Origin of the sequence: Bacillus changyiensis, assembly GCF_027706145.1 — a bacterium.
Lineage (GTDB): Bacteria > Bacillota > Bacilli > Bacillales > Bacillaceae > Bacillus > Bacillus changyiensis.
Window position 1 is genome coordinate 1 of sequence record NZ_JAQFWW010000007.1, and the last position, 57,671, is coordinate 57,671.

Sequence of the window (57,671 nt, forward strand, 5' to 3'; positions counted from 1 at the left end):
ATCTTTTGGACTTTGACTTGTTATGGAGCCTTATCCCTTTGTGGAGCCTTGGTATCAGATTTCTGTTCGTCGAGCCAAGATTTTATTCCACGCTTCTTTCAGCCCTTATCTCACGATAAGTACCTTGCGCTTCCTTAGTGGTTGGTCGATGTGTACCCCCACAGTGGACTTTCACCACCTAGATAGTTGCCATGCCTGGCACACATACAGAAAGGGGCATCTTTTAACAATGCCCCTACTACCTATTTACTTTTCATTCCGCTCGGCAAAGACTGTCATCGCCTCAGACATAAATTTTGCTAAGCCCTCACCATATTGATCGATGTTCTTCGTAAAACGGTTATCACAAATATACAACTCTCCTAAGCCTTTGAATGCTTCAAGCGTGTAGTGGTGTCCAGTTTCATGATTTAAAAACTGATACCATTCCTTAATGGCCGACTGTGCCTGTTCTGAATCAGGTGCACACTGGCGAACTTCGGCCAGCTTTTTGTAAATCGCAGAAAATTGCTGTGCGAATGCTTTTTGTTCTTGTTTAGATTTTGCAACCATTTTAGCATTCGTTTTGTCAATGACTTCATCACCCCATCGTTCACGGGCTTCCGCTTCGTACGGATCTTGACTGAAATCAAAACCGGCAAATTTTTCTGTATTTGTCATAGCAATTTCTCCTTTCATATATTGAATCGTTTTGTCAATTGTTATCATCATTTGATTGATTCGGTTCCGTTTTTCAAGCAGCATTTTTCGATGTAGCTGTAATGCCTCATACCGGTTATAAGAAGGACTCTCGAGAATCATTTTAATTTTTTTCAAAGGGAAGTCTAACTCTCTAAAAAATAAGATTTGCTGCAACTTTTCCAAATCGTCATTTGAATAAAGTCGATAGCCAGACTCTGTCGTCTCAGCTGGTGTTAATAAGCCGATTTCATCATAATGATGCAGTGTGCGCACACTAATGCCGACTAAATCAGCAACTTCTTTAACTTTCATGATGTGTCCTCCCTTCTTTATTGACTATAAAGTATCACGTAACGGAAGAGTCAATACTTTAACAAAAAAAATAAGCAAGCTACAGCCCGCATTACTTTTTCTCCACAAATATGTTTAAGATGATTTCAGAATTTTAACAACGAATCATCCAGTTACTCCTTCAGTTGAATAAGAAGTTACTTCTTATTTCATTTCCAAACATATTTTTTTACAACAAGTCTACCTTCTTCTCATTCTACTTTGCATGTTGAATATACGACTCTACTATCTTTGAATTCCTCTGGATTAACTTTATCCTCCAAAAGAATTAGCCGTGACTTTAGAGGATTTACTCGATAATCCTCATTTCTTCCGATGATTTTCCCAGCCCACTCAAGCTGACGCAGGTTTTTGAGGAACTGATTGACAAGCTATTTTTCATAAGCTGCTCTATCCAGTTGATTCGGCATGGCTTAACAACGCCAAAGTTTTGATCACTCTCATTTAATACCGCTTCAATCTGCGCACGTTGTTATTGATTGTCTATTCCTAAACTGAAATGTGATGTTTGCCATCTAGATGAAGTGTAAGGTTTTGATGATCGGGAAGCTTGATACCCTTCTGAGTCAACTCCAAACTGGTTATTTAAACGCTGTCGATCAAGATTAAATTTCAATCATTGCGCTTGTTTCGGTTGTTTACTGATGGAAAGAGAGTCTGTTTTAACGTCCGACTGCTGATTTCGTTTTGATAGCTGGTTTTTTTGAGTTCATCAACTGTTCAGTATAAAGTGAAAGTTTTACCGTGTCTCTAATCTTCATGGGAGCTCCTTGCATGGCTAAAAGTGGATTTTTTTATATCGGTCAATTTTTAACCAATTTTACCAACCGTATGTTTGATCATATTGATAATTGATCTTCAGTTGTGGTGATCTCCAGGTAGAACGGCTGTGAGCAAGTGAATAGTATCTGACATTCCAAATGGTTTTGACAGGTAAGCCTAGTTCCGGTTTCATATCACGAAATATTGTTCCCCCAGAAACCGTTGTGTGCCAGACCCCTTCTTCTTGATTGAGTACTTCTCGATAGGTGTGACCAAGGCTTGGAGAAATCGTTCCCTCGGCCGAGACGCTTTTTACAATCGCTCCATCAGGAATGGTTGAAACATTTTTCAAGTTCGCTACAGCTAGCGGAGAAGCGATTCCTTTTCCTGGACTGGATATCGATGATGGTGACAGGTTTGCGGTATAGTAACCGCTTTTAAACCTATCTATGAATTCCAATCTGTAAAATCCCCATCCATCATATGTTCCATTTTTAGATATTACAGCCGCAATGTACCTACCTGATTCAGGTACATCAAACCGAATAATGTCGTTTTGATTGCCTGTTCTTTCGGAAGAGGCTACAGCAGGGTAGTTATAGGAATCTTTGAATAAATAAAGATCATAATCTGTATTGGCCGGGACTTCTCTGAGATGAATAGCAAGTTGATCTCCTTTTGAGGCATAAAACTTATAATAATCTTTATCACTTTCACTATGGATCGTTGCCGAAATCAATTTATATTTCCACAATCCTACATCATGAGCTGAAGCAAGGGAATCATTAGGTTCATACTCGTCTTCATGAACATTGGCCGCTGCGGCTGAGTACTCAGGAACAGCTATCAATAAAACACTTAATATGAATAGACATAAACCTTTTTTCATTTGCACTTGCCTCCCATTTAAGTGATGACCATAAAAGGAACTCCCTCTCCTTTATATCGCATCAAAAATTCATTTTAAAGACAAAATTGAAAAAAACTAGAAAAATTCACTCATTTTTAACATTTTCTAAACATTTCACAACCTCAACCATCGAGAGACTCTTTTTGGCGAGGACTTCTACTAAAGAAATGAAAAGTTCCATAAAAAGCAGCTATTAATAGTAAAACGCCACAAGATACGTATACGAAACGAACCCCAACCACATCTGTTAGCACACCGATCCCAATAATCGATAACATATAAACCAACTGAATGAAGGTAGACCTTGCCGCCATGATATCAGCCAAAATGCTCTCGTCTAGACGATTTTGAATAAAAGTTTCTTGACATAAGTCACGCAAAACAAAAGCAGGCCCCATCAACAGCACAAGGATGAGTGCTAAGTAAGGGTTAGAAAGTAAACCATATATAACAGTAAAGACTCCATATACAATCGCTCCTAAAAACATAGAAAAGAGTAAATTCTTTTGTAGTCTATCGGAAACTTTAAAGATGACAATTCCGCCAATAATTGTTCCTAAATAATAACCACCATTTATATATCCCCACCAAGCTTCATCCTTATGTAAAACTTGACTGACATATGCTAACGAAACAGACGCCGTCCAAATCATTCCCGCCCAAGATTCTATTAAATCCATGACCAGCAACACTTTAAGGTCTTGGTGTTGAAATAAAGTTGACCAACCCTTTTTTAAACGATTAATAGGGGATCCTTTTGCACCTTGCTTCTGTTTGATGTTTAGGAAAAACAAACAGGAAAGTGAAACGAGTACTAAAGAAATCGTGATCCATAATGTGAAGTCTTTTCCTAAAAAAGATAAGGTGATTCCCCCAAAAGCCCAGCCAATGAATTGAAAAGTTTGATCGGTTACAGATATTAAGCCATTCGCTTTGACTCTTTGGTTTTCTGCAACAACTGAGCGAATGATTGTGCTTTTTATAGGGACAAACCACCCATTAAAAAAAGAAATCATCGCAATGATGGCGAACATGAAAGCAAGCGTTAATATATCTGAATAGCTTTGACGAAATAACCACACGAAACATAATAAGAAAGCAAGCTGTACACTTTGGGAAGTGATGAATAAAAATCGAAATGATCGGCGGCTTGATAACAATGGAAGGGTTGCGCTGCCTATCATTCGGAAAAGAAGACTGATCAAGGTGATGAAAGAAGCTATTGTTGTAGAGCTTGTCACACTATAAACATAGAGTGTGACAAGCATTGTGTAAAGCGCAAATCCTAAATTTGTAGTCGATTGACTCATTAAGATAATATAATATGACCGACTCAGATGCACTCCCCCCGTAATGCATGCTTAACGACTTTTCCTAGTCTGTTTTTCGGAAGACTTTTAACAAATATGATTTCGGGTACTTTGTAGTTTGCTAGCCGTTCTTTGCAATAAGATATGATATTCTCCTTTCCCAGACAATATGTTTCATTCACCACAACATATGCCCTTGGAATCTCGCCATACACCTCATCTGGAACACCGATGACAGCAGACTCAATGACACCAGGCACTTGTTCAATAATGTCTTCGACTTGATGAGGATAAATATTGTCTCCACCATAAACAATCACATCTTTATAGCGGCCTGTTATATACAAGAACCCTTCTTCATCAAGACAACCCGAGTCCCCCATATAAAACCAACCATCTTTCAGCACTTGTTCTGTAGCATGTCGATTTTGATAATATCCTGCAAAAACATACGGACTTTTAATGACGACTTCCCCCACTTCACCTGGTGGAAGCTCCTCATGTGTGCTTGGATCTTTGATCTTGACACTGACACGTGGAATCGGTTTTCCGGCTGAATGGACTTTGTCCCAGCCCATGTCAGGTCTCCATGAACTAACCGTCCATGCTTCAGTACTGCCGTAACCTTGAACCATCATCACTCCATAATCTTTAAATTCCTTGAACAAGCGCGTCGGAACCTTTGTCCCGCCGGAAATAAAAGCGCTAACTGATGACAGGTTAAACGACCGTTTTTTCATTTCTTCCAACATGTATGTGTAAACAGATGGAAACGCCATCATCATATGAATCTGTTTTCTCTCAATTTCTTGTAAAATCTCAACTGGTTTAGGTTCCCATAAAAAATGCAGTGTCACTCCCCCAAATGCACCTTGAAGAAGATGATTGAGTGAACTCATATGATATAAAGGATGACACGCTAAAAACCGGGTACCCCTATGTTGCCTTCCATTGATATGTAGATCTGTTAAATAGGTAGTCAAACTACCATGATTCACCATACAGCCTTTTGGATTCCCGGTCGTCCCTGACGTGAATAACAATAATGCTAAATCATCTTCTGCCACCTGCTCTATATTTAGCTGAGATGGCCGCTCAATAAAAATATCTTCAAACTCCTCTGTTGTATTCATTCCAATTCCAGCTTCGATCATAAGTGATGACTGAAGGTATTGACCGAGCGGTGAAAAAACAGGAGCAAATTCTCTGTCATAAAAGATAATACTTGGCTGACTATTTTTTAAAATTCCCTCTACTTCATAAGTTGTCAGCTGCCAGCTTAATGGAACAACCACCGCACCGATTTTCAATGCCCCAAGTAAAATAACAGGGAAATGATGATTGTTTTTACACAATATCGCAATACAGTCTCCCTTTTGAACACCTTTCTCTAGCAAAAACTGGGCCAATTTGTTGACCCGATCATGATACTCCTTAAACGACAATGTTCTGTCCCCGCCAGACAAGGCTTCCAATTCAGCTGATTTTTCCATATGATAATAGATAAAGTGCTGAAGTGTACTCAATATTTCTCATCTCCAAATTTCATCATTTTTCACAAAAACAGTTAATACATCTTTGATTTTACTGCAAGATTTATCAACTGTAAAACTTTTCATCTTCTATTCGAATACATATAAAGGAAGTGTATTTGTATGAAACCTGACAAAAAGACGAAGTTAAGAGCCCCCAAACTCCCTGAAGACTTAATTCCGATTCAGTTTGATGAGATAATCAGTGCTGAAAAACACTACTTCAATGGTGTCATTCAAGAGACTTCAGTTGTTGAACAAACATTTGAAAATCTTGAATTCGAAAAAATGCTCTTTAAAAAATCCGTCTTTCAAAATGTCTCCTTTCGTGACCTACAATTGACAGATGTTGTTTTTGACTCATGTGATTTATCAAATGTTGACTTCAGTGGCGCCATTATCCATCGAACAGAACTGCACAATTGTAAGCTGTTAGGGGCAAATCTTTCAGAGGCAACTTTTCGAAATGTTTTATTTGATCAATGTTTAGCCAAATATGGCTCATTCGGCTTTGCAAACTTTAAACAAGTTTGCTTTCAAGATTGCTCACTCCAAAATACCGATTTTTATGAAATGAAACACAAACAATTGGATTTTAGCAAGTGCAATCTTAATGAAGCAAATTTCTCAGGAACTGAATTAAATAAGCTTGATTTAAGGAGCTGTACATTTGATCATATCACTGTTTCTCTAGATAAATTGAACGGTTGTATCGTCTCATCTGAACAAGCTGTCGGATTTGCTAAAACGCTTGGGCTTGTTGTGAAAGAAGCGGATTAAAAAAACTTGTCGATCAAGCCTTTAAACGGCTTTGTCGACAAGCTCATATTAAAACTACGCTTCAGAGTTTCGCTTTGTCATCCTCTCAATCACCTGATGAAGCCCTTCTGGCTTATAAAACTCTACAGGTGAACTTCCTTTTTCAAATGAAATTGTCTCAGCCTCAATTAGTGCCACATAGCGACCATTCACCTTGGCGAGATGAATCGTATCTCCAAATCCAGCTAAAGGTCCTTTAATCTCAGTTTCACCTAGTTTCATTTTCAGCTCAGCCTCTGGGACATGTTCAATCATTTGTGCAGCAGCTTCAATCACCTGATGTGTGTCAAGGCGTTCTTGAATGTCCCGCTTTTCACTAGCTTCCCAGATTTCAAGATCATGTTCAAACTGCTGGCGCTCCTCACTTGTGTCTGAAAATGTTTCATATACATGCTCCTGTACCATATTCATCACTTGTGTTTTCATGATTTGCGGCATTGATTCACCATATTCAACAAACTTTAAGAAATCTTCAAAATAACGCGCGTGTGAAGACTGATGAATTTTGACTTCGCTTTCTTCTGTCATGCCTTCTTCAGGCATGTATGGATATTGAATTGATTTCATGTTTTTCGTAGTAATCGCCATTTCAACCTTCTGGATTAATGAAGCTTCATCTGCAATCGAAGCGACTTTCGGTTCGAAATCGCATTTCATCACAAAGACAAATGCATCATCAAAGTACTTGCGCGGCACTGCGGAGGCCACTAAAAATACACCACCTCTGACAGCACTCGTATCAAGGTATGTATGGACAAACTGTTCACTCAGTTCAATGAAATCTTCTTTTGTTGTCGCTTCTTTTGTCCGATGAAACAAATTATAATTTGGATTGGAGTCTAGGGCATGCCCAGGTTCAGTAATAAAGCGACCGATTTTCGTTGGCACCTGTTCTGACTTAGGATGTCGTTCTGCTTTCCGTTTAACAATTTTTTTGAGTTCGCCATCTAAAAAATCTTTCAGTTCACTATGTTCAAACTCTGTTGTATCAAGCGTCTGAAAATGTTTAAACTGTTTGTTCGCCTGTTCATCTTTGCCATCTACTTGGATGACGTAAAAAGAAATAAACCGAATCTCAAAATCCATCTTCTGTTCACCCTGTTTCCTCATTGTTCAGTTCTTCAAGTATAGGGAAATGCTAATCTTTCGTCAATTTCAGAAAGGGAGGAACATTACAGCAATAGTGGAAGACTTTATCTATGCAGCTATATATGTGACCATTTGAAATGAGTTAACTAGTAAAATAATCGTTGGCTAATCTAGAGATTTAGCTCAGGAAGACCGTACTCTATGTGCGGTCTTTGTTAAGAATCTCTTGTCCAATTTCAGTTATGAAAGTACATCTTTTTTTTCTATCTGTCTGACAGTCAAATATGATAATACGATCCCGACAGCTGCCAAAGATAGGGGAATATAAATGATCGAAGACAAAGAAAATACTGGGTTTGTAGAACTAATCAGCATAACAATAATGACCGAGGAAATAATAGTTGCCGAAATGGATTGTTTACGCATACCAAAATAGATTGGCACTAAACTGGTGCCGGCAGCACCGAATGCAAAAATCACAATTTTTAGAACCTGATCATAAACGATATTGGCTGTGATTTCTCCTTGAACAACAGGAAAGAATGAATTTAGCATAAAGAAAATAGTCGCAATGAAGACATTTGATATTAAAATGGTGACAAATGTCAATACTCCAACGATGCCTAGCTTAGCAGTCATTATTTTTTTCCGACTCACCGGGTATGTAAACAACACAAGTATTGTTTTATTTTTAAACTCAGAAATGACTAATCTTGAAAGCAATACTGCACCGTAAATGATAAAAACCGCTCTAACGAAGGTGCCGATGACAAGAAATGCTTCAGCAATATCGTGGAACGCACCTGTGCTTTCTGCTTTTTCTGAATAGCTGATCATCCATAGTAGCCCAAGAATGATGAGGTTTGCAATGATAACTCCACGTACATACCCGGCCAGCTTTAATTTTTTAATTTCTATTCTCATCAAATTTAACATCAAGTTTCAGCCTCCTTTACAAACTGATGGTATCGCCATTAATTAATCTGAAAAAATAGTCCTCAAGTGACGTAAACTTTTTATTTATCAATTCTATTTCTACATCATTCAATACCAAAGCTTTTGAAATAGCTGTTTGAGAGACTTCAGCATCATAAATTCGGATTGTTTTATCATTTAATATTTTAAAATTAGTCATGTGAAGCTCGTTTTCAAGCACAAAGCAAGCCTTTAGTTGATTTGTGGTTACAAGCTCAATATATTCTGTGTTCTGTTCCCTGACGTTTTCCATTGATACTTCCTTAATAAGCCTGCCACCCTTTATGACTCCGATTGTATCCGCAACTTGTTCGATTTCGCTTAGGATGTGGGTAGAAATCAGCAATGTCATCCCATACTCTTTGCTAAGCACTTGAAATAAGTTCCTGATCTCTTTGATTCCAACAGGATCAAGACCGTTAGTCGGTTCATCTAATACCAGCAAATCAGGCTTAGTGAGAATCGCTCGTGCAATTCCAAGGCGTTGCTTCATACCAAGCGAAAACGTTTTGACTGGCTTACTATCAATATTTTTTAAATTGACCATGTCCAGCACTTCATAAATCTTCGTTTTATTGTGATATCCCATATACTCGCAGTGAAGATTTAAATTTTCTAAAGCTGTCAGATTTTCATAAAAAATCGGGTACTCAATCATACTGCCAATATGGCCGAGAATCTTATATGATGTATTTGTCAGCTTATGTCCAAGGATATTGATTTCACCGCTTGTCGGTTTTATGAGACCCATTAGCATCTTCATGATGGTCGTTTTTCCAGCTCCGTTCGGGCCAAGAAAACCGTAGATTTCCCCTTTTCGTATATGCATGCATACATTGGAGACAACTTCTTTTCCTTGGAATGTTTTGGTTAGCCCGTTTATTTGTACGATGTAAGTCAAAACCATCTCTCCTTTCCTGTCTCTTGTTTACGATTCTATTTTAGCGGTTGATACTGTCTTTTTTATGTCTCGTTTCTTAAGAAATTCTTACGTTTGCTAGTAAGTTGTCCGTTTTAATTTGATAGAAAAAGCTGTCCGTTCATATGCCTTGCTTTTGAGAGAGATTTCCCCTCCCATTTTCTCAACAAGTCTTTTTGTAATCGTTAAGCCAAGTCCGCTTCCTTGGAACGCTTTATTTCTTGATTCCTCAAGGGTGTAAAGTCTTTCAAATACCCTTTGTTGATCATACTCACTGATCCCTTTTCCACGATCCCATACGGTGATCACGATATGCCTTTCTCCATATGACAGCGACAATCCAATGAGCTGACCATCTGCACCATACCGAACCGCATTTGCTAAAAGATTTTGAAGAACTCTGTTCAACGCTTCTTCATTTCCATGCACATATAACGGTCTGTCAGGAATATCAATGACTGCTTGATAACCTTTTGTCTGAATAACATCATAGTATTGTAAAATATTTTTTTTACATACTTCATTAATATGTATTTTACTGATTGGAATTTGTTTATCATCTGACTCTAGCTTAGCCAAATCAAAAAATGAATTCATCAAGTGAATAATTTCACATGTTTTTTGATGGAGCTTTTCCAGTAGCCTTGCCTGCTCCTTACTATTCAAATCTGCTGAATCACTTTGGATCGCCTCGATATAGCCAAGAACAACAGTAAGCGGTGTTTTGATATCATGAGACATATTCGTCAGCATTCGTTTCATTGATTGCTCTGTTCTTATAAATCTGGCCGAAATATGTTGATGATCCTCAGCCAAAAGGTTGATTTGCACGAGCAAAGCTCGCAATACTTTATCATCCGTTCCCAGTAAAATTTGATCCGTTGAATGTCCTTCCAGCCTCGTTTTCAACTGTTCTGATACATACCTTAAGTTATCGTCTCGTTTGTTTTTCATTTTATATTGAATAAAATTGAAAGATACCAAAACGATGATAATACCAATCCATACCATTGTCATTCTAAAATTCTCCCCATTTATAACCGATGCCCCAAAGTGTTTTTATATACTGTGGAGAAGAAGGGTCATCTTCTATCTTTTCTCTAAGACGCCGCATATGAACGTTAATAATATTTTGATCGTCAAAGTAGTCATCATTCCACACTGACCGATAAATTTGTTCTTTTGTAAATACCTTTTTTTGGTTTGTCGCAAATAACTTAAGTAACTTCCATTCAGTTGACGTCAACTGAAGTGGTTTCCCATTTTTAAGTACGGATACATTTTCTATATCAATTGTCAGATCATGAACTTGTAATACCTTTTCCTCAGCCGGTTCACTGCTCGAATATTGTGTCGCCCGCCGAATTGCAGCTTTTATTCTCGCTGTCAGCTCGATCATCGAAAACGGTTTGGCAATATAGTCATCCGCACCGAATCCTAATCCTAACGCTTTTTCTACATCACCATCTTTTGCAGAAATAATTAAGACCGGGATATTGCTCTGTTCGCGGATTAATTTTAGAAAATCAATGCCGTTGAGCTTTGGTAGCATGACATCCAGCAAGATCAAATCATAAGAATCTTGATGAAATAGCCGAATACCCTCTTCTCCGTCAAAAGCATGTTCGACCTGAAAATCTTCTTTTGTTAAATAATGATGAATCACTTCACTGATCGAATGGTCATCTTCAACTAATAATATGCGCTGCATCTCGTCACCCAATTTTATAAAATATAAAACTACTGATCCTTACATTTATTATAATTTAAAAACATCGTCTTTTCACAAGGATATTTAGCAAAGATATTGCTCAGTTGTTATTTAAGCTTTTGTCCTTATTAAACCTTCCTTCCCGAGTCCTCTCAGCAAATCACTGTTACTGACTAGGGAAAATTGTGATTGATTACGAGTCATGTCATACTAGCATCTGTAACGTATAGCACAACCCCTGTTGTTCATTGACAGAGTAAAATACAAACTAAAAAATAGGCTGAAGACAACTAAGTCCTTCAACCTTGAGCTTCAGCCCCTACCTTACTGGCCATTTTTTTTCTGTATATAAAAGTTGATAAAGAAATACTGAATTCATATAGTACAAGCAGTGGCACGATCACCAACACATCTGAAATAAAATCGGGGGGCGTGATCACGACTGATATCACGATCAACACAAAGTAAGCTATCTTTCTCATCTTGGCAAGTCTTGCAGGATTGAGAATGCCCAAACTCGTTAAAAACATGACGACAAGGGGCATTTCAAATAAAAAGCCAAATGGCAAAGTTAAGTTGAGCATAAAACGAAAATAATGCTGCGCTGTAAATATCGTTTGAAAATGGCCCGCGGAAAGACTAATTAAAAACTGAAGGACTAACGGAAACAAGATAAAGTAACCAAACAAGATTCCTAAAATAAATGAGATAAATAAACCGGGAATATAAAAAAGCGCTACCCTTCGTTCAACTTGGGTCAGTGCAGGTGCTACAAACTGCCAGGTTTGAAAAGCAGCCACAGGTATCGTTGTTGCAATTGCCAAAACCCCTGAAATCATCATATAGACCCATAAAATATCACCTGGTCCCAGTACAGCCAGTTTAGAGTCAAAATCTCTGCTCAACCAGTCATAAATGTCCTGAACAAATATAAAACCGACAATCAAAAACAAGATGAAAGTGAGAAGAGTTTTAATGATCCTGCGACGCAGCTCTTCTAAATGACCAAGCAAATGAGTTTCTCTGCTTTTCATGTCACTGCCCTCGCTTTCTTTAAAGAAGCAGACGGGTTTCCCCGTCCGCTTGAATTATTGTGCGGATTGATCATGTTTTTTTTTCAGATCTAGCTCTGGTTCATGATCATTTGATGACACTAACGATTTTGTCGCACTTTTAAATTCGGTCAATGTTTTGCCAAATGCTCGTCCGACCTCAGGAAGTTTTGAAGGGCCAAAAATGATCAGCGCAATCACAAGCACTAATATGAGCCCTGGAATTCCGATATTTGAAAACATCTACAAATCATCCTTTCATCATTATTTAGTGACTTTTTTTTGCAGTTTCATTTGTTTTTGATGTGCTTTTGTGTGTGCAGTGAAACGATCCTCTTCAACCTCATTAGATTTTTTCACGCCGCCCTGCACAACATTTGCAGATGTCCGCTTGATCCCTGTGTCATCTTTATGATAGACATATGAAGCCCTTGTACAAATGGCAGCACCATGCTCTGTCACAAATGGAATCACGCGATAGTCGGTTCGCCATTCGTCAGGCGTTACTGTACAACGAACATAACCGCGGTAATCATTAAAGAATTGGATATGTGGATTTTGAGATAAAATCCGATCCGTATCCGCTCTTTTATCAGCACCGTTTCCCCCTGAAGTGATTGATGTTCCGACAAATTCTGCTCCAAAAATATCTGATTTTGGATTGTCAAAATCAGTATGTAGATTAGAGGCCCAACTTGCATGAACATCCCCGGTCAACACAATGATATTGTTTAGATGTTTAGCTTTAGCTAAATCGATAATCCGCTGACGCTGCGCCGGATAACCATCCCAAGAATCCATACTGTAAATTGGCGCAGACTTTGTCCCAAAATTCCATCTTGCAAAGAAAATTTGCTGAGCTAAGACATTCCATTTCGCTTTTGAACGGCTCAAGTTGTTAAACAGCCATGCCTCTTGGTTGGCGCCAAGGAGTGTTCGCTTTGGATCATTTGATTCATCAGAAGGCGGCTTATTACCATCTCCATTTGCCTGGTCATCACGGTATTGCCGTGTATCCAACACATTGAAATCGGCTAGCTGACCAAAAGAAAAATTCCGGTATAATTGCATATCAGGACCTTTCGGCAGTGATTTACGGCGAAGCGGCATATGCTCATAATAGGCTTGATATGCAGCAGCCCGCCGCTTGACAAATGCTTTGACAGACTGACCTTTTTCTGGAATAAGATTTGCATAATTGTTTTCTACTTCATGATCATCCCAAGTGACAACCCATGGGAACTTGGCATGAGCAGCTTTTAAATTTGGGTCAGTACGATATTGAGCATGACGATTACGGTAATCATAAAGAGAGGTGATTTCTGCACTATTATGTGTTCTGACATTTCCTGTTCTTGACATATACTCATTTGGACCGTATTCATATATATAGTCTCCTAGATGAAAAACAAGGTCGAGGTTTTCTTTTGCCATATGATGATAGGCTGTGTAGTAACCATGCTCATACTGCTGGCACGAAGCAAACGCAAACGTTAATTTTGCGATATTTGCTCCAGGTGATGGAAGCGTTTTTGTTTTTCCTACAGGACTCAGCTGGTTCCCACATTTAAAGCGGTAATAGTACACATGATTAGGCTTTAAGCCATGCACTTCAGCATGGACAGAGTGAGCTAGGTGTGGTGTTGCTTTCTCTTTGCCCCGTTTGACAACATGGCGGAAATGTTGATCTTTTGCAATCTCCCAATTCACATAGACAGCCTCGTTCGACATGCCGCCTCCATTAAGCGGATCAGGTGCCAATCTTGTCCATAATACAACACTATTTGAAAGTGGATCACCTGAAGCAACCCCAAGTGTGAAAGGATAGTCAGAAAATCTCGGTGCTGCATTGACTTCCATTGCCCCCATCGATTGTGCAACTGCTAGTCCAAGTGAAAGTCCAGCAATTTTGCCCGCTCCTCGAATAAAGCGGCGGCGGTCAAATGTATTGCCTTTCAAACTCTCCTCATCCAACTTCTTCATCCATTCCTCAAATTGCCCTTCATGTGTCATTCGATTACCCCCTATCAAATGATTGATCGATTCTATTATAGAATACATTTATTAACATTCTGTAAAGCTTTGTTAACCAAAAATCAGAACGATCAAGCCTTATGTTGAAGTAGATGTCGAATATTGTCAGAACTGAATCTCTTACCCTATGATTTCGACAATAAGCGAGGCCCTCTCTCACAGCTATTTTCCTAGTTTTCTTCACAATTTCTTCATGGTAAAATAAAGAAACCAACCGATAGAAAGGAATGAATGATGCACAGATAGATCATGGTCTTCTCACAATCATTTTTTCAATCAACCTATTAGGAGGTAAGACCGTGGAAACACTTCATTCAAACAGATTAATGTTAAGAAAAATGCAACTGGAAGATGCGGAGATTCTTTATCATTATTGGTCAGACCGTGATGTCACCAAATATATGAATATCTCGCCTTTTCAAAACACAGACCAAGCGAAAGCTATGATTCAAATGATCAATGAGTTAAGTCTAGAAGGTAAAGCAAACCGGTTCTCAATCGTATTAACAGAGACAAATGAAGTCATCGGTACATGCGGATTTAATATGATTGACAATGAAAATATGAGAGCCGAAATCGGGTATGATTTGGGTAGGAGCCACTGGGGGAAAGGCTTTGCTTCCGAAGCAGTCAGAACACTGATCCACCATGGTTTTACAAAGATGGGACTTAACCGGATCGAAGCGAAAGTTGAACCTGAAAACGCACCATCAATTAAATTACTTGAACACCTGTCCTTTCAAAAAGAAGGCCTTTTAAGAGAGTATGAGAAAGCAAAAGGAGTTTTGATTGATGTGTATATGTTCTCACTATTAAAAAAAGATTGGATTAATAAGTGACAATTGCAAATAAAAATAGCAGGTTTTTTGAGCCTGCTATTTTCCCAGTTTAAACATCAATTATTTTCTTTCATTTTAATATTCGCTGTTTGTTCACGATGTCCGTCAGTCCATTTGATTTGCACTGTTAAATCATGATTCTTTATCTCATCTTCAGGAATAAAGTCAAAAGTGGAAATATGATCGGGTTTGCTTCCGCCCCCGTCTAGTTCCTCTCCTGTATAGTCTGAAAGCTCGTAGTCTTCCCCATCCCTGTACATTTTTCCGTCAACTTTTAAAATGATTTTTTTTACAATTGTTTTCTTCTCTTCTTCTTTATGACCTTGCCAATATACATCAAGATATTCATTAGGTCCTATCGACGTTTTATCACTTTTTGTCATCATGACTTTCCAAGTTCCGTCTTCGCTTGCACCTTCAAACAAGGGCTTATTTTGATGTGAGTAGATGATATAGCTACCTAGCAGCAAAATAAAAAGAAGAATAGGGGTAAAAAATATGAGCAACCTTTTTTTCATAAACCATGCACCTTTAACGTTTATTTTCCAAACAACCTGCTGAAAAACCCTTTTTTCGGCTGGGAGACCGGAGCAACTTCTGCTAAAATCCCTGCTTGTTTTGCTTCTGATAACCAATTTGGGAATTCTCGCAAAATCGCATTATACAATTCATCATCAGAAATTTTCTCAATATCTTCAATTTGTAAAAAGCCAGCATTGTCTAAATAACGGTTGTCCAATGTATCTAGTTTTTTGAGAAAATCAAAGTTTCCATTACCGATTCCGATGAATTGCCAAAACAACGGCTTATCTGATGAGCTTTCAATAATCGACTTAATTGACTTTTTGCAGCCTCCATCATTGATAAAAATGATAAATGCAGGATATGGACTTTGTTCTTCTGCTAAGTATTTTTTTAAAACATCTTCCATGACTGGCAACTCATTATTTCTTCCAAATTTATGGACACCATCATTTTCAATGATTTCCCGGTTTACATACCCAGAAAAATCTTTTTCTGTGACTGACGTTAATCGTGAAAATTCGTTATCATATACCCAAACATCAAGCTGACCGTCATCATCAAAGCGGTCGGCGACAGCCAGCATTCTTTCAACTGTCTTCTGAACGGTCCCATTTTTATATAACGATCTCATTGATCCTGTAATATCCAATACTAAGCCAACCCGAGCTGTCACTTTTGTTAATTGTTTTTTCTCAAGAACGATATCCAAACTTTTCTTTTGCAAATTGATAGACATAGATACAATACTCCTTTTTTATATCTTTACGTTTCAGGCTACTCAACGGTTTCATTCCTAGCAATAGACAGTCATCTCTAGAAGCTTTACAATATCTTTTGACAGTTTATCAGAAATGAGGCTCCACATGATGATAAGAAAACGACTATTGTATGCCATATTAATGACTACAGTCATGGTAACTGGGATATTCTCAAGAAAGATGACACATCTCCTTCCTGATCTGGTCAATGCCTATTTAGGCGATGCGCTTTGGGCCCTCATGATGTTCTTCGGGTTTGGTTTTTTGCTTAAAAAATCGTCTACAAAGATTATTGCACTAACTGCACTGCTCTTTTGTTATACCATTGAATTCAGTCAGCTGTATCATGCTCCCTGGATTGACCAACTAAGAAACACGACCATTGGTGGTTTAGTCCTCGGATATGGTTTTTTATGGAGTGATTTACTTGCTTATTTGCTCGGCATTGGAACAGGTGTCATCTGCGAACAGAAAATCATAAATAAAATATCCCATTTACGAAAAAACTAGTTGGTAAGAAATATTTAAAAGGACGAAAATGAATGGAAACAGTGAAGGAAATCTTAATCGTATACGGCCGTATCATTACGATCTTACCGCTTTTATTAATCACCACTTTGTTTATGGGCAAACGATCCATTGGAGAAATGCCCGTTTTCGATTTTTTAATTGTTATTTCATTAGGATCTATTGTTGGTGCAGACATAGCAGATCCGGAAATTCAACATCTACATACCGCGCTGGCCATTATTGGTGTTGGTTTGTTACAAAAAACCGTATCAAAAATGATGATAAAAAGTCGCTTGCTTGGAAGGCTCATTACCTTTGAACCAACCATCGTTATTAAGAATGGCACTTTCCTCAACAACAATTTGAAACGCATCAGATATTCGGCCGATAATATTTTACAATTACTTCGAGAAAAAGATATTTTTGATGTTAGGGTCGTTGAAATGGCGTTTGTTGAAGCAAATGGTAATTTAACGGTCTACAAAAAACCGAATCAATCTGAAGTAACCGCAGAAGATCTAGGTATTCAAAAAAAACCGGGAGGATTTTTCTACCCGGTGATCGTAGATGGCACAATGCATCACTCTGTTCTTCAACAATTAGGTTTAAGTGATGAATGGTTGAATAACAAACTACAATTAAAAGGCATTGGCCAATTGGATGACGTTTTTTTCGCTTCTGTCAATCAAAACCATGAACTGCATGTTTCCTTAAATCAGGAAACGTCCAAAATTAAACCTGAACTGTTACATTAAAAGCTTTCATCTTCTAACAATGTCAACAGCTCTTGTTTCACATTTGCGGCTTCAGGTCCAATCACGATTTGAATATGATGTTGATCAAGTTTGATCACGCCGTGCGCACCCGCCTGTTTAATATTGGCTTCATCAATAACTTGAGAGGTCACTAACTTTAATCTTAAACGGGTCATACAGTTTTCACACCTGACGACATTATTCTTTCCACCGATATGCTCAAGGATCGATTCAGCCATGTCAGCACCTTTAGAAATATCTCTTCCGATCAAAAGGATGTTTCGCTTTTTAATCAAAAGATAAAAAGTGAAGTAATAAAGCGCAAAAAACACCAAACCAACTGGCATGATCCATAATCCATGATCTGACAAATTCAGATTTAATGCAAAGTCAATGATACCTGCTCCCCATGAAAAACCATGCCGAATCCCGAGAATATACAGGACCATCCCTGCCAATCCAGTATAGATGGAGTGAATCACATACAGCAAAGGAGAAGTAAACAAAAAGGCAAATTCGATTGGCTCGGTAATACCTGTCACAAATGATGTTGCTGCTCCAGACGACATGAGCGCTTTTGTTTCCTTTTTCATTGTTTTGGCTGTCTTGGCTATCGCCAGTGCAATAGCTGGAACTCCAAACATCATCGTCATAAAAAAACCACCAAGAAAATAACCTGCAGTTGGATCACCAGCTAAAAACCGGGTGATTTCGCCTGTTATGACTTCTCCAGAAGCAGTTTCATATCGACCTAAACCAAAATATACATACGTATTCATCACATGATGAAGCCCAAACGGCAGCAAAAATCGATTGAGAAATCCAAACATAAATACACCAAAAGCGCCCAATCCAACAAGCGTTTGGCTAAAAGTATCAATCCCCGCCTCTGCATACGGCCAGATGATAGAAAACAAACCTGCCACTGGAATCATCACCAACACAATCATTGTGATCGGAAATTTCTCTCCACCAAAAAAAGCGAACATGCTCGGAAGACGTGCATGTCGGAATTTGTTATAAATCAATGCGGCACACAAGCCAGCCATAACACCGCCAAACACACTCATGTCAATATCCGGGTTGATGATATGGATACCTTCTTTTAACATAACGATCGCCAAATATCCTGAAAGCGCCGGTATTCCTCGATCTTTCGTGTTCGACAGACCCATCGCAATACCAATTGCAATTAACACATCCATTTGGTTTAAAATAACGCCTGAAACTTGAAAAAGCGGAATATCAAGCATATCCTTCGCTGAAAGACGTAACAACAGCCCTGCTATCGGAAGTACCACAATCGGAATGAGCAATGATTTTCCTAATGATTGAAGAAAAGATTTCATTCCGTTATTCTCCTATATTAACTGTTGAAATGTTGAAAGCTCTATGTCCTCAAACGATTTCAACAAATGTACGATGTTTGGGTCTGTTAAAAATTCCAACTCATCTACCCGTGGATAAGTAAATGAAGAACTGGACAACAGTTTTTTATCAAGATATGCTGGATGGGTCATCACTTCGATTGACTGGCATTCTTCAAATAACTGGGTAATTGCTTCGCTATCCTTTAAAGCGCTTTCAAGTAAAGGACAAAAACGATCAGTCGTTTTCATGTTTTCGGTTTCTAGAAGGTGATTTCTAACAGGCAAACGATATTCATTTGCAAGGGTCACAAAGACGTCTGTTATGCTGTGATAACGATGAATATGGTGATGCGTGTCCAAATGATCAGGCTCCACACCATATGCTAGACATTTTTCAATTTGCGCGCTCCATTCACGATAGACTTCATCTGGATCGACCGTAAACGCGCCTTTGTAAAAGGCTTGATCACGAAAATCCCCTTTGACATCAACAATTGTCCGATGCCCTGATAATAACGGTTTGCCACACGTCAACACTAAGTGAACCCCGACTCCCAGCCCTGGACATTCACCAGCAAGCCGGACAGCATGTTCTGCATCAGGCATATTGGTCATTAAAGTCGTCGATGTTAAGAGCCCCAATTGATAAGCATCAATAATTCCATAGTTCACACCTCTTGAAAAACCGAAATCATCTGCATTGATAATTAATTTTTTCATCAGTATATCTCCTTTGGCTTTTTTTCAAAATATACGCTAGCGGATTCAACAAAAATTCATATAATCGCCTTTCCAACGAAAAAAATCTCGCATACTTTAGTATGGATTGCCTTTCTTGCGCTCACATGGTAAAGGGGCAACTTAATTTTGAAGTGGATGTGTTCAATATGTTTGAAGAAAAACGGTTAGAAAACGTCATCTCTCCCTATACTCCACTTTATGCAAAAGATTTTCCCATCATTTTGTTTTGGATTCCAAAGAGCGGTTGTACCATACTAAATCGTTGGTTCTTTTTCCAAAACGGCTTGCTCAATGATGTGGAGGAAAAATCAGCCGGAGATGTCCACAGCTACAGACATTTTGTATTTACAAAAACAAAAAATTATCAACAAGCTCTTACAAAAGCTCTCTTAGACAGAAGAAAAGATACTTACAAACTAGTAAGAAATCCTTTCAGACGAGCAGTTAGTTCATTTTTAGCAACCATTTGCTCTCCACGCCTTATTTGTTTATTTCATCGGGATATCCACAGCGGATTATCGTTTCGTCAATTTTTATATCATCTACATGATCTAGGTTCAGAAATCGATTCCCTCGACCGCCATGTCGGCTACCAGTATATAGAGGGAGAAGAAGAATTCGTGGAAAACTATATTTATCTCGAACAAATCTGTTCGCAAATAAGGGAAGTTGAAAATATGTACAGGTTGTTAAAATCTCCTCTTTCACAGCTTTCTAAATCATCACACTATTTATCAGACCTGATGACAAAAAAAGGGAAATTCACAAATACCGTTCTGACAATGTCATCGCTCAACTGGGTTTTCCCCACTTATGAAAGTTTTTATAATTTGGAAACAAAAGAGTTGGTACAGGAGATCTTTAAGAAGGATTTTGAAATCTATGGCTACGATATCAAACATATAAAATAACGACTTACCGGTGGACGATCATATCCACCTTGTGATACTGGACAAGCTTCCTAAAAAAGCAAGCAGCCTAACGATCAACACAGCTGCTTGCTCAATTTTATTTATATATATCTTTTTTCGCCAAATGACCATGCTTAATCACGGTGTTGTTAATATTATTTTTCCTCACAGCAAATGGTTCAAGTAAAATAGCGGGTACTTTTGTTTTACCATTATCAACAGTTGTATCTGTTTTAAGATGTTCACCACCTGCCGCCTGCATTGCCATTTCTGCCGCTTTTTTGGCAATCGCATCAATTGGTTTATAAACTGTCATCGTTTGTGTACCTTTCACAATTCGTTGAACACCTTGAAGCTCGGCATCCTGTCCTGTTACCGGCACCTTTCCAGCCAAACCAGCATCTGTTAATGCTTCAATTACACCGCCTGCTGTGCCGTCATTTGCGGCAATGACAGCATCAATATCTTTGTGCTTATCCAACGCTTTTTTCATGTTTTGATTCGCAATTTCTGGAAGCCAATCTTTTGTGTATTCATCAAAGACAAGGTTTACTTTCCCCTGCTTGATCAAAGGATTGAGCACCTTCATGGCACCATTGCGAAATAATACCGCATTATGATCTAGTGAAGATCCGCCAATATAAACAAAGTTTCCTTTCTTCGCTTTTTTGACAACTTCTTCAGCTTGTAATTGACCAACTTTTTCGTTATCAAAAGAAATATAATAATCAACATCAGCGTTTCGGATCAGCCTATCGTAAGAAATCACCTTCACCTTGGCTTTATGCGCCATTTCGACGATCTTAGCTGCAGCATCTGCATCTGTTGGGACGACGACAAGCACATCGACACCCTCCTGAATCAAAAGCTTAGCTTGCTGAAGCTGCACATCCTTATTTCCATTCGCAGCTAACGTTTTCACTTCTCCACCAAGGTTTTTGATTTCTTTCTCAAACATTTCTTTATCTTTATACCAGCGCTCTTCCTTTAGTGTATCTATAGCAAAGCCGACATACACTTGATCTGGTTTGCTAATCAGTTTTGTTTTCGCTTCTTTTTTTTCGTTTTTCTCTGCTTCCTTAAACATACAGCCAGTTATGAGAAACAACAAGCTGAGTGCCATTAGGAAAAACAGCCCTTTTTTCATGTATGTTGACAATGTAACACCCTCCTTTTAAAACTTAAACCGTTTGATCATGCCATTCATCCGCTCAACCATCTCTCCCAATAACCGGGCACTTTCATCCATTTTTTCAATGGCTCCGCTTTGTTCATGAACAGAAGCTGAAATTTCTTCAGATCCAGCTGCACTTTCTTCAGATATTGCCGCAATATGTTCCACCGAACCGTTAATTTCTTCACTTGAACTTTTGAAATACGATAATGCAGAAGAAATATCGGAAACACGTTCAGCCATGTCTGTCATTTTATCTTTAATTTCTGTAAAGTATTGACCTGATGTTTCAATTTGGGCTTTACCTTGACTCACCTCAGAAAAACCTGTTTTTAAATCTTCAGCAACTGCTGATGTTTCCGTCTGAATCGCACTCACAATGTCTGTAATATTTTCAACAGAGTTTTTCACTTCTTCAGCCAACCGCTTGACTTCACCTGCTACAACCGCAAAACCTTTCCCAGCCTCACCGGCCCGTGCTGCCTCAATCGATGCATTCAAGGCGAGTAGATTCGTCTGATCAGCTATTCTTGTAATCATTTCAACCAACTTATGAATCGAATGAGTTTGCCCCTCCAACATATTGACTTTTTTGACAGACGTCTCCATGACTTCATTAATGACCTGCATTTGCTTTAATGATTGTTTCATTTGCTTGTCACCATCAATCGACACTGACAACACTTCTGAAGAAAACTGAGCTAATGTCTCACCATTACGGTTGGCACCTTGGATTTGACCCGTTAGTTCTTGAGATTGTTCAGAAATATTGGCTGCTTCATTCGCCTGATTACTAGCTCCATTCGCCAGTTCTTCAACCGTCACCGCAATTTGGCTGCTTCCTTCTTTTACATCATGAGATACATTTGTAAATGTGAGACATTGCTGATCAACTTCATTGGCGATATTAGAAACTTCAACGATCATCTCACGAAGACTTTCTCCCATATGATTGATCGATTGTGAAAGCTGTCCGATTTCATCATGCCCTTGGTAATCAAGCGTTGTAAAATTCAACTGTCCTTGGGCAATCTCTTCACTTGCTGTCACAACCCGTCGCAAATGTTTCTTAATCTGGCGACTGATCAGGAATAAAAGGCCTGCTGAGACAGCTGCTGAAATCAAAATAGATATGATTAAAATAGAAATTGTTCTAGAAATATTGGCCTTAGCATTTCCAATTGAATCAACATTTGTTTTGATAGCGTTTTCTTTCAGCTTATCTCCTAAATCCATTGTCTCTTTCTTCAATTGAGTTGCTTTCTTTTGTAGTTCCGTAAATGTTTTCGTTTGAATCTGCTTGACATTTGGAACAATTTTGCTAAAGAAATATTCATCTAAAGCATGATTGTTTTCGATAATTTGATTAAACATCTCCATTTGTTCGCTTGTATGCAACTCTTTTTTTAGTTTTGTTGCTGCTTCAGCAAACTCTTGACTATATCCCATATAATCTGTCAGTCTCTGGTCTTTTGCATCAATGATATATTCAGGGATATGTAAATATTTATTTTGATAAAGCGACATCAATTTTGCAGACTGTACGGCTGTGTCATTTTTTACTTTTGTATCTTCGATAATTTCACTCGTATCGTTTAATAGACCATATGTATTAAAAACAGATCCTAAAAACGCAACTAACATTATAAAAAAAATAATGCCGTATTTTCTTCCAATTGCAATATTTCTCCAACTTAGTTTTTTCACATTGCTCCCCCTTTTAATAATAGATTTATTGTTTATATCGGCAGAGCTTGGAATATTTTTATAAATTATAGATATAAAGTCCTTGTTTTTGTATAAGTTAAAAGTCTTGTTGGGGCGATTTTTTATGAAGAGAGCAACATCATACAAGAAATGATTCAAAAACATGCTAAACTAAACATCATCAAACCGACAGGAGGTCCAACATGCGAAACGAAACCCGCACCCTTTTTCTTGATCCCGACCTGGAAGTTGAAGCTTATCGCTTTAAAGGCATTATGCAGAAATTCCCGAATCATTTTCATGAATATTATGTGATTGGTTTCATTGAAAAAGGGCAGCGCCTTTTGCTTTGTCAAGGGCAGGAATACATCATCAATCCCGGTGATCTAGTACTGTTTAACCCGCACGATACACATAGTTGTGAGCAAATGGATGGGAAAGCACTTGATTACCGCTGTATCAATATCACACCAGATGTCATGATAAAAGCTGTGAAGGAGATAACGGGTACCGCAAGCTTACCGTACTTCACAAAAAACGTCTTGTTTCACCATGAACTGACCTCCAGTTTGCAGGAACTACATGTCCATATTTTGCAAAAAGAAAAACCACTCCAGAAAGAGGAATTATTTCTAAATCTTCTTGAGGAGCTGATCAGGACATATTCAGATCTTACCTTCTTAGAAAACGCACCTGAACCATCTGATCAGGTCAAAGTCGTGTGCAGTTATCTAGAAGAACATTATCCAAAAAACATTACACTTGACAATCTCAGCCAACTAACCGGTTGGAGCAAATATCATTTACTGCGGTCGTTTACAAAGCAAAAAGGTCTTTCACCTTACAGTTACTTAGAGACCGTACGTATCAACCATGCGAAAACCCTTTTGGAAGATGGTGTAAAACCAATTGAGGCTGCTTTTCGAACAGGTTTCAGCGATCAAAGCCACTTGACCAAGTTTTTCAAACGGCAGGTTGGATTGACACCAAAACAATATATGAAGATTTTTGAACATGATAGACAGGTGATGAATAAATGAAAACTCGACGTAAGACAACTGGACATTTGGCTGCGCTATTCACAATTTTCATTTGGGGTATGACATTTGTTTCGACTAAAGTGCTATTAGAGGATTTCTCAGCAACAGACATTTTATTTTATCGTTTTTTGCTTGGATGGTTCGTTTTAATCATGGTTCACCCGAATTTTCTAAAAGTGCAGAGCTGGAGGCAAGAAGCATTATTTGCTGGGGCAGGATTATGCGGTGTCACTCTATATTTTCTGCTTGAAAATATTGCCCTCACCTATACTTATGCCTCAAATGTCGGGATGATTGTTGCGATTATCCCTATGATCACTGCAATATTGGCGCATTTTCTGCTGACAGGTGAACGATTACAGTCCCACTTCTTCATTGGATTTGTAGCTGCTTTTACCGGTCTTCTCCTTATTTCATTTAATGGAAGTATTATGTTTCAGGTAAAACCGATCGGTGATATGTTTGCTTGTACCGCCGCTTTCGTTTGGGCTGTATACGCCATTTTAATGAAGAAAATCAGCACATTTAGTTACAATACCATCCAATGCACACAACGGATCTTTCTATATGGACTCGTATTTATGGTTCCAGCACTATTTCTATCAGAATTCCATTTTGACATTCGGCCTTTCACATCTCCAATCAATCTGTTCAATTTGATTTTCTTGGGGGCTGGGGCATCCGCCCTTTGCTTTGTCACATGGAACTGGTCAGTCGGGGTCTTGGGAGCAGTGAAAACGAGTGCCTACATTTACATGGTTCCCGTCATTACAATTGTTGCATCCATCGTTATTCTCCATGAAAAAATGACATGGATTTCGTTCTTTGGAGGAACTCTGACATTAACAGGTCTTTATATTTCAGAAATGAAACCAAAAAGGAGGAACAAAACTCATGAACCAAATAAAATGCGCCCTGATTATCGATGAAAGCCTACCTCGCGGACTAATCGCAAATACAGCTGCGATTTTAGGAGCGGCTCTTGGCAAAAACAAACCCGAGTTGCTTGGTGAGAATGTGACGGACGGCTCCCAGATTCAACACTTAGGAATTGTCACCGTTCCCTTCCCAATTTTAAAAGGGAACCCCGCGCTTCTTTCTGAACTAAGAAAAAAACTGATGACTGAGGAATTCAGCGATATTCTAACGGTTGATTTCACCGATGTGGCGCAGAGCTGTCATACGTATGAAGCCTATATGAAAAAGTTCCAGGCTTCCACCGCTTCAGACTATCGATACTTCGGAGTTGGCATTTGCGGCGAGCAGAAAAAAGTCAGCCGATTGACTGGAAGCCTAGGATTACTGAGATAGAAAAAACCACGGTCATTGACCATGGTTTTTTGTAACAACACCTGAATTCACCTTATAAACCTCATCACATAAAGCCTCAATATCTTCCTTATGATGAGAAGTCAGTAAAATCGTCGCCCCGCGCTGATTTTGCTCCCGAATGATTCCATAAACGTTTTTGACAGCCTCTTCATCTAACCCATTCATCGGCTCATCAAGAAGCATTAAATCAGGACTTTCCATAATGGCTTGGGCGATGGCTAACTTTTGTTTCATCCCAAGCGAATATGTTTTCACTGGCCGCTTGTCATTCGGATCAAGTCCGACACGCTGAATCGCTTGTCAAACCGACAACTGGCGAGATCAAAATCTTTGATGAGATGTTGCATCAAGATTTTTCTTTTCCAAGAAGTATTAGTGTCATTTTAGAGAAACCCGGCTTTTTAGAACAATATAGCGGTTTTGATAATCTCAAGTTTCTAGCCGATATTCAACAAAAAATCACAGATCAACACATTAAAGGTATTTAGATACCCAGATTGCTAGAGTAACAAATAAAAAGGTCCCAACGACCAGACCGATTATCGTTTGAATCGGAAATTGTTCATATCCTTTATAAAAAATAATCGGAATTGTGCCAACACTCATTCGGTCGCCAATCGCTAGAAGCCCATTAAATATCGTATCAGCAAACACAGCTGTTCCATTGACTAATTTCTCATATGTATGAGCATAGTTTGAATAATCCCATTGGCCCGTTAATGTATTCATCAGAATGATACTGACCAAAAGAGGTATAAGGAAAAACAAAAATCCAAAAATAAAAACAGAGACAAATTTCTTCGTATAATATGAAAAGCGACTTCTACGGATGAAAACGTAATTCAAATAACCACTTTTCTGCTCTTTAAAGATCGTATCAACAATTGGAATGGCGATAAGCAGTGGAAAAATAAAATAATAGAAAGAAGAAAAAATGAGTTTGATAAACCTACCCAATATTGGTGAGGTGCTATTATCGAAATCGCATCTGGGTAGTCAGGATATAATTCTTTGGTCAATGATGACTCTATGCTATATTCCAACAGGCCTGCCCATACACTTCCAACTACAATTAACAGTAAACAGCCCAAACTGACATATGTCAGTTTATTTTTTAAAAGTTTTTTTACCTCTATCATTTATATAAACTCCCTTAATAGATTAAAACAATATGGTTAAGGCTTACTTGAATTCCATCCCCCAGCGCCTTTCACTCTAACACTTGTCCACCTTGATGGTTGTTCGTTTTTCCTTTTACATAACGATTGGAATCATTATAATAAGCTTTGCAATTTGTTTTAGTAGATTGTAAGTCAGTCCATGCCTTATACGAGGCAAAATTTAAGATTTTGTGCATTTACTCCTAATTTATAACATTACCAAAGATAGAGATTCATATCAAATTTTAACAAGTTTACCTTCGATTTCAAACCAAACACATTAAACAGCTTTTAGACCCCTATAGTCAACTTGTCTTAATTCCAGCCTCAACCTCGTGCCACAATCAAATCAACCCTTCGCTAATTTCTGTTCAAACGACCTTCCGTTCAGGGACAGACACGCCATGCATCTTCAACTTTGAATTGTTCTCCAGTAAGTACATGTACATCATGTTTCGGTTTTGCTATTTTTAATAAGTCAGGTAAGGTTTGTTCCACATAGTTTTGGTGATGTGTCTCACTTTCCCATCCTGATAATACTAGAAACTCATTTTGTTGTTTTTGGGAGTTCGCAAACATGCCCGCAAGCATGCCTTCCGATTTTTGCATACCTACATTCCAAACCGTTTGCTGCATATCGACAAAATGATGGATTCTATCTTCTTTCACTTCTGCGGAAGCAACTCGTATATATTGACTTTTATGAACAAAATAAGCAACTTCCCCAGCTATCATGAATCGTTGTCGATATAAACAGACATTAATCGATTCATATGTGTTTTCTTGACCTGAATTGACAAAGATTTGGTCATGGTGATCTTCCATAAATGTTTGATAATCGGCTAGGCTCTCCCAAAAGGTATAAATACAAGCAGTTAATCGTTCTTTTGTATTCCAACCACCAATTTGACCTATAAAACCTTTTACCGTACAAAGTGATTTCCATTGTTTTTGGTGTTGATAAAAATTTTCCTTTTGCTGTTCTTTTACCTTGCAAGAAATTCTTTTTATGATCATGAATAAAATCCTCCTCATGAAGCTTTTTTCAATTCCGTCCAAACAATTACAATTTATTAACGCTTTTTCATTTTTAACACGTCATAAGTTATCATTTATGATCTTGTCGGGGGTATATTGGAGAATTTGCCCGCTTTCCGCGGGCGATCCTCGAGCATGGCTCCTGTTTGCACAGGAGTCTCGCAATTCCCCCTGATTTGCTAAAACCGCGTGTCATTTTCAAACATTTATCATCTCACTTCATTTCAAAATTTGTCAAATTAGACCACAAATTGTTCTCCGGTTTCTTTCCGTTTTAAATACAAAGATTGACCGACTCGCTTTAGCTCAAAACATTCATCGATATGAAACATCCCATTTGGAAAATGACCACGATAAAGAGCTGTCGCTACAGCACATGCAACACGTGCTGTCATCAATGATTCATTTTCTCCGGACAATGAGACCCCTACCTCTTCATAGCGGCCAGCTTTGGTTCCATTACCATCTACTTTTACAGCATACTCTGAAGAACCAACTTTGAGTGAACCGAGCATTTTCACAAGACCCGCACGCATCACGGGATTCTTTAAAAAACGCATTGCTCCAATTCTTTGAAGGCCATAAAGCACAGTTGTCACCCATTTTGAATCAAAACACAACCGTGTTGCAACGCTTGGCACTCCTAATGTATGTGGGAGTGTAATCTGATCGGAAAACGGAAACCGATAAGCCCTCCGTCGGCCCAGACGATCGCCAAAGTCAACCAGTCTACCATCTGTAAAACTTCTGACTTGTTTGTTATGACCATTTTCCATGATCGTAAACACCGTATTCAAATGATTGACCGTCCATTCTATCGCTGCTTTCCCATGAGTATCTCCTAATCCGAGCATAATTGAAATATCAAGGTGGCTCATTTCATCAAAAGCTTTCCGCACTTCTTGTGCCAGTAAATTGGTCAAACCTGGCGCCAACCCAACACTGATCATACCTGTTCCCAAACATCGCTCACCATTCAAATTTTTTAACTGATTCAAAAAAGAGCCATTTGCTGAGATATCGATATAATGTGTGCCATTCGCTAGACAAGCTTCTGCCAAAGCCGTATTGTTCTGATCCATACAGATAATGACCAATTTTGTCTTTTCAAGCCAGCTCCAATCAGCGGATAGACTGAGCGGCTGTACATGTCCACCTGTTGCCTGGCAAAAGCGGACAGCGCGATTTATATTTCTCCCAGCCGCATAAATATACCCAGAATATTCTTTCCCAAGCATTTGGCAAATTTGCCCGCCAACATGACCATATCCACCAACTACTACGATTTGATCTTTTATCACTTACAATCTCCTTTCACTGCAAACCAACCATCAATTAAATAAGCACTGAAAAACCTTGTGACACTGATAAACCCTGATTCTTTTAACAAATCTTCCACATCTCTTGCCGGAAGTGGGTAGGAATGTGTACCAATCGAAGCGGCAAATCTCTCCCAATCTTGTTCAGCTATCCCGTTGGCCAACATATGCTCCCTCCAGGCCTGCATCTGCCAGTTAAATGGTTCAGAACGACAATCACCATTGATTGATGCGATAAAAAGCGGCGCACCCTCTACTAAACAGTTGGCAATCCTTTGTAAAAATGCCCGTTTATCACGTACAAAGTGAAGTACTAGCATACATGTTGCTCCCGCAAAATGGCACTCTTGTCCGAGATGATCCACTTCCCCTTCAATCAACTGAACTTTTGCCTCAACACCTGCCGACTTTAGCCTTTTCCGTGCCAAATCAAGCATGTTTGCTGATATATCAATGCCTGTAAATGTCCATTTTGAATGGTTTTTACCTAGAGTCAGTAATTCCTGTCCTCCACCTGCACCAACAATCAAGATATTTGCTTCCTTCTTCGTCAGCTGAACAGAAAGTAAACGATCCATCATGTCGTACAACATTTCATAACAGGGGATTTTCAAACCTATCGTTTTTTCATATTGAAAGACATCGGGATGATTCCAGTCCATATTCATGACAATCTGTTCTCCTTTTAGTAGAATAAATGTATCAATAATCGTTCTCAATTATAAAAATAGATCTGGAAAAACGCTATCCCATAAACATGGGATTTATAAAGGAGGGATTCTGATCAAACGCTCATTAAAGAATAAATTCCATGAAAACAAAACACAAACTTCACTGGACTACATGAAAGCAATCATGCCTATTTTAAAAAGTGTTGTTCCCTTTGATGCTTCCTGTTGCACAGCGATCGATCCTCACAACCTCCTTTCAATCGGAAGTGTTACAGATCAGGAAATTGAAGCAATCCATCCACAGTTATTTAAATGTGAATATGTGTACGATGATCTCAATCAATATGAACATTTGCTCAAAACTCGAAACACAGTAGCCATTTTAAGTGAAACAACAAACGGAGCATTAAGACAGTGTAGACGGTATCGAATCGTTCTCGAACCGGCTGGCTTTGCTGATGAAATGCGAGTCATTCTCTTTTATAAAGGGGAATGCTGGGGATATCTCACACTATTTCGCAAAAGTGGACAGCCATTATTCAACATAGAGGAACGTACTTTGCTCACTTCCTTGGCATCTATAATCGGTGAACATTTACGATACTTTAGACACAAACTACCAAAAAAAGACATGTTTCATATGAAACATGTCGGCGGAATGTTGATTTTATCAGCAGAACTCAGCCCGTTGTCCTGTAATCAAACGGCACTTCATTGGTTGACAGTCTTGCGTAGCTGGGAACAACTCGACAGCAGAAAACTGCCAAGACCTATCCGAGCTGTTTGCACAAGTGTTTTAAAAGAAGCTAGTCCAGCAACAGCCAAAACAGTTGTCTCCATACCAGGGCAAGATTATCTTTCGATAAGGGCAAGCCGCCTTGATAGCTTTAGCACAGCAAAACAAATTGCCGTTTTATTTGAGCCCGCTTCCCCAACAGAGGTTATCACACTGATGACAGAAGCCTATGCCTTATCTGAACGAGAAAAAGACATTACAAACTGCGTAATTCGTGGGCTTTCTACAAAAGGTATCGCTGATGATCTGCATATTTCAGTTTATACTGTTCAAGACCATTTGAAATCAATATTTGCAAAAACAGGAGCAAGAAGTCGGCGAGAATTGATGTGGAAACTGCTTGATGGACTATTGAATTGAAGAAGGAATTGAGTTAATCTACAGCAAACAACCTTGTTTTCTTACCCGTTGCATCATCTTCCGAAATCCAAGATCACCCATTGAATGAAGCTCCATGTCTCCTTCTGGATTGAACAAACAAAAACTGGGTATGGCTTGAACTTGACAAGCTTGAGCAATTTCATAGTTTTGATCCATGACAACGACAAAACGAAAATCTTTTTCTACTATTTTTTCTTTGACAATATTGATGGACTTCTCCTCTTCTGAGTATGGAATATGTACGGCTATCACTTTCAGCTTTTGAAGCGGCTCCGTTTCTTTTAACACTTCATCAGCCAATTCTTCACAATTCGGACAGCTGACAGACCAGAAATAGAGGAGGTGATAATCCTTGCTGTTCAATTCACCTTCTCTATTTGAGGCATTTATCCAAGGTAGCTGTTGTGAAATTTTCGGCATTTTTACATCCTGTTTTTTCATAAAATCTCCCCTCATTTATTTTTTAATTGCATAGCAATAATTTTCCCTATCGCTTCCTCAGCGGCAAACGGTGCCACCATTTCTGAAGAATTTTCTTGAACGTCTTTCAGGCATGCATACATATGGCGATCAATTTTTGAAGGTTCGATCCATGAAATAGCCCAAGATGCCCAAAAACAAGGTGGCCCTTCAGTGTTTCGGGCAACATCAAGTAAGGATGGGAGGCTACCATGACCAATTCGCATTAAAGAGAGGGCTGCCGCCATTCTTGTGTCTTCACTCTCACTTTTCAAGAGAGCAGCAAGAGCAGGAGCTGCTTCACTTGCTTCAGAACCAAATTCGCCTAACACAGCAGCTGCAATGTTGCGGAGGGAACCTTCCTCCTTTAACGCTTCGATTAATATAGGAATAGCTGGTTGGCCGGACTCTTTTAATTCACCAATTGCTTTTACAATCGTAACCTCATTTTTATGGACAAGGTCTTTCACAGATTGAGATAAATTTTCATTTGATTCCACTGCATGTCTGCCTCCTCTTACATAACTTAACTTATCCTATTCCGCTTATAAGAAATAATAGAATAGGAAACAGAAACGTTCCTACCCAAAGATATACTAAGCGAATACGTGATTTATACCTCCAGAATAAAAACCAAATCCAGCCGCCAGATAAAATGAAAAGAATGGGCAATAGAAGTGCCGGTCCGTGTTGTGCCGCTTTATGAAGTATGAAAACAAAGAGGAAGCTTACTACACTTGTTAATATAAACACTTTATAATATAGGGCGAAAGGAAGCTTGGGATTCAATGCATACGTTTGAACGAAAACAGCCCAGCGGATCGCCAACATCAAAACATAACTTCCCAGTCCGTAAATGAACAGGAGAAGCAACTCCCTCCCCGGAATGAATACAATCAATTGACAAATCCCCAGAGAAAACACAAAGAGAAAAAACATCCATAATGTGTTGCCCATCTCTAAAAGAATGGCTTTTTTCCATAGTGACCCTGGAAACAAAAATAAGTCGCCAGATTTTGCATGTCTAATTAAACTCGAGTAGTAAGAACTTAAAAAGGCTGTCAAAACAATCATCGTAAAGAATATATAAAACCAATCAAGATTGACTGAAATTAAATAGTAAAAAATCAACAATAAAGCAATAAAATGCGAAGTATGAAAAACCAAGTTTTTCTTCACAAGTAAGATTTCCATCCATAAAAAAGAAAAAATACCATTTAGTGTTTTCATCCCCCACCAAGTCTGCTTTTCTTTCAATTGACCTATACCGATCTGTTGTTCTCGAAATTCAGACCAAAATTCAGCTTCTTTCACCAATTTTTCTTTACATTCCAGTCGATTTGCAGTAAAACGAATGATGATAAATGATAACGCCAAGAAAATAGTAAGTACGATATATACTGTCAAAGAATAGTTTCCCTTTATAACATAGCCGATCTCCCCAATCTTTCTGCCGAGCACATCCCACCATACTGAATGACTATGGGTGAGAAAGTAGTAGTAAAGAGTGAGTCCATATACCACTAAAGAGCATAATAAAGTGACCGTTAATATCAATTTTAAATTTTTAAGATTTCTTGCAGATGATAGGGCTAAAACCCAAGCTTCAAGTACAATGATGAATAAAACAAACTGAAATGCCTTGACAGTGAGATGAGGGCCCTGTTCTCTGAACAGCAATAAAAATAAATCAGCTAATATCCCTGAACATATCCATAGCAGACTTTTCCAAGCAATATTCCAAATCCATACAGAATAAATCATCTTGTATAATGGATATGGTGCTGTGTAAAGCCAGATGACATCCTCCATCTGTCCTGGAATTCGATTTGAAAAAAGACCGAAACATGTAAATGCAAGCAATACACCGGTCATTACCCAACCGATCCACGTGATGTCCCAATCTCCTGCATTTGCAATCCACTCCATTTGGATCACAACGAAAAGCAAAAGTATCATGGACAGCAAAATGGGGAATCTTTTCTCATGCGCCTGGCTCAACAGTCGTCTCTTCGTCTGAAGATACAACATTGAAATGATGTTAATCATCTGCCCATTCTCCTAACAAACGAATGACTTCCTGCTTCCAATCAGAGTATTCTTCCTGGTTATGCGGCACAGACATTTCACGGATAAGACATCCCTCCCGAATTAACAAAACTCGGTGAGCCGTTTCCAGTACAAAGTCAAGACTGTGTGTTGAGACAAGGGCGGCACACCCCACCTTGGCCTTACTAATCAGCCACTCGGCAAGCCATTTCTTAGATGGGATATCTAAACCTGCTGTCGGTTCATCTAACATATATATCGATGCATTTTGAACAATAGCGCCAGCCAAAATGACCCGTTGCTTTTGACCTCTTGACAAGTGTCCTGTAAGTTGATCTGCCTTTTCCCTCAATTTCACTTCTTGTAATGCTGCAAGCACCTTTTCTTGCAAATATTTTTTATTGATTTTGAATGCTCTTGCCCGAAACTGTAAGTGTTCAGCTATTGTTAATGTTGGGTATAAATAAGGTTGATCAGGGATTAAGGCGACCATTTGTTGCATTTTTGTATCACCTGGCTTGTATTGTCCCCCTATTCGAATATATCCATTATCCGGTTTATGCAACCCTGTCAGACAGCGAATTGTCGTCGTTTTGCCCGCCCCATTCGGACCGAGCAAAGCAACGATTTCTCCAGTATGAAGGGAGAATGATAATTGATCGACTCCCTCATCATTCTGGTATTTCTTCTGTAAACTACAAACTTCCACCATTTTCATTGACATCTTCTCCTAGTTTTAGAATGAAGATTGTTTAGAAGTTTTTTTAAAGTTGAGCTTTTTCTGAATGTTGTAGTTCCATAGAGGCATACAAAATAAAATGAAGTTATAAATGAAGTGAGCGGTAAAAACAGCGAGAAAACCAGATTGAATGAACAACAAACCTAAAAAACAGCCAAAGACAAAAAGGTGTATCCAGCGTAACCATCTTGGATGATATCCAGTACCTTGATGCATGATCGCCCATAACCCAGAGGAAACCAACAGAGTGATGAACACGCTGTCGCTGACAAACCAAATGGCCGGTATCATTAACAGACGATAGACAGTCTCTTCAACCAAAGAACTTTGCAGACTCATATTTAGGCCTTGCCTAAATGTAAAACCTGATAAATAGATGGTTCGATTTGAGAGCTCAGGCGAAATTCGAAGCCATTTTTTCTTATCCAATACCGTAAAAAAGACAGCAGATAGGCCGAGGCAAAAAATTCCTGCACATCCCCCAATCAGCAACTGGTTACCTGCTTTTTCCCAAATCGGCCAATGTAAATTTTCTCCCAAAGAGTTTCCTGCCAATGAACATATAAATACAACAAACCCTATCAATATCCCTGCAAGAACAGCCGACAATATTGCCAAACTGCCTACCATTTTTAAGCTCATCCTAGAGTCATAGGCATTTACTATCGTCAATTTGATATCTTCTTTTATTGATAGTAAGTTACAAACGGTAAGTATGCTACCCATGATCACGCTAACAGTCATGTCAGCACGAACATCTAAATGAATTAAAACGATAATTGCTGCTACCACAGCAATGCAAGAACCTAAAACTCCCGTGATTCCCAGTGTTGATTCAAGTTGCTCCTTTTGAACAGCTTTGTTCATGTTTTCAGTTCGGATTTCTTGTTCTGTTTGAAGACTGATGATATGTTGATTATATAACTCAACTGCCATTTTCATTCTGATATTAGCTGACTCTGCCATATACCAATAAGTTGTCATTTGTTCTAAGTCTTCTTGTTTTTCTCCAGAACCAGTCGCTTTCGCCTGAGCCCACAATCCCTCGTGATCAATAGTGAGATCCTCTTTTAATTGTTCTAGAGAAACCCTCCCCAGACCGGTTGTCTGTAAATGTTTCTTCCGAACATCGGCATGAAAAAAAGTGATTTCACCCTTTGCATTTACACCTGTAATAATCGATTGATTCTGACTGACAAACCGAATTCTCCACGATTCTAGTAATCCCCAGTTAAAGAGGACTTGACGAGTCTGATTTAATAGACCAACATGATGTAGCTTATTCACTGTATCATGGTCATACCAATACACAGCAAAGGATTTCCAATTGCTCACATCAACACCAAGATATGTTTTAATAAATTCTGCTGATTTCTGCCGTGCGGTTTCTTGATCAAGCAGTAAAGATTGATAAACAGGCGGCTTAAATTGAAAAAACAAATATAATCCTAAAAGAGCAAGGACGACCCATAACAAACCAATCATATCGTGACCCCGTTTGTTTGGTTTAGTCCAAAAGGTAGGTCAGGCTCAGAGAATTCAATTTTCTTGATACATTTGCATTGCTTAGCATTACACTTTGCTTGCCATAAGTTTTTAGGATCACCAATCTTTAACAAGCTATCATTTAAAATATGCCCAATCGTTGTATCCTCTATTTGACACGGTGTCACACAACCATCAGCGCGAATGTACCATGATAAAAAACCTGGTGTACAAAAATCATTGAATTTTGTTTTGTTTTCTTCCTCCCAATCCACAATAACCATTTGATCTCCCCACTTATGAATTGCATCTTTCAACTGTTGTTTGATTGCATTTTCCATTTCTTTAGGTAAGGCACTCTTGTCATCAGTTGCTCTTCCTAAAGCAAGTGTTTTTCCCACTCTAAAAATAGAGACATTTGCTTCTGCACATGCTTGAATCACATCATACACTTGATGTGCATTTTGCGGATTAACTGTCATGGCAATCATAACGGGAACAGTGCTTTGCGTTAAGCGTTTGACATTTTTCATAGTTTCATTAAAACTATCATTCCGTCCCCTTAATTGATCATGAGTTTTTGGAAGGCCATCAATGCTGACTTGAACCGAAACATTGCCTAAATGACTTAAAAGTTCGACTTCATCAATTTTCCAGTTCAATCCATTACTAAACAGTGTAACATTATTAAAAAAACAACTCGCCGCTGTCATCACTTCTTTAAATCCTTTGATCAGTTTTGCCTCTCCTCCAGTGAGTGTAATATCAGAGACACCGTGGGCAGCAAGCTTTTGCATCACTTCTAGCCATTGTGAAGTTGACAGTTCATTTGGATATGGTTTGCCAGAGCTTGCATAACAAAATGAACAATTCAAATTACAGGCGTTAGTCAACTGTAACGTACAACTCAATGGCAAGTAAGATTGGATAGAACCGGTAATCATTAATGGTCTATTAAAAAACCCTTCTGTCCAAGTAACTGTAAATGGATGCTCACTTAACTCTTTTTTTAATTGGTCAGCATCAATCTCCTCTTTTGTTGTTAACCGCCAAATCTGTGCTGTTTTCTGGATATCATGATGTTTTGCCAATAAAAAAGCTAATTGTGCGCCTCGTCCACTTAACCTGTAATACACCATGCTATAACGATCAACAAGCACAGCCCCATGAGGTTGAAAATGTATGGAAAGATCCGGTGATAACGCAAAATGTTGATTCATAAAATCCCCCTTAAAAAGAATAGAGAGCCTAAAAATTTTATGCCCTCTATCCATTTTTTACATTAAAAAACTAGATTGCTCTCATAGCAGGATGCGGAAGCGGACATACTCGTGTCATTTGAATACTTTTAGAAGCCCAACATCCTATACACCCAGCAGTTTTTACAAGTGATGTTCCAGCTGGTTTACCAAGCTTATGTTGTTTAACAGATTCCCATTCCTTGCTATTATGACTCATTTCTAACACCTCCTATCCCTTTATATGGAATCTAAGGTATGTGGATTCCATTTATTTTTACAATACCAATTTTTTTTTGTCGAAGTAAAGTGAATTTTAGATGATAAACCAATAAAATGGAAAGATTTAAGTGCGTGTGTTGAACGATTAGAAAGGGAAAAATTACGGGATAATAGGCATAGTAAAGCGCGAAAGAATTCCTGAGGTGGTCATCATGAAAAAAGTATTGAAATATACGCTTTTGTTTACTGTTGCTACACTTTTTTCTTATTATTACAACATGTTTGTACCGAAAAACCTTTTCTACTTCATCGGTTGGATCTTTTTTTATTTTATATGCCTTTGGATTGTAAACCTATTTGATGACAAAAAATAATTACCATAATTAGGTATTTTTTAAATGGCAGAATACTAAAAACATTTACTAGTAAAGATGTGATTTTTTATAACTACATGAACATGCTTCTAGTAAAGCTTTCAATATTAGAACTTAAAGCCAATTATCATCACGAATAACTACGGCTCGAAGTTTATGAAACATAAAAAAGCCGTCCAATCGTCAAAAAACTCGACTTATTGGACAGCCCTATGTTCTTCAATCACTATGTTATTACTTTTGATGCCTTATGGGTGCAATTAATCTTGATTAGAGATATTGTGTCTTCTTTCTTGTTCAGCCATCATCTCATTATCTTCAGCATTATCCCTTGTTACTTTTTGTGTCAGGATAGCGCCAACAGCTACTAAAATCATCACAGCTATGTAGTAACCTTTTTCGTGGAGCTCTAAACTACCAGTATTGTAAAGACCGATACTGAATAAAAATACCCCTGCGAAAAATGTGAAATATGACATGACTGTAAATGCCGTAGTATTTCTTTTTCTATATTTCTGCATCTTAATACCTACCTCCTAAAAGATATAACTATTATACTTGATTTAACTCCTCAAAAGAAGAATAACATGCCCATAACATACAATTTAGTAAATTTGCCCCACTCTATGAAAATAGACCTAAAAAACCGGGGTTTCCCCCGGCTTGGTTACTTTTCTTCTCCTAAAACAGCATTCGCTATATTGGCAGCATGGTCACCAATTCTTTCTAAGTTACTGGTGATATCAACAAAAATCACACCAGCTTGACCACTACACAGCCCCTCATTCAAACGAAGTATATGTTTTTTACGAAGCTTTCGTTCCATTTTATCAATTTGATTTTCTTTTTCGACAACATGCTTTGCGGCTTCTTCATCTTTTTCCTTCAGAGCGGACAGTGATTGTTCAACAGTTGACATTGTCAAGTCAAGCATTTCTGTTAAATCTTTCATAGCCGCTTCAGAAATTTTCACTCGGTTTGATTGCTGGTACTCGATCAATTCCACCAAGTTTTCAAAATGATCGCCGATCCTTTCAATATCTCTAATCGTATCGATCAACATATGATGTTCCGCAGATTCTTGTTCGGAAAGCGTTGTAGCTGACAGTTCGATCAAATAATCGGTGATTTTTCGATCAAGATTGTTAATCGCGTCTTCAATTTGAAAAGCGCCTTGTGCATGTTTGATCTGTTTTGTTTTTAAATATGCCTTTGTTTCCTCAAGCCCTTTTATAGCAAACTCACCCATACGCAACACTTCTTCCTTTGCCTGACCAAGGGCAATTGAAGGTGATTGTTGAATAAAGAGCGGATCAAGGTGTGTGGCTTTGTAATCCACAACTGAATCTTTCCCAGGAATCAGTTTTGTAACGATTAGCGCCAACACTGCAACAAACGGGAGTTGAATAATCGTGTTTGTTGTATTAAAAATTCCATGGGCAAAGGCAATTAACATCTTAGGGTCCAACCCCAATGATGATTGAAGCATTAAAATAAGCGCTGTGAACGGTTTGAGTAAAATTAAGAAAATTGTTGTTCCGATCAAGTTGAACAACACATGAACAGCCGCCGCTCGTTTTGCTGCAACAGAAGCACCAAGGGATGCAAGTACAGCGGTAATCGTTGTCCCAATATTATCTCCGAACAATACAGGGAGAGCGCCATTTAAATCAATTAAATGATCAGCAAACAACCCTTGTAAAATACCGATTGTTGCACTAGAGCTTTGGACAAGCACTGTAAACAAGGTACCCACCAGAACACCAAGTACTGAGTTTTCGCTCATGCTAACTGTTAAATCATGAAAAGCTTCAACCGTCCGTAGCGGCTTCATCCCACTGCTCATCAATTCCAAACCATAGAAAAGGGCACCAAACCCAAATAAAACCTGGCCAAGATGTTGAAGTTTTTTATTTTTAAAGAAGAACAACAGAAACGAACCAATTGCAATGATCGGTAGCGCGTATGCACCTACATCAAAACCAATAATAAACGCGGTGACTGTCGTTCCAATATTTGCACCCATAATAACCCCAATTGCCTGACGGAGCGTCATAAATCCGGCACTTACGAGACCGACAGTAATAACGGTCGTACCAGAACTGCTTTGGATCAAAACTGTTACAATTATTCCAGCCAGTACTCCCATTAGAGGATTGCTTGTAAAGCGATCTAAAATATCTCTCAGTTTATCTCCTGCTGACTTTTGAAGACCTTCCCCCATAAACTTAATTCCTAAGAGGAAGATACCAAGACCACCTATAAACTCAAAAAGCAATTGCTGTATATCGATTCCCAACGTGTTGCCCTCCAATTCGACATATATCTACAAACACCCTACGATTATGCTGGAGAATGAAGCTTATGTAAACGGTTTAGAACGAATATTTACAATAACTTAACATTAGCTTTGAAAATTTACATTCATTTAATATTATCTGTATATATTTGAAAAGATCTCGCTTAACCTGCAAATCTTTTGGATGAATCAATGCCAACAATTTCTGAAATAGATGCCACTTGATCTTGATTCATTAATGAAATGAACTCATTGTTTATATGTTTGACAATGGCAGGACCTCGATAAATAAAACCTGTATATAATTGAATCAAGTTTGCTCCGGCTTTCATTTTTTCATAAGCATCTCTTCCTGTAAAAACTCCCCCACTGCCAATAATCGGAACGTCTCCTTGAGTAATCCTATACACCCTTTTAATGACTTCATTTGAGACACTTGCCAATGGTTTACCGCTTAGCCCTCCTCTTTCTTTTTTATGGGTTGATTGTAGATGATCTCGCATAATGGTCGTATTCGTAATAATGAACCCATCAATCCCCTGTTTTATACTTGTGTGGATGATTTGATCGATTTCTTCATATTTTAAGTCTGGTGCGATTTTCAGTAAAATCGGTTTATATACATTGTACTGACCTGCCAGTGTCACTCTTTTTTTCATGATTGAATCTAAGAACGGTTCCAATGAACTGACAAACTGTAAATTTCGCAAATGCTCAGTATTTGGTGAACTAATATTAATGACAAAATAGTCCCCCAATAAATAAAAATGCTCTAAACCTATTTCATAATCTAAGTGGGCTTCTTCATTAGACGTATTTTTATTTTTTCCTAAGTTAATTCCTAAAGGAACAGAAATTTTCGGTTGATTTTCTATCCTTTTTTTAATTTTTGCCATTCCATCATTATTAAAACCCATTCTATTAATAATCGCTTGGTCTTCTGGCAACCTGTATAATCTAGGTTTCGTATTTCCATTTTGCGGTTGTGGGGTAATGGAGCCTACTTCAACTGCACCAAATCCAAGGCATGCCAACGCACGATATACTTCAGCATTTTTATCAAAACCTGCTGCTAATCCAATTGGATGCTGAAACTGTAAACCTAAACATTGTATTTCAAGTCGTTTATCACTTATCACCAATTGATTTTCGAACATTTGTCTTGATATCCCCATTGATTGAATAACCTTTAAGAAATTGATTGCGAGTTTGTGGGTTTTTTCTGGATCAAATTGAAATAACGCTTTCTTGATCAGTGAATAAACCAATTGCTTCACCCTTCCTTAGAAAAATTGCTGAACGAAAGAAAAAGCAACCTTAAAATAGTTGCTTTTATACGACTACTGTTGGAATGTGGCTGTATGTTGACTTCCATATATCTTTAAATAATCTTTTAATGATTGATAATATTCACGAGGAAATATATGATCATTTTCTAAAAAATGAACAATATCTTGAATTGATGCCACAGAATAAATGTGTACATTATACTTTTTAGAAGCTTCTTCTAGTGCAGATATCTCAGAGTCAAGCCCTTTTTCTCCTCGATCTAAAGCAACTAAGCATGCATTCAGTGTTCCGCCTTCGCTTTCAACCACTTGTTTTGTCTCTCTAATTGTTTTCCCAGATGTAAGAACATCGTCAACAGCAAGGACCTTTTTTCCTTTTAAACTAGATCCGATGATTCTTCCGCCCTCACCATGGTCTTTTATTTCTTTTCGATTAAAAGCGAACGACACATTAGAATACCCTTTTTTATACATAGATAAAGCAGTCGCCAGTGAAATTGGAATACCTTTATATGCAGGACCAAACAAACAATCAAACTCAATATTGTTTTCAATAATAGCGGTGGAGTAAAAATCTCCTAAAGCTGAAAGTTTTGCGGCATTATCAATCGACCCGAAATGAAAGAAGTATGGACTTAATCTTCCTGATTTTAGTTTAAATTCCCCAAATTTAATCAACTCGTTATGAAACAAGTACTCAGTAAAGGTTTGATTTAACATGTTCATCTCCTTATACACTTAAAGATTCCTGTTTCTCTTCTGGAATCATAAATAGTTGCTGATCTAGGGTTGCTTTCAGTTGTGCTCTATTCATGATGTCCAACCCTTTTTCTTTTCTCCATTCTTCATTATAAATTTGGTCTAAATAATTGACTCCTGCATCTGGTATGACGGCGACTGCACTACTACAATTACTTTGATTCAACCATGCAAGCGCAGTGAAAATCACCAATCCACCAGAACCGCCAACCATGATGCCATGCTCTTTTGCGATGAGATTACAAGTCGAAATGGCTTGCCTGTCACTTGCGATAGAGACTTGATCAATAACTGTGATATCAGTATTATGCCCTCGCCAACTTAACCCGACACCATTAATCAAGTAAGGACGGAATCGATGATCAAATACAGCTGATCCTTTGACATCACAGGCTACAACTTTCATATTTGTTCTCTCTTTTTTGACCCGCTTTCCAATCCCGCATAAATGTCCTCCTGTGCTGACTGCCCCTACCACACTGTCGACTGATAATTCCACAATTTCTTTGGCTGTGGTCACATAATGAAAAGAAGGATTATCAGGGTTATCGTATTGATTTGGCCAATATGCTTCAGGGTATTGTTCCAACAATTGCTTTACTCTTGTGATTCTTGCCTGCTGAAAACCTCCATTTTCAGCAGGTTCTTTTACCATTTCAACATGGGCACCATATGCTTTATACCAATTTAATACAGTTGGGCTGATTTTGGGGTCGACGACAATGATCACTTTAAATTGATAAACAGCTCCAAGCATGGCTAAAGATTTTCCTAGATTCCCTGATGTTGACTCAATCAGAACACCGCCCCTTTTCAGTTTTCCTTCATGAAAAGCTGCTTGTACCAAACCATAAGCCGTGCGGTCTTTTACACTAAAATTGGGATTAAAATAATCTAATTTTAAGTACAGTTTTTTCCCTTTAGATACTAAATCATCTTTTAGCTCTACAACCGGAGTATTGCCTATACAATCTGTAATGTTGTTTAAGATCATGATTTTCCCTCCACAACTTGAATGCCGGCTTGGTGTTGTGTAAGCATTCTATTTCCGTTTTCTTGAATATAGACAGGATCTTCAACATGCAAAGCTCCAAGACCAAATTCGTAATATGGTGTCTCAATAGACAACACCATTCCTTCTTCAACAATTTCTTCACTACCGGGAGCTAGAATTGGAAGCTCATAAGGTTCTAGACCTATCCCATGTCCTACATGATGCCGCCTGTATTCTTGAAAACCAGCTTCATGGACAGATTGCATGGTTAGTTGGAAAACCGCTTCGCCGCTCATTCCTGGTTTAATCTGTTCAATAGCAGCCAGCTGACCTTTAGATAGTGCCTTATATTTCTGATATTCGGGCTTAAATTCTTTGAAAAATAATACTCTGGCAATATCAGCCCAATACCCATTACATACAATGTCACAATCAAACCAGATCAAATCCCCTGCCTGAAGTTTATTGTCATCACGTTGAAGTCTTTGTCCACCAACAGCATGTCTGCCAATTTTCAACATAGGCAAATATGGATTTGCTCCTTTGGAGGTGATAAAATAATTGAATATTCTTAAAATTTCTCTTTCACTAATTCCTTCATAAATTTCAGCTGCAACTGTGTCAACAGCTTGTTCAATACATTGGGCAGCATAACTTAATGCCTCAAGTTCTTTACTTGTTTTAACAGCTCTGACAAGTTTAATCATTCGTGATGAAGGAATAAATGCCGCAGCAGGCAGATTGGATGCCAAAAATTGTTTCACGTTCGAGTTTATACCTTCTTCATCTATTCCGATTCGCCCGGAATGTAAATGAAGTTTCATAAGAAGAGATTTCAGTGCTTCTTCTCCATTTTTATGGCTGTTGTTGACTTGAGAATAATATTTTAAGAGCTGTTCTTCTTCGGTCAGCATTGATCTGCCGTTATCTTCTCGATAAAATGTTCCATATGTCATGACTTCACCGATTTGAGATGTGGCATCAAGAACTTGGTCGATTTCTCCAATTGAATGAACGATATGAACAACTTCCGGATGTTGAGCAGTGATGACAGCATAACATTGTCCAGAATAAGGGTTTAATATTTTCACCACTGGATCAAACCCAGCAAAGTAACGAATATTTTCTCTTGTACAAGCAATGATCGCATCCAGATTTTGATTTTCCATTTTAGAAACCAATCTTTTTATATTAACACCCATTGCGAAACGTGCACCTCTTTTTAAAAGTCTAGTATACCTTCATTAATTCCGGTTTTTCATTTAAAGCTCGGTCAACCATTTTGAGCATTTCTTCTTTTTCATAGGCTAAATAATGATTTGCAGCAATTCTCATTGGATCACCTGCATGATAATATTCATAGACTAATTGACGCTGACCGAAACTATCTCCAGACACATCCCAAGCTAAATTTAATAATTTGGTGCGTTCTTGTCCATCAAATTCTCCAGTAGATAAAGCAGCCATCAGCATGTCCCCATTCTCAGACAGAAAATCTTGAAGAAGAGGTGTCGCCAACATCGATCCCGCCGCTAAAGACTGAATATGTTTGATCATCTTTTCATACATTTTCGGAAAGTGGTATCTGATCGCCTGAATGGTGTGGATATTGGGCGTGACGATTCCATTTTCATTAATATGAGCCGTTTCTTCACTTAAGATAATGCTTGCTTTTAACAGTTCTACAGATGATGTAAGTTCACCTAATTTTTCTTGTACATTGACAAACTGATCTAACTTCAGCATTTTTGCTAATTTGATTGCTACACCTGTTAAAAGTTCAGCTTTCGATACACCTCTGACAATCCCTTGATGACCTGTATGATGTCTGATAAATGTCCGATCATAAAAAAGGTTTGATTTTTCCACATCTTGAAAAATAAATACTCGGTTCCAAGGGATATGAACATTCTCTAAAACAAGGTAAGCGTCCATTTCATCAAAACGATTGGCTAATGGATGATCAAACTGGCTCAGTGTTGGTTTGACTGTCGTTTTTCTGCAAATAATTTTAGCTCCCGGTGTCTGAATAGGAAGAGCAAAAGCAATGGCATATTTCTCATCCCCCGGCCGTAAACCAGGCATATTGAAAACTAACAATTCATCAGCAATCGGTGCTAAGGTGACAATCATTTTTGCCCCGCTAACGGTTATGCCATTTAAATCATGGGAAACGACATGAACACCGGCAAATTCATTTGTTTGTTCACCGAGTGAAACCGAACGGTCAATTTGAGGATTGATTGCGCCGTGTCCAATGAACAAATTTTTATCTTTGACAAATTTATAATATTCAACTGCATTGTTTTGATAGTCAGCATATTGATCCATACCTAAGAAGTGGGAGTGGGCATACAAAGTTGAAAGAGCTGCATTGATAAAATCTGGGGTGCGTCCTAACATACCAAAGGAAATATCTGCGATCGCTTTGTAGGATTTCCTTTTTCTTCGTAAATCTTCAATTGTTTTTGGAACCATTAAACTAATCGGGGCATAGTTTCCTTGTTCATCACAAAAACAGTGAGTTTCCGGTTCATCTTTTTGCAAATCATAATACGTCTGCATAGCTTGAGCCGCCCCTTTAAAAGCAGGCTCAGCTAGTAAATCATTCACCTGTTCGCCATTAAGGTACACATTTTTCATGCATTTCAATCTTTCGAAATAACTACTCAACACGAGACCCCCTTTTTCGCCTTAACAATTGTTAAAATTTGTGTTAAAATAGCTTTTGTTCGTCAATTTTTCCACTTTTACTAATATTATGAACACCCAAATATTAACTCAGTATGTTTCTTATTGTCAAACCAAGATAATGTAAATTATGTTAAATTAATACTACCAAAAAATTATAAAGGGGAATATTGAATGATTATTATATTAATCGTGTTTTCTTTACTAGCAGGCATGGCACTGCCTACACAGTTTAGTATTAATGCTCAATTGCGAGGGGTCGTTGAATCACCAATTCTTGCTTCGACAATTTCTTTTGTCGTGGGATCTATTGCATTATTGATTGTATCTATATTTGGAAACAGCGTACATATCAAAAAAGAATGGCTAGATGCACCTTGGTGGATTTGGACCGGAGGATTGCTAGGTGCATTTTATGTTGTAGCAACTGTTATCCTCATTCCGAGAATTGGCGCTGTTGCCACAGTTTCTTATATCTTGCTCGGTCAAATGATTGCATCTGTTTTAATTGATCACTTCGGTTTAATCGGTGTAGCCACACACAATCTTAATATTCCTAGATTACTAGGTGTACTGCTTGTGATTTGTGGCGTTATCATCGTTCAGAAGTTTTAATAAAATAGGGAGAAGCTCTTTATCTTTAATAAAGCTCCTCCCTTTCTATATTTTATTGCTTCTGAAAATAACGACCATCAAGCTTTTCTTTGTGGGAGTTGAAGATTTCTTCCAGAGATATATCATATTTGTTTGCGATCACAATTACATTCCCTAACACATCGCCCAATTCTTCGATTAAATCTTGTTTTAATTCACTCGTTATTTTTTCTGCCTCATCTGGTCGGTCTCTGCCGATTTCCAACGCTCTAATCGCTCTTGCTACCTCCCCTGTTTCTTCCGCAAGAAAACCGATCCGTACAAAAATATCAAGTTCTGACCAGCCTCTTTTAGCATAATATTTTCTGACCCAGTCCTGAAAATCTGTAATATCCATCTTTCTCCCCCTTATATTTAGACTCCTTCCATTTTATCAGAATCTCTTCTATAATGTTTAATAGTGTCACTTCATACAATGATTGGGGGAGTTTTTTTGAAAAGGCTGGCTGTTTTTTGTGGTTCAAGTCTTGGGGCTTCTAAAGTATACAAAGAAGGGGCTGTTCAGCTTGGACAAGAATTGGCAAAAAGAGACATCACACTCATCTATGGTGGTGCGAGTGTTGGTATGATGGGTACTGTAGCAGATACCGTTTTAGCGCAAGGTGGGCAAGTGATCGGTGTGATTCCCAAAATGTTAGAAGACCGAGAAATTTCTCACCCTGGTTTGACGGAACTGATCGTTGTCCATTCCATGCATGAACGAAAAGCAAAAATGGCAGAGCTTGCAGATGGATTTATTGCGCTTCCAGGTGGACCTGGTACACTTGAAGAATTCTTTGAAGTCTTTACTTGGGCACAAATTGGATTACATCAAAAACCATGTGGGCTGTTAAATATCAATCATTACTATGACCATCTCATATCCCTTTTTAACCATATGACAAAAGAAGAATTTTTACAGGAAAAATACCGGGCAATGACGGTTATTGAGCAAGATCCTGAGAGATTAATTGACCGATTTTCTACATATGAAGCACCAAGTGTAAAAACATATACGAAATGAGATTTTTAAGAGCAGGTCGGTCGTGACTGCTCTTTTTGTATTTTTAGGATTTATGATCGATAAACTTTTCTAATATTAACTAAAATTTTCGACATTTTTCGTTAGATTTTTCAAAAACTTAGGTTTATATTAAAAGAATATTTAATGGCCTATTATGGAATTTACGTGAAAAGAGTCAACGATATTAATGATATTAGTCATGAGAAAAGGATACGCTATCCCTATTGAAACTTTGCGTCAATTAGCAGATGGTATCATTATTTATACGTCTCATTTACAGGCTGTGAATGATTATCGGTTTGATTCCTGCCTTCTAATTGAGCAACATTCTAGGTTAAAGCAGATGGTCCAATTTGCAAAAGAAAACAATGTCATAGCATTTATAACATTTCAAGAAAACTAATATTATACTGACTAGTGAATTAAATCATGCCACCCGGTTTTGATAATGGTGCCTCTACCACCATCTCTTCTATTTGTCGAAATAAAGCATCTCAAAGAAAGCTGCTAAAAGATCATCATATCCCTTCACCAGATTCAATCAGGGTAACAAGTGAAAAGGATTTAGAACATCTTTCTTTCACCTATCCTGTCATTATTAAGCCGGCCACAGCTGCTTCAAGTTCTCATGTTTATTTAGGAGAGATTTGTTTAACAAATCTAACATGATGATTGAAAATGAAGATCGTAACCCAACTAAAAATGCTGTTGGCAAATATGTTGTTGAAGCTAATCTTCATCCATGCTGAAAGTTTTATCTTGTTAAACCTCACTTCACTCCGTTAGACTGACAATATAGATAAATGCCACCAAGAAAGGACTGAAATGAATGAATGTCAAAAGAATCATAACTGAACGAGATCTAGAAATAGCTTTTGAGATTAGAATAGCAGTGTTTGTTGAAGAACAAGGCGTTCCATTGTCTGATGAACTTGATCAATACGATACGCTTGATGAACAATGCCAGCATATTTTGGTTTACTATGATGATAAACCTGTTGGAACTGGACGAGTTCGCTGGGTGGAAGACATCGGCAAACTGGAAAGAATTTGTCTCCTAAAAGATTATCGAAAATTCGGACTAGGGAAGGTCATTGTCAAAGGGTTAGAGGACATCACTAGAAAAAAAGGCCTTACAAAGGTAAAGCTGCACGGGCAAACACAGGCACAAGGTTTTTATAAAAAACTAGGCTATCAGACTACATCAGATGTATTTATCGAAGATGGTATCCCACATGTTTTGATGACAAAAGAATTAACTACATAGTAAAGCAAAAAGGCTGCTACAAGAGCGGCCTTTTTCTCATACATTTCCTAACTTCTGAAGTAATTTTTCAAATTTGTTGACACTCATGATTTCGTGGGTGATAAATCTACCTTGATAAAACACGGCAAATGTCGTCCATACCACCGGTCCATTTTGCGCCTCAGCTTTTGTTTTGAATTGATAGGACTGAAAATGGACACCGTTTCTATCCGCTACTTTTCGTAATTCTTCTAACATCCCAACAGCAAATGGACATTGGGCTGTATAGTAAATGACTATTCCCTTGTCATCTACTTCGTTTTGTTTTACTTGCTGTTTAAAGCTAGGATTAACTCCTTGATCATTCCACTTTAAAACAGCTAATTGAAAATAGGGGTCTGCTTGATCGGAAATTTTGAAGCCCATATGTTCAAAGAACCGCTGATCACTCAAATAAGGAAGCTTTTTCTTTCCTACGATATGAACGACTCCGTCCATACCGCGAGCTTTTGCATCATTGATACATTGATCTAGCAATTGTTTTGCATGACCATGGTCCTTATATTTCCCAGAGACCCAGAGACAGTTGATATACATGTAATTTGGCGCATGGAGCGGAATCCAGGCCTGATCTGAGGGCATATATTCAATAAAAACTTTTGCTCTTTCATTTAAACGATAAAATACTAACCCTTCCTCCATCCGCTCCTTCAGCCAATTCTTCTTCTCATGAACAGCCTGCTCATACTGTTTTGCACCTAATGCACAACAAATGTGATGATCATCAATATTGTCCTTTGTTAATTCAATGTATGCCATAGTTCGCTCCACCTCTTCATTAGGTAAAAGAAATCACGAAACTTCTCTTTCATTATAAAGCTCAGCTCTTCTTTTTAGAAATCATTTTATGAGCCCCGAGTCTCTCTTTGACAAAGGTTTTTATGGGTATGGGTCGAACAACATCTATAAAGGAGGGAGCAAAATGAGAAAAATAAACCGTTTATTATATATATTGGGGCTTATATTATTCCTTATTTCAGTCATACCGTTGTTACAAATCACACGTGAAATCGTTACTGGGTGGTTGATCGAGCATCAATATACGATTCACCATGTCTATACAGAAGAGGATGGCTTTCCAACACATATTGATGTCCAAGAGATAACGGTCAATGATCGACATATCAAAATTGTTGAGGAGCAAACAGGCAAAAAAGCAAATTTAACTCCATTTGATATAGATGAGGGTGTGGAAGCAGGGGATATTGTAAAAATTCATCTTTATGTAAGTGGTAAAGAAGTGACAAAAGCAGATGAAATTTGGCTGTCAAATCGCGATATAGGTGGTCGTTACTTCTCTTGGCTTGACATTTTAAAGGTGAACAAGCAAATTGCTATTATACAAAGACTCACAGATGATGATGTTGAATTGAATTATAGTAAATGGAAGATCATTTGGGTTGATGAAAAAGGAGATATACTAGAAGAAAAAATTTCTTATCAAAAACGAGCAAAACATCCACTTGCTGTTCGTTTAATTACGTTTTCAGGTACATCGTTAATACCGATAGGTTATCATTCAGATGTATTAACGGGATATCCCTCTATTTTTTTCCCGCTCATATATCCAATTGTGACAGGAACAGCAGGATTTATCTTGTGGATTTCAGCCATTATTTACAGAAAAAAACACCGATATTAGATCTTACCGAAAACAAGAGAGCAAGAGTGATGAATCAAAATACCTTCATCACTCTTGTTTTCTAGAAAACGGCCACCAGTTACCTTCCCCTAACGATATGATGACTGATGGAATCAAAAGCGGAAGGATGATGAGCCCGTAAAGCAGCAAACCGATTATAACAACAGTGGCGACTTGCATTAAAGTATTTACCCCTGATGGCATCATTGCAGCAAATGTACCTGCTAGAATAATCGCTGCTGTCATAATAACAGAACCCATTTTACTCATTGACCTTACAATACCTTCAGAAATTCCGAGGTGAATTTCTTCTTTAAAACGATCAAGTAAAAAGATTGAATAATCTATTCCTAAAGCAATGAGTATAACAAAACTAAAGAATGGTACGGCCCAGCTAATACCATCATCGCCACTGATTCCTACAAAAATGAATTCCGTTATAGATATGGCTGTATAATACGTGACAAATAGAGATGCAAGCATATAAATTGGCATCATTATTGAACGAAACAAGATGGATAACACGAAAAACAAACCACCCACCATGATGATCATTGTTCGAGATAAATCGGTGGTGGAGATATCTTTTAAATCTGCATTTTGACTTGTCACTCCCCCATACATAATTGTTGCATTTTTTAAAGGGGTACCTGCGACTTCATCTGCAACAGATTTTTTTATTTTACCAATTGTTGTAATCGCTTGTTCTGAATATGGATTCATATCTAATTCTACGCTTAATTGAACACCCTTGCCATCTGAAAATGAGTAATGATCAATAGACTTTTGAAAGTCTTTGTTTTCCATCACCTGCTGAGGGATAAATATTCCCGTGTCATTTAAGTTTTTGCTTTTACTCATTTTCTTTAAAATTTGACGAGATTTAGACATACCATCCGCTATCTTCTCAAGACCAGCCTTTGCACTCTTCACACCATCTGCCAACTGCCCGAGGTAATTTTTTAGTGTCCCTGCCTGTTTTTGCTGTCCAGCAAACTGTTGATTTGCCTGCTGAAGACTGCTTTGAATTTTTACCAATTGGCCGTTGATCGCTGTCAACTGAGGAATCGCCTCTGAAACATTGCCCGTTTGCGCCATCTGTTTGCTGACAAATCCTAGCTGATGATTGATCTTTCCTAAACCTTTTGCCGCAGCTGCTAGTGAACCTCCTGATTGTTGATTTGTTGCTGAACTAGCCGCTTGCCCGGCTATTTTTTTCAGACCTTCTTCTACCGTCGTTAAACCGCTCTGAACATCGTCAAGCCCTTTCGTTGTCTTTTCTAATCCGTCTGATACTGCCGCTAACTGGTGGTCTATATATAATTCATCCATTTTCTTTCCGGTTGGCTGTGTGATGGTCATGACCGAATCAACATGCTCCACTTTCTCAATTGTTTGACTAAGGTTCCCGAGAAATGGGATTGTATCAGCTGTCGTTAACTTATTTTCTCCCTTGATTACAATACTCACAGGAAAAGCTTTGCCTTCACCAATACCTTCTTTAATCGCCTCTATTCCTTTTACCGATTTATAATTACTGCTTATTTCTGAAGTAGAATCAAAAGAAATTTGATCATCATATGTCAGAATAAACGGTACGGTCATGACAGCTGTAATGATGATAAATAAAAATGGTCTTGCAACTGACTGTTTTCCAAGAAAGGACCATAAACGGTTATCATCATGAGAAAAAACCTTCTTCGACGGCCAAAATAATTTTTCTCCCAGTGTCACCATAAACAATGGTAATAAAGTATATAGCACCAGCATTAAAACGCCAACCCCGACTGCAACCCCTACAGCAGATTGAAATACAGCAAACTTGGCAAAACCCAAAGCGGAAAATCCAATTAACACCGCAAATCCGCTGATAAAAAGTGTTTTCCCTGCGGTACGGTAAGCGATAATGGTCGCTTCAATTTTGTCATGTCCTTTAGCCAGCTCTTCACGAAAACGTGTGAGGATCAGAATACAATAATCTGTCCCAATTCCAAACAAGATGGCTACTAAAAAAGTTTGGGTAAAAGTCGAAATCGGAAAATCAACATGTTCCACTAAGATTGCTAATAACGATTGACTAATAAGATAGGAAAACCCAACTGTGATCATGGGAATGAAAGGGGTAACGATTGAGCGAAAAACAACTAAAAGTAAACCTACAATTAAAATTACTGTAATGATTTCTGTTTTCTTTAGGCCTTCCTCAGAACTGTGGGCAAAGTCCTGGTTAATAAGAGAAGCGCCTGTAATGTATGCCGTTAACTCATCTGGAACCATTTTATAAATGTTGTCCGCAATCTTTTCTACCTGTTGATCAGATCCTTTAACCATAACAGGCAAGAGAACGGTCTTCTGATCCTTAGATATAAGTTGGTCACGCGTTTCTTTATCAAAAGGAGAAGTTACCCCTTTGACACCAGCTATTTTTTCAATTTGATCAATGACCTTAGCCAATTTTTCATGTTCTAAGGATTGATCTAACTTAAATACTACGCTAATGGTCTGATGATCTTCACCAGCACTTTTTAAAATGTCCTTTGCCCTCTCTGACATTAAATCAGCTGGTAGCTGAGACTGTCCCTTTTGATTTGCCAATTCCGTTAAGTTTGGGGAACTTACGTTTAATAGAGCAGTAAGCATCAAGAGAATCGCCGCAATCAACCATTTGAATTTCACAATCAATCTCATTCGGAAAGGTCTCCTTTAAATTTGCCTTTTAAAATTGTAAAAATCATAATAAAAGAATCTAAATGTTCCTCATCCGCTTCATCTATTAGCTTTCTTAAAGCTTTAAAAATAGCAGAATTTAATTCCTCTATTATTTCTTCGCCTTTTCTCGTAATTTTAATTCGTTTAGAACGTTTATCACGATGGATTTGAGAATCATCCCATTCAACAAACCCTTTTTCCAACAACTTTTTCAACCTGTTGGAAATAGCGCTTTTATGAACATTTTGTATGAAAGCCAAACGGCCTGGAGAACATGAACCTTTTATTTTTAAAATCGTTAACAAATCAGCCTGTTCTCTGGAAATATGTTCAAACAAGTCCTGATTGATTTCCCGTTGCACATATTCTGTAGCATCAAATAATACTTCAGCAAAAAGATCGATTGCTTGGGATAATTTCTTTTCATCCAGAAGCTACCACCCCCACATTTAGTTTAGACCCTTAAACTATATGATGTTGATCTTAATTTTAGACATTAAAAAAAGAGCCCGACATCTCTCAGGCTCATTGTCTCATCAGCTCTTTTTCACTTTAAAAACGATAAAATCGGGACATCTAAAGTCTTCTTCAAATGAAGGATATTGTTTTAGCAGCTCTTCTGTTGGCTTTGGTTCAATGATGCCTTCTAAACGAAAACCTGTTTTCATGAGGGTGTTGATATAACTTGTTAAGGTTCTATGAAAAAACAACATTTTTTCCTGATCACCTAACCTTTGTTCATATGCCCCTTCATAGAAATATTGATCGACATTCCAATGCAATTTTTTGCCCTCTTCTGTTTTCTCCCAACCACTTTCAGGAGTTACAAAACAGGGGTGTAAAATGGTAAAAATAAATGTGCCTTGATCTCTTAATAACCTGTACATTTCTCGAAATGCTTTTTCATAATTGGCCAGGTCATGAATCACCATATTCGCGATGATCAAATCAAAGCTATGATCCTCTAAAAAGTGCAAGTCTTCACAATTCCCTTGCTGATAATGAATTTGTAAATCTTGCGGTGTTCTTTTTTTAGCTATCTCGATCATTCGGGCTGAATAATCTACAGCCGTTACATGAGCTCCAGACTTTGCTAACATTCTACTTAAATACCCTTCACCACACCCTGCATCTAACACATTTTGGTTGGTTATTGTTTCAATGAAAGAAAATATCGCAGGGTTTAAAAAAACTTCTTTATGAGTGTCCCCATGTTCGGTATGGTTCTGCGAATATGTATCAGCAAATCGGTCCCACCTTTTCATCGCTTCTTCTGTACCCATATGTTTCACACTTTTTCCTCCCATTCACCGTTATGCCTTGATTGATACATACTGATGTACAATGGCTTTAGCCAGACTAGCTGAAGAATCAATCAGGCATAGATTTTCCGCCTGCTTATCAGTCACTACATTTAAATCTGTACATGCAATAACAGCCGCATCAACTTCTTTGGCTAGTTCTTCAGATAGCTTGTTCCACAATGACAAGGAATCATTCACATGACCACTTTTAATGTTTAAAATCATTTGATTTACAAGAGCTTGCCAACTGTCTTTATGAATATAGTCGAATCCATTCTTTAAAAAAGCCTCTTGATATACCCTAGATTCAATTGTCAACTGAGTAGCTAATAACGTTATTTTCTTGGATTCTTTAGGGATTATTTTCATGGTTTCATCAATCATGTTTAATAAAGGCACAGTAACTGCATTTTTTAGTGGTTTAAAATAAATATGTGCAGTAGTACAAGGTATGGCAATAAAATCAACACCTGTCTTTTCAAGTTTGCGAGCACCGTTTATAATAGCTCGTTCCATCTCTGTGTGATCTATTGGTTGATCAATGTAGAAAGGGGTTGGACATGAATAAATCATCATGTGCGGAAAATCCAGATCATATGTAGCACCATAAATTTTTTGACATTCGTCTACAACTTTATCTACAAATGGGCCAGTCGACTTCGGTCCCATTCCTGCTAATATGCCAATCATCGTTGTCCTCCCATGTTTAAATATAAATAAAGCCCATAATCTGTCGGGACAGAAGCGTATCCTATTTGCCTCAACATAGCTGTTATATTTCCTCGGTGATATGTTCCATGATTGACCACATGGATCAGTAGTTCAGAGATACTATATTTTATGAATTCACCAGAAGGGTTTTCAATCGCCAGCGGCTTATTCACGTTTTCTGCTTGCTTAAGGAACGATGTGTATCGGTTTGATAACTGCTCAAACATGGTTTCCATTTCTGCTAGTTGTTTTGAAGCTGTTTGTTCGATTTGTTGTTCAGCAAACTTCAAGGCATCTTTCAAACTTTTTCCAGAAAAAACTTCAAGCCAACTATGATCAGAAAGATAAACATGTGCCAACACATGAGCAATCGTTGGAAATACACTTTGAATCTCTTGCTGATAAACTTTCGTTGGAAGCTCTTTTAACCGGTTAAACACTTGGTGATTTGCCCAGGTGTTGTATTCGTAAAACTGTAATTCAGGAGATGCCATCTGAAATCCTCCTCTTAATCTCAAATGAAAGGCCGATCAATTTTAACCGTTCTTAAATCATCAAAAAGTTGACCGGTATGGACTGATTCATGATATGTAATTCTTAACAACATATCCCCAAGTTTGCGAATATACCCAACCTCAGACCGATCTATATGAATAGCTGTTAAATCATGAACACTCAAAAATTTGACAAAATCTAGCAATTGATTTCGAAAAGGTTGTGCAAATTCTAGCTCTTCAGTCACTGTTATAAATATTTTTGATTCATGAGAATTAGCCAGCTTCTCAAAAGCTGCATCTACATGTTGTTTTAACACTTGATGGTAAAGATATTCTCCTTCAAGGACATGTCTTATCATTTCTTTACATGACATTACATTTGAATCAGGGGCTCCAGTCCAACTTTTCTTGAGGAATACCTGCCCAAAGCTTCACACTTCGGCGTCTCACCTCTTCAAAATTCAACACAATAAGATCAATTGGATTCATTCGTCTATCTCTCCTCCTTTTTACTCACGATAGTAAAAGTTCTCTTTTATATTTAAAAATTCCTTTAAAAACCGAAATTTCTTCTTTCATCTAACCTCGCGTTACCCCTTTATAATGGACACTATACATGCCATTCCTTAAACAAAAAAGGAGGAAATAATAAAAATGGAAAAATATTTAACCATTGGTCAGATGGCAAAACGTGCTGGTGTTACAATTCGGACATTAAAGTACTATGAAAATAGGGTTACTGAGTGACTACGGAGAAAACAGCATCCGACTCTACCGTATATGCGACTTAGATAAACTCAAAAAAATCCAGTCATTAAAGTTCTTAGGCCTTTCTTTAAAAGAAATCGACGATATTTTAAAAAATCCGAAAGATGAATTAAAAAAACGAATCTATTATAAAAAACAAAAGTATATCGAGGAAATGGAAGAGATACAGAGAATCATTGACAAGTTAAATATAATGAATGATGTCATTAATAGCAGTGATCACATCGATTTAAGCATTTTTTACTACATTTGAATAATTAGGTTTTAATAGCTCTACTTTTAAGGATTGGAGCTCAACCCCTAACTCCTTTAATTTCTGCATGGTTCCATCACTCCCTCATATAATCAATACTGTATTCTATCTGCTATGCTCGAATCATATAACAATAGAAGACAAGGGAGTCTTGTCTTCTAGCAAATAAAAAACCCGCTATTTTCTCACTTGACTGAGAAGATGTGGGTATATATACTCATATGATACTGTTTTTCTTTTCGATTTCCTGACTTACGTTTCGAATATTTTTAATATTAATTAGCCAGAAAAAGCTTACCAACATGTAGTAAATAGCTACAATAGACAAATTATCAGTTACATTTTCCCAAACAGGCTTTGATAAATAGAAATGCCCCCAAAGAAAAAATGCAATAAGTAAAGTGAACGGCATTATAATATGAACCATTGAATATAAAAGTTTATCAAACTTCATTTTTTATCCACCCCCCCTTTTTCAACTAAAAGGGATGTTGCCATGTACACTTACCTCCATAATATATAATGGTTCCAGCTAATGCAACGGCGTTTGTAATAGTTTAGCTGCTTCCTTATAAGCTTTCTTTTGAAGATACCCCAACAGCCCACCTTCGAGTAGCCTTGATCAAAGTGAATCATGGTGGGGATTTATTAATGCAACGAATAGTGGTGGGATGATACTTGGAAGTATGGTTGCAGTTTATTTTGTTGCCAGCTTTTTTTATGGATTATCAGCTTTTATGACAAGGTTTTTAAAAGAAATGCTAACATGACCGAAGATTTTTACTGCGAAGAAGTATTAAGTGGAAAGACAAAAGTAAATAAAGTATTAGAAACAGACCATGTACTAGCTTATTATCATACAAAGCCTTTTTATCCAGTCCATATTGTTGCTATACCAAAAAAACATATACCTTCACTCATTACACTAGAAGAAGACGATAACGATTTACTGCTTGAACTTCTAGGCGTAGTGAAAGAGGTGGCTTCAATGGTAACGAAAGAAAAAGGCACCTGCAGGGTGATAACAAACCTGGGGACTTATCAAGACTCTAAA

At 37.9% G+C, this 57,671-nt stretch carries 65 protein-coding genes and 1 pseudogene (1 of these 66 running past the window's edge); 19 read left to right on the forward strand and 47 right to left on the reverse strand.

What is annotated here, in order from left to right; all coding sequences use genetic code 11:
- Positions 1–246 precede the first annotated feature (246 nt).
- From PDT38_RS16655 to PDT38_RS16670, 4 genes are all read right to left on the reverse strand, one after another.
- Complete coding sequence (locus tag PDT38_RS16655) at positions 247–993, reverse strand: MerR family transcriptional regulator (protein ID WP_270803181.1); 747 nt, start codon at positions 991–993, stop codon at positions 247–249.
- Between the two features lie 859 nt (positions 994–1,852).
- Positions 1,853–2,683, reverse strand: a complete 831-nt coding sequence (locus PDT38_RS16660) for a PPC domain-containing protein (RefSeq protein WP_270803183.1) — start codon at positions 2,681–2,683, stop codon at positions 1,853–1,855.
- A gap of 143 nt (positions 2,684–2,826) precedes the next feature.
- Complete coding sequence (locus PDT38_RS16665; RefSeq protein ID WP_270803379.1) at positions 2,827–4,041, reverse strand: MFS transporter; 1,215 nt, start codon at positions 4,039–4,041, stop codon at positions 2,827–2,829.
- Complete coding sequence (locus PDT38_RS16670; protein ID WP_270803184.1) at positions 4,038–5,540, reverse strand: class I adenylate-forming enzyme family protein; 1,503 nt, start codon at positions 5,538–5,540, stop codon at positions 4,038–4,040. Before PDT38_RS16670 ends, PDT38_RS16665 begins: the two co-directional genes overlap by 4 nt.
- 129 nt (positions 5,541–5,669) lie before the next feature.
- On the opposite strand from PDT38_RS16670, the gene PDT38_RS16675 reads away from it, so the two are divergent.
- Positions 5,670–6,326, forward strand: coding sequence for a pentapeptide repeat-containing protein (locus PDT38_RS16675; protein WP_270803185.1), 657 nt, complete (start codon positions 5,670–5,672; stop codon positions 6,324–6,326).
- A 54-nt stretch (positions 6,327–6,380) separates the two neighbouring features.
- Here the strand turns inward: PDT38_RS16675 and PDT38_RS16680 are convergent, their stop codons facing one another.
- From PDT38_RS16680 to PDT38_RS16715, 8 genes are all read right to left on the reverse strand, one after another.
- Positions 6,381–7,451 (reverse strand): DUF3900 domain-containing protein, encoded by a 1,071-nt coding sequence (locus tag PDT38_RS16680; RefSeq protein WP_270803187.1) that lies wholly within the window; start codon positions 7,449–7,451, stop codon positions 6,381–6,383.
- Positions 7,452–7,694: 243 nt separating this feature from the next.
- Complete coding sequence (locus PDT38_RS16685; protein ID WP_270803188.1) at positions 7,695–8,390, reverse strand: ABC transporter permease; 696 nt, start codon at positions 8,388–8,390, stop codon at positions 7,695–7,697.
- Positions 8,391–8,406: 16 nt separating this feature from the next.
- Positions 8,407–9,330 carry an ABC transporter ATP-binding protein gene (locus tag PDT38_RS16690; RefSeq protein WP_270803191.1) on the reverse strand — a complete coding sequence of 308 codons (924 nt, stop codon included), beginning with the start codon at positions 9,328–9,330 and terminating at the stop codon, positions 8,407–8,409.
- Between the two features lie 96 nt (positions 9,331–9,426).
- Positions 9,427–10,365, reverse strand: coding sequence for a sensor histidine kinase (locus tag PDT38_RS16695; RefSeq protein ID WP_270803193.1), 939 nt, complete (start codon positions 10,363–10,365; stop codon positions 9,427–9,429).
- Between the two features lies 1 nt (position 10,366).
- Entirely contained in the window at positions 10,367–11,059 is a 693-nt protein-coding gene (locus PDT38_RS16700) for a response regulator transcription factor (RefSeq protein WP_270803195.1), read from the reverse strand.
- A gap of 299 nt (positions 11,060–11,358) precedes the next feature.
- Entirely contained in the window at positions 11,359–12,093 is a 735-nt protein-coding gene (gene tatC / locus PDT38_RS16705; RefSeq protein ID WP_270803197.1) for a twin-arginine translocase subunit TatC, read from the reverse strand.
- A 54-nt stretch (positions 12,094–12,147) separates the two neighbouring features.
- The gene (locus PDT38_RS16710; RefSeq protein ID WP_270803198.1) at positions 12,148–12,354 is read right to left on the reverse strand and encodes a twin-arginine translocase TatA/TatE family subunit; all 207 of its coding nucleotides are present in this window, start codon (positions 12,352–12,354) and stop codon (positions 12,148–12,150) included.
- A gap of 21 nt (positions 12,355–12,375) precedes the next feature.
- Positions 12,376–14,124: an alkaline phosphatase D family protein gene (locus PDT38_RS16715; protein ID WP_270803200.1), complete on the reverse strand. Its 1,749-nt coding sequence runs from the start codon at positions 14,122–14,124 to the stop codon at positions 12,376–12,378.
- A 320-nt stretch (positions 14,125–14,444) separates the two neighbouring features.
- On the opposite strand from PDT38_RS16715, the gene PDT38_RS16720 reads away from it, so the two are divergent.
- On the forward strand, positions 14,445–14,984 hold the full coding sequence (locus PDT38_RS16720) for a GNAT family N-acetyltransferase (RefSeq protein WP_270803202.1): 540 nt from the start codon (positions 14,445–14,447) through the stop codon (positions 14,982–14,984).
- Between the two features lie 56 nt (positions 14,985–15,040).
- Here the strand turns inward: PDT38_RS16720 and PDT38_RS16725 are convergent, their stop codons facing one another.
- Complete coding sequence (locus tag PDT38_RS16725; RefSeq protein WP_270803204.1) at positions 15,041–15,502, reverse strand: DUF4944 domain-containing protein; 462 nt, start codon at positions 15,500–15,502, stop codon at positions 15,041–15,043.
- Positions 15,503–15,522: 20 nt separating this feature from the next.
- Positions 15,523–16,245 carry a vWA domain-containing protein gene (locus tag PDT38_RS16730; RefSeq protein ID WP_270803207.1) on the reverse strand — a complete coding sequence of 241 codons (723 nt, stop codon included), beginning with the start codon at positions 16,243–16,245 and terminating at the stop codon, positions 15,523–15,525.
- 130 nt (positions 16,246–16,375) lie between these two features.
- Here PDT38_RS16730 and PDT38_RS16735 point away from each other — a divergent pair, with 130 nt between their 5' ends.
- Both PDT38_RS16735 and PDT38_RS16740 read left to right on the forward strand, forming a co-directional pair.
- Positions 16,376–16,777, forward strand: coding sequence for a ribosomal maturation YjgA family protein (locus PDT38_RS16735; RefSeq protein ID WP_270803209.1), 402 nt, complete (start codon positions 16,376–16,378; stop codon positions 16,775–16,777).
- A gap of 32 nt (positions 16,778–16,809) precedes the next feature.
- Entirely contained in the window at positions 16,810–17,532 is a 723-nt protein-coding gene (locus PDT38_RS16740; RefSeq protein WP_270803211.1) for a DUF421 domain-containing protein, read from the forward strand.
- Here PDT38_RS16740 and PDT38_RS16745 read toward each other — a convergent pair.
- Both PDT38_RS16745 and chbG read right to left on the reverse strand, forming a co-directional pair.
- On the reverse strand, positions 17,529–18,881 hold the full coding sequence (locus tag PDT38_RS16745) for a PTS transporter subunit EIIC (protein ID WP_270803213.1): 1,353 nt from the start codon (positions 18,879–18,881) through the stop codon (positions 17,529–17,531). The two genes, PDT38_RS16740 and PDT38_RS16745, sit on opposite strands and share 4 nt — an antisense overlap.
- 12 nt (positions 18,882–18,893) lie before the next feature.
- Positions 18,894–19,622: a chitin disaccharide deacetylase gene (gene chbG, locus PDT38_RS16750; protein WP_270803214.1), complete on the reverse strand. Its 729-nt coding sequence runs from the start codon at positions 19,620–19,622 to the stop codon at positions 18,894–18,896.
- A 167-nt stretch (positions 19,623–19,789) separates the two neighbouring features.
- Here chbG and PDT38_RS16755 point away from each other — a divergent pair, with 167 nt between their 5' ends.
- Complete coding sequence (locus PDT38_RS16755) at positions 19,790–20,554, forward strand: sulfotransferase family 2 domain-containing protein (protein WP_270803215.1); 765 nt, start codon at positions 19,790–19,792, stop codon at positions 20,552–20,554.
- A gap of 97 nt (positions 20,555–20,651) precedes the next feature.
- On the opposite strand, the gene PDT38_RS16760 is transcribed toward PDT38_RS16755, so the two are convergent.
- Entirely contained in the window at positions 20,652–21,677 is a 1,026-nt protein-coding gene (locus PDT38_RS16760) for a sugar ABC transporter substrate-binding protein (RefSeq protein ID WP_394356305.1), read from the reverse strand.
- A gap of 51 nt (positions 21,678–21,728) precedes the next feature.
- On the reverse strand, positions 21,729–23,372 hold the full coding sequence (locus tag PDT38_RS16765) for a methyl-accepting chemotaxis protein (RefSeq protein WP_449374908.1): 1,644 nt from the start codon (positions 23,370–23,372) through the stop codon (positions 21,729–21,731).
- 266 nt (positions 23,373–23,638) lie between these two features.
- Here PDT38_RS16765 and PDT38_RS16770 point away from each other — a divergent pair, with 266 nt between their 5' ends.
- From PDT38_RS16770 to PDT38_RS16780, 3 genes are read left to right on the forward strand one after another with little or no spacing between them, the layout of a single operon-like run.
- Complete coding sequence (locus PDT38_RS16770; protein WP_270803218.1) at positions 23,639–24,475, forward strand: AraC family transcriptional regulator; 837 nt, start codon at positions 23,639–23,641, stop codon at positions 24,473–24,475.
- Positions 24,472–25,404: a DMT family transporter gene (locus PDT38_RS16775; RefSeq protein WP_270803219.1), complete on the forward strand. Its 933-nt coding sequence runs from the start codon at positions 24,472–24,474 to the stop codon at positions 25,402–25,404. The genes PDT38_RS16770 and PDT38_RS16775 overlap by 4 nt, the downstream gene beginning before the upstream one ends.
- Positions 25,370–25,786 carry a DUF2000 domain-containing protein gene (locus PDT38_RS16780; protein WP_270803220.1) on the forward strand — a complete coding sequence of 139 codons (417 nt, stop codon included), beginning with the start codon at positions 25,370–25,372 and terminating at the stop codon, positions 25,784–25,786. The genes PDT38_RS16775 and PDT38_RS16780 overlap by 35 nt, the downstream gene beginning before the upstream one ends.
- A 12-nt stretch (positions 25,787–25,798) precedes the next feature.
- Here PDT38_RS16780 and PDT38_RS16785 read toward each other — a convergent pair whose 3' ends face one another.
- The 6 genes from PDT38_RS16785 to PDT38_RS16810 form a co-directional block, all read right to left on the reverse strand.
- Positions 25,799–26,062, reverse strand: a complete 264-nt coding sequence (locus tag PDT38_RS16785; RefSeq protein ID WP_317134964.1) for an AAA family ATPase — start codon at positions 26,060–26,062, stop codon at positions 25,799–25,801.
- A 219-nt stretch (positions 26,063–26,281) separates the two neighbouring features.
- The gene (locus tag PDT38_RS16790; protein WP_270803221.1) at positions 26,282–26,536 is read right to left on the reverse strand and encodes a hypothetical protein; all 255 of its coding nucleotides are present in this window, start codon (positions 26,534–26,536) and stop codon (positions 26,282–26,284) included.
- A gap of 113 nt (positions 26,537–26,649) precedes the next feature.
- Positions 26,650–26,946: a hypothetical protein gene (locus PDT38_RS16795; RefSeq protein ID WP_270803222.1), complete on the reverse strand. Its 297-nt coding sequence runs from the start codon at positions 26,944–26,946 to the stop codon at positions 26,650–26,652.
- 408 nt (positions 26,947–27,354) lie between these two features.
- Complete coding sequence (locus tag PDT38_RS16800; RefSeq protein WP_270803223.1) at positions 27,355–27,984, reverse strand: YdbC family protein; 630 nt, start codon at positions 27,982–27,984, stop codon at positions 27,355–27,357.
- Between the two features lie 260 nt (positions 27,985–28,244).
- Positions 28,245–29,306, reverse strand: coding sequence for a saccharopine dehydrogenase family protein (locus tag PDT38_RS16805; RefSeq protein WP_270803224.1), 1,062 nt, complete (start codon positions 29,304–29,306; stop codon positions 28,245–28,247).
- Entirely contained in the window at positions 29,303–29,992 is a 690-nt protein-coding gene (locus tag PDT38_RS16810) for a class I SAM-dependent methyltransferase (RefSeq protein ID WP_270803225.1), read from the reverse strand. Before PDT38_RS16810 ends, PDT38_RS16805 begins: the two co-directional genes overlap by 4 nt.
- Before the next feature lie 187 nt (positions 29,993–30,179).
- Here PDT38_RS16810 and PDT38_RS16815 point away from each other — a divergent pair, with 187 nt between their 5' ends.
- A complete protein-coding gene (locus tag PDT38_RS16815; RefSeq protein WP_270803226.1) occupies positions 30,180–31,151 on the forward strand; it encodes a helix-turn-helix transcriptional regulator in 972 nt (323 codons plus the stop codon).
- Between the two features lie 18 nt (positions 31,152–31,169).
- Here the strand turns inward: PDT38_RS16815 and PDT38_RS16820 are convergent, their stop codons facing one another.
- The 7 genes from PDT38_RS16820 to skfA all read right to left on the reverse strand — a co-directional run bounded on the left by PDT38_RS16820 (position 31,170) and on the right by skfA (position 37,362).
- Complete coding sequence (locus tag PDT38_RS16820) at positions 31,170–31,613, reverse strand: TlpA family protein disulfide reductase (protein ID WP_270803227.1); 444 nt, start codon at positions 31,611–31,613, stop codon at positions 31,170–31,172.
- An 11-nt stretch (positions 31,614–31,624) separates the two neighbouring features.
- The gene (locus PDT38_RS16825; RefSeq protein WP_270803228.1) at positions 31,625–32,131 is read right to left on the reverse strand and encodes a HEAT repeat domain-containing protein; all 507 of its coding nucleotides are present in this window, start codon (positions 32,129–32,131) and stop codon (positions 31,625–31,627) included.
- Between the two features lie 31 nt (positions 32,132–32,162).
- Positions 32,163–33,680 carry a sporulation killing factor system integral membrane protein gene (gene skfF, locus PDT38_RS16830; protein ID WP_270803229.1) on the reverse strand — a complete coding sequence of 506 codons (1,518 nt, stop codon included), beginning with the start codon at positions 33,678–33,680 and terminating at the stop codon, positions 32,163–32,165.
- Positions 33,673–34,398 (reverse strand): ABC transporter ATP-binding protein, encoded by a 726-nt coding sequence (locus PDT38_RS16835; protein ID WP_270803231.1) that lies wholly within the window; start codon positions 34,396–34,398, stop codon positions 33,673–33,675. Before PDT38_RS16835 ends, skfF begins: the two co-directional genes overlap by 8 nt.
- 18 nt (positions 34,399–34,416) lie before the next feature.
- Positions 34,417–35,904: a CPBP family intramembrane glutamic endopeptidase gene (locus PDT38_RS16840; protein ID WP_270803232.1), complete on the reverse strand. Its 1,488-nt coding sequence runs from the start codon at positions 35,902–35,904 to the stop codon at positions 34,417–34,419.
- Positions 35,901–37,124: a sporulation killing factor system radical SAM maturase gene (skfB, locus tag PDT38_RS16845; RefSeq protein ID WP_270803233.1), complete on the reverse strand. Its 1,224-nt coding sequence runs from the start codon at positions 37,122–37,124 to the stop codon at positions 35,901–35,903. The genes PDT38_RS16840 and skfB overlap by 4 nt, the downstream gene beginning before the upstream one ends.
- 70 nt (positions 37,125–37,194) lie before the next feature.
- On the reverse strand, positions 37,195–37,362 hold the full coding sequence (skfA, locus tag PDT38_RS16850) for a sporulation killing factor (protein ID WP_270803234.1): 168 nt from the start codon (positions 37,360–37,362) through the stop codon (positions 37,195–37,197).
- 214 nt (positions 37,363–37,576) lie between these two features.
- Between skfA and PDT38_RS16855 the strand changes: the two genes are divergently transcribed.
- On the forward strand, positions 37,577–37,738 hold the full coding sequence (locus tag PDT38_RS16855; RefSeq protein WP_270803235.1) for a hypothetical protein: 162 nt from the start codon (positions 37,577–37,579) through the stop codon (positions 37,736–37,738).
- Positions 37,739–37,998: 260 nt separating this feature from the next.
- Here the strand turns inward: PDT38_RS16855 and PDT38_RS16860 are convergent, their stop codons facing one another.
- The 7 genes from PDT38_RS16860 to PDT38_RS16890 all read right to left on the reverse strand — a co-directional run bounded on the left by PDT38_RS16860 (position 37,999) and on the right by PDT38_RS16890 (position 45,752).
- A complete protein-coding gene (locus PDT38_RS16860; protein WP_270803236.1) occupies positions 37,999–38,259 on the reverse strand; it encodes a YiaA/YiaB family inner membrane protein in 261 nt (86 codons plus the stop codon).
- Between the two features lie 146 nt (positions 38,260–38,405).
- A complete protein-coding gene (locus PDT38_RS16865) occupies positions 38,406–40,037 on the reverse strand; it encodes a Na/Pi cotransporter family protein (RefSeq protein WP_270803238.1) in 1,632 nt (543 codons plus the stop codon).
- A 164-nt stretch (positions 40,038–40,201) separates the two neighbouring features.
- Positions 40,202–41,305 (reverse strand): quinone-dependent dihydroorotate dehydrogenase, encoded by a 1,104-nt coding sequence (locus tag PDT38_RS16870; protein WP_270803240.1) that lies wholly within the window; start codon positions 41,303–41,305, stop codon positions 40,202–40,204.
- A gap of 72 nt (positions 41,306–41,377) precedes the next feature.
- A complete protein-coding gene (gene pyrE / locus PDT38_RS16875) occupies positions 41,378–42,046 on the reverse strand; it encodes an orotate phosphoribosyltransferase (protein ID WP_270803242.1) in 669 nt (222 codons plus the stop codon).
- Between the two features lie 10 nt (positions 42,047–42,056).
- On the reverse strand, positions 42,057–43,079 hold the full coding sequence (locus PDT38_RS16880; RefSeq protein ID WP_270803243.1) for a pyridoxal-phosphate dependent enzyme: 1,023 nt from the start codon (positions 43,077–43,079) through the stop codon (positions 42,057–42,059).
- A complete protein-coding gene (locus PDT38_RS16885; RefSeq protein WP_270803245.1) occupies positions 43,076–44,281 on the reverse strand; it encodes a M24 family metallopeptidase in 1,206 nt (401 codons plus the stop codon). The genes PDT38_RS16880 and PDT38_RS16885 overlap by 4 nt, the downstream gene beginning before the upstream one ends.
- A 28-nt stretch (positions 44,282–44,309) precedes the next feature.
- Positions 44,310–45,752, reverse strand: coding sequence for a 4-hydroxyphenylacetate 3-hydroxylase family protein (locus PDT38_RS16890; protein ID WP_270803247.1), 1,443 nt, complete (start codon positions 45,750–45,752; stop codon positions 44,310–44,312).
- A 192-nt stretch (positions 45,753–45,944) separates the two neighbouring features.
- Between PDT38_RS16890 and PDT38_RS16895 the strand changes: the two genes are divergently transcribed.
- Positions 45,945–46,385 carry a DMT family transporter gene (locus PDT38_RS16895; protein WP_270803248.1) on the forward strand — a complete coding sequence of 147 codons (441 nt, stop codon included), beginning with the start codon at positions 45,945–45,947 and terminating at the stop codon, positions 46,383–46,385.
- Between the two features lie 52 nt (positions 46,386–46,437).
- Here the strand turns inward: PDT38_RS16895 and PDT38_RS16900 are convergent, their stop codons facing one another.
- Positions 46,438–46,761 (reverse strand): MazG-like family protein, encoded by a 324-nt coding sequence (locus tag PDT38_RS16900; protein ID WP_270803249.1) that lies wholly within the window; start codon positions 46,759–46,761, stop codon positions 46,438–46,440.
- A 96-nt stretch (positions 46,762–46,857) separates the two neighbouring features.
- On the opposite strand from PDT38_RS16900, the gene PDT38_RS16905 reads away from it, so the two are divergent.
- The 4 genes from PDT38_RS16905 (at position 46,858) to PDT38_RS16920 (ending at position 48,694) form a co-directional block, all read left to right on the forward strand.
- Complete coding sequence (locus tag PDT38_RS16905) at positions 46,858–47,427, forward strand: LOG family protein (RefSeq protein WP_270803251.1); 570 nt, start codon at positions 46,858–46,860, stop codon at positions 47,425–47,427.
- 187 nt (positions 47,428–47,614) lie between these two features.
- Positions 47,615–47,830 carry a hypothetical protein gene (locus tag PDT38_RS16910; protein ID WP_270803253.1) on the forward strand — a complete coding sequence of 72 codons (216 nt, stop codon included), beginning with the start codon at positions 47,615–47,617 and terminating at the stop codon, positions 47,828–47,830.
- A gap of 26 nt (positions 47,831–47,856) precedes the next feature.
- On the forward strand, positions 47,857–48,096 hold the full coding sequence (locus tag PDT38_RS16915; RefSeq protein ID WP_270803254.1) for a hypothetical protein: 240 nt from the start codon (positions 47,857–47,859) through the stop codon (positions 48,094–48,096).
- Positions 48,097–48,256: 160 nt separating this feature from the next.
- Entirely contained in the window at positions 48,257–48,694 is a 438-nt protein-coding gene (locus PDT38_RS16920) for a GNAT family N-acetyltransferase (protein ID WP_270803255.1), read from the forward strand.
- 36 nt (positions 48,695–48,730) lie between these two features.
- Here the strand turns inward: PDT38_RS16920 and PDT38_RS16925 are convergent, their stop codons facing one another.
- Positions 48,731–49,492: an N-acetyltransferase gene (locus PDT38_RS16925; protein WP_270803256.1), complete on the reverse strand. Its 762-nt coding sequence runs from the start codon at positions 49,490–49,492 to the stop codon at positions 48,731–48,733.
- A 163-nt stretch (positions 49,493–49,655) separates the two neighbouring features.
- On the opposite strand from PDT38_RS16925, the gene PDT38_RS16930 reads away from it, so the two are divergent.
- Positions 49,656–50,375, forward strand: a complete 720-nt coding sequence (locus PDT38_RS16930) for a hypothetical protein (RefSeq protein WP_270803257.1) — start codon at positions 49,656–49,658, stop codon at positions 50,373–50,375.
- Positions 50,376–50,423: 48 nt separating this feature from the next.
- On the opposite strand, the gene PDT38_RS16935 is transcribed toward PDT38_RS16930, so the two are convergent.
- From PDT38_RS16935 to PDT38_RS16960, 6 genes and pseudogenes are all read right to left on the reverse strand, one after another.
- Positions 50,424–53,063 carry an MMPL family transporter gene (locus tag PDT38_RS16935; protein WP_270803258.1) on the reverse strand — a complete coding sequence of 880 codons (2,640 nt, stop codon included), beginning with the start codon at positions 53,061–53,063 and terminating at the stop codon, positions 50,424–50,426.
- The gene (locus PDT38_RS16940) at positions 53,060–53,515 is read right to left on the reverse strand and encodes a MarR family transcriptional regulator (RefSeq protein ID WP_270803381.1); all 456 of its coding nucleotides are present in this window, start codon (positions 53,513–53,515) and stop codon (positions 53,060–53,062) included. The genes PDT38_RS16935 and PDT38_RS16940 overlap by 4 nt, the downstream gene beginning before the upstream one ends.
- A gap of 105 nt (positions 53,516–53,620) precedes the next feature.
- A complete protein-coding gene (locus PDT38_RS16945) occupies positions 53,621–54,367 on the reverse strand; it encodes a class I SAM-dependent methyltransferase (RefSeq protein WP_270803382.1) in 747 nt (248 codons plus the stop codon).
- A 30-nt stretch (positions 54,368–54,397) separates the two neighbouring features.
- Entirely contained in the window at positions 54,398–55,078 is a 681-nt protein-coding gene (locus PDT38_RS16950) for an aspartate/glutamate racemase family protein (protein ID WP_270803259.1), read from the reverse strand.
- A complete protein-coding gene (locus PDT38_RS16955) occupies positions 55,075–55,593 on the reverse strand; it encodes a DinB family protein (RefSeq protein WP_270803260.1) in 519 nt (172 codons plus the stop codon). The genes PDT38_RS16950 and PDT38_RS16955 overlap by 4 nt, the downstream gene beginning before the upstream one ends.
- 20 nt (positions 55,594–55,613) lie before the next feature.
- Positions 55,614–56,085, reverse strand: a pseudogene (locus tag PDT38_RS16960) (DinB family protein).
- 192 nt (positions 56,086–56,277) lie between these two features.
- On the opposite strand from PDT38_RS16960, the gene PDT38_RS19525 reads away from it, so the two are divergent.
- Entirely contained in the window at positions 56,278–56,343 is a 66-nt protein-coding gene (locus tag PDT38_RS19525) for a hypothetical protein (RefSeq protein WP_394356306.1), read from the forward strand.
- Positions 56,321–56,617, forward strand: coding sequence for a MerR family transcriptional regulator (locus PDT38_RS16965; protein ID WP_270803262.1), 297 nt, complete (start codon positions 56,321–56,323; stop codon positions 56,615–56,617). The genes PDT38_RS19525 and PDT38_RS16965 overlap by 23 nt, the downstream gene beginning before the upstream one ends.
- A gap of 217 nt (positions 56,618–56,834) precedes the next feature.
- Here PDT38_RS16965 and PDT38_RS16970 read toward each other — a convergent pair whose 3' ends face one another.
- A complete protein-coding gene (locus PDT38_RS16970) occupies positions 56,835–57,071 on the reverse strand; it encodes a hypothetical protein (protein WP_270803264.1) in 237 nt (78 codons plus the stop codon).
- Between the two features lie 312 nt (positions 57,072–57,383).
- On the opposite strand from PDT38_RS16970, the gene PDT38_RS16975 reads away from it, so the two are divergent.
- Positions 57,384–57,671, forward strand: partial view of an HIT domain-containing protein gene (locus tag PDT38_RS16975; RefSeq protein WP_270803265.1) — the 5' portion only. The gene runs 45 nt beyond the window's last position; the window shows 288 of its 333 coding nt (coding positions 1–288); its start codon is at positions 57,384–57,386; the stop codon falls past the right edge of the window.

Bases quoted from the DNA above. Each gene is read 5' to 3' on its own strand.
- PDT38_RS16655 (WP_270803181.1), bottom strand. From the start codon at position 993: ATGAAAGTTAAAGAAGTTGCTGATTTAGTCGGCATTAGTGTGCGCACA.
- PDT38_RS16660 (WP_270803183.1), bottom strand. From the start codon at position 2,683: ATGAAAAAAGGTTTATGTCTATTCATATTAAGTGTTTTATTGATAGCT.
- PDT38_RS16675 (WP_270803185.1), top strand. From the start codon at position 5,670: ATGAAACCTGACAAAAAGACGAAGTTAAGAGCCCCCAAACTCCCTGAA.
- PDT38_RS16680 (WP_270803187.1), bottom strand. From the start codon at position 7,451: ATGGATTTTGAGATTCGGTTTATTTCTTTTTACGTCATCCAAGTAGAT.
- PDT38_RS16685 (WP_270803188.1), bottom strand. From the start codon at position 8,390: ATGTTAAATTTGATGAGAATAGAAATTAAAAAATTAAAGCTGGCCGGG.
- PDT38_RS16695 (WP_270803193.1), bottom strand. From the start codon at position 10,365: ATGACAATGGTATGGATTGGTATTATCATCGTTTTGGTATCTTTCAAT.
- PDT38_RS16700 (WP_270803195.1), bottom strand. From the start codon at position 11,059: ATGCAGCGCATATTATTAGTTGAAGATGACCATTCGATCAGTGAAGTG.
- tatC (WP_270803197.1), bottom strand. From the start codon at position 12,093: ATGAAAAGCAGAGAAACTCATTTGCTTGGTCATTTAGAAGAGCTGCGT.
- PDT38_RS16710 (WP_270803198.1), bottom strand. From the start codon at position 12,354: ATGTTTTCAAATATCGGAATTCCAGGGCTCATATTAGTGCTTGTGATT.
- PDT38_RS16715 (WP_270803200.1), bottom strand. From the start codon at position 14,124: ATGACACATGAAGGGCAATTTGAGGAATGGATGAAGAAGTTGGATGAG.
- PDT38_RS16725 (WP_270803204.1), bottom strand. From the start codon at position 15,502: ATGAAAAAAAGGTTGCTCATATTTTTTACCCCTATTCTTCTTTTTATT.
- PDT38_RS16730 (WP_270803207.1), bottom strand. From the start codon at position 16,245: ATGTCTATCAATTTGCAAAAGAAAAGTTTGGATATCGTTCTTGAGAAA.
- PDT38_RS16735 (WP_270803209.1), top strand. From the start codon at position 16,376: ATGATAAGAAAACGACTATTGTATGCCATATTAATGACTACAGTCATG.
- PDT38_RS16740 (WP_270803211.1), top strand. From the start codon at position 16,810: ATGGAAACAGTGAAGGAAATCTTAATCGTATACGGCCGTATCATTACG.
- PDT38_RS16745 (WP_270803213.1), bottom strand. From the start codon at position 18,881: ATGAAATCTTTTCTTCAATCATTAGGAAAATCATTGCTCATTCCGATT.
- chbG (WP_270803214.1), bottom strand. From the start codon at position 19,622: ATGAAAAAATTAATTATCAATGCAGATGATTTCGGTTTTTCAAGAGGT.
- PDT38_RS16755 (WP_270803215.1), top strand. From the start codon at position 19,790: ATGTTTGAAGAAAAACGGTTAGAAAACGTCATCTCTCCCTATACTCCA.
- PDT38_RS16760 (WP_394356305.1), bottom strand. From the start codon at position 21,677: ATGGCACTCAGCTTGTTGTTTCTCATAACTGGCTGTATGTTTAAGGAA.
- PDT38_RS16765 (WP_449374908.1), bottom strand. From the start codon at position 23,372: ATGTTAGTTGCGTTTTTAGGATCTGTTTTTAATACATATGGTCTATTA.
- PDT38_RS16770 (WP_270803218.1), top strand. From the start codon at position 23,639: ATGCGAAACGAAACCCGCACCCTTTTTCTTGATCCCGACCTGGAAGTT.
- PDT38_RS16775 (WP_270803219.1), top strand. From the start codon at position 24,472: ATGAAAACTCGACGTAAGACAACTGGACATTTGGCTGCGCTATTCACA.
- PDT38_RS16780 (WP_270803220.1), top strand. From the start codon at position 25,370: ATGAACCAAATAAAATGCGCCCTGATTATCGATGAAAGCCTACCTCGC.
- PDT38_RS16790 (WP_270803221.1), bottom strand. From the start codon at position 26,536: ATGAATACATTAACGGGCCAATGGGATTATTCAAACTATGCTCATACA.
- PDT38_RS16795 (WP_270803222.1), bottom strand. From the start codon at position 26,946: ATGATAGAGGTAAAAAAACTTTTAAAAAATAAACTGACATATGTCAGT.
- PDT38_RS16800 (WP_270803223.1), bottom strand. From the start codon at position 27,984: ATGATCATAAAAAGAATTTCTTGCAAGGTAAAAGAACAGCAAAAGGAA.
- PDT38_RS16810 (WP_270803225.1), bottom strand. From the start codon at position 29,992: ATGAATATGGACTGGAATCATCCCGATGTCTTTCAATATGAAAAAACG.
- PDT38_RS16815 (WP_270803226.1), top strand. From the start codon at position 30,180: ATGCCTATTTTAAAAAGTGTTGTTCCCTTTGATGCTTCCTGTTGCACA.
- PDT38_RS16820 (WP_270803227.1), bottom strand. From the start codon at position 31,613: ATGAAAAAACAGGATGTAAAAATGCCGAAAATTTCACAACAGCTACCT.
- skfF (WP_270803229.1), bottom strand. From the start codon at position 33,680: ATGATTAACATCATTTCAATGTTGTATCTTCAGACGAAGAGACGACTG.
- PDT38_RS16835 (WP_270803231.1), bottom strand. From the start codon at position 34,398: ATGAAAATGGTGGAAGTTTGTAGTTTACAGAAGAAATACCAGAATGAT.
- PDT38_RS16840 (WP_270803232.1), bottom strand. From the start codon at position 35,904: ATGATTGGTTTGTTATGGGTCGTCCTTGCTCTTTTAGGATTATATTTG.
- skfB (WP_270803233.1), bottom strand. From the start codon at position 37,124: ATGAATCAACATTTTGCGTTATCACCGGATCTTTCCATACATTTTCAA.
- skfA (WP_270803234.1), bottom strand. From the start codon at position 37,362: ATGAGTCATAATAGCAAGGAATGGGAATCTGTTAAACAACATAAGCTT.
- PDT38_RS16855 (WP_270803235.1), top strand. From the start codon at position 37,577: ATGAAAAAAGTATTGAAATATACGCTTTTGTTTACTGTTGCTACACTT.
- PDT38_RS16860 (WP_270803236.1), bottom strand. From the start codon at position 38,259: ATGCAGAAATATAGAAAAAGAAATACTACGGCATTTACAGTCATGTCA.
- pyrE (WP_270803242.1), bottom strand. From the start codon at position 42,046: ATGTTAAATCAAACCTTTACTGAGTACTTGTTTCATAACGAGTTGATT.
- PDT38_RS16880 (WP_270803243.1), bottom strand. From the start codon at position 43,079: ATGATCTTAAACAACATTACAGATTGTATAGGCAATACTCCGGTTGTA.
- PDT38_RS16885 (WP_270803245.1), bottom strand. From the start codon at position 44,281: ATGGGTGTTAATATAAAAAGATTGGTTTCTAAAATGGAAAATCAAAAT.
- PDT38_RS16895 (WP_270803248.1), top strand. From the start codon at position 45,945: ATGATTATTATATTAATCGTGTTTTCTTTACTAGCAGGCATGGCACTG.
- PDT38_RS16900 (WP_270803249.1), bottom strand. From the start codon at position 46,761: ATGGATATTACAGATTTTCAGGACTGGGTCAGAAAATATTATGCTAAA.
- PDT38_RS16910 (WP_270803253.1), top strand. From the start codon at position 47,615: ATGATATTAGTCATGAGAAAAGGATACGCTATCCCTATTGAAACTTTG.
- PDT38_RS16915 (WP_270803254.1), top strand. From the start codon at position 47,857: ATGCCACCCGGTTTTGATAATGGTGCCTCTACCACCATCTCTTCTATT.
- PDT38_RS16920 (WP_270803255.1), top strand. From the start codon at position 48,257: ATGAATGTCAAAAGAATCATAACTGAACGAGATCTAGAAATAGCTTTT.
- PDT38_RS16925 (WP_270803256.1), bottom strand. From the start codon at position 49,492: ATGGCATACATTGAATTAACAAAGGACAATATTGATGATCATCACATT.
- PDT38_RS16930 (WP_270803257.1), top strand. From the start codon at position 49,656: ATGAGAAAAATAAACCGTTTATTATATATATTGGGGCTTATATTATTC.
- PDT38_RS16935 (WP_270803258.1), bottom strand. From the start codon at position 53,063: ATGAGATTGATTGTGAAATTCAAATGGTTGATTGCGGCGATTCTCTTG.
- PDT38_RS16945 (WP_270803382.1), bottom strand. From the start codon at position 54,367: ATGGGTACAGAAGAAGCGATGAAAAGGTGGGACCGATTTGCTGATACA.
- PDT38_RS16950 (WP_270803259.1), bottom strand. From the start codon at position 55,078: ATGATTGGCATATTAGCAGGAATGGGACCGAAGTCGACTGGCCCATTT.
- PDT38_RS16955 (WP_270803260.1), bottom strand. From the start codon at position 55,593: ATGGCATCTCCTGAATTACAGTTTTACGAATACAACACCTGGGCAAAT.
- PDT38_RS16965 (WP_270803262.1), top strand. From the start codon at position 56,321: ATGAAAATAGGGTTACTGAGTGACTACGGAGAAAACAGCATCCGACTC.
- PDT38_RS16970 (WP_270803264.1), bottom strand. From the start codon at position 57,071: ATGAAGTTTGATAAACTTTTATATTCAATGGTTCATATTATAATGCCG.